Annotated in this window: 46 protein-coding genes (1 of these 46 running past the window's edge); 29 read left to right on the forward strand and 17 right to left on the reverse strand. The window is 63.3% G+C overall.

Going from position 1 to position 57671, the window contains the following annotated elements:
- The 3 genes in view from AB7C87_RS04675 to AB7C87_RS04685 are tightly spaced (at most 21 nt apart) and all read left to right on the forward strand, a layout consistent with a single transcriptional unit that may run on beyond the window.
- Positions 1-1047, forward strand: the 3' portion of a protein-coding gene (locus AB7C87_RS04675) for an extracellular solute-binding protein (RefSeq protein ID WP_369728232.1). The gene continues 153 nt to the left of window position 1, outside the view; only the last 1047 of its 1200 coding nucleotides appear in the window; the start codon falls outside the window, past its left edge; its stop codon occupies positions 1045-1047.
- Between the two features lie 21 nt (positions 1048-1068).
- Entirely contained in the window at positions 1069-2097 is a 1029-nt protein-coding gene (locus tag AB7C87_RS04680; protein ID WP_369728233.1) for a carbohydrate ABC transporter permease, read from the forward strand.
- Position 2098: 1 nt separating this feature from the next.
- A complete protein-coding gene (locus tag AB7C87_RS04685; RefSeq protein ID WP_369728235.1) occupies positions 2099-3019 on the forward strand; it encodes a sugar ABC transporter permease in 921 nt (306 codons plus the stop codon).
- 59 nt (positions 3020-3078) lie between these two features.
- Here AB7C87_RS04685 and AB7C87_RS04690 read toward each other — a convergent pair whose 3' ends face one another.
- The 3 genes from AB7C87_RS04690 to AB7C87_RS04700 all read right to left on the reverse strand — a co-directional run bounded on the left by AB7C87_RS04690 (position 3079) and on the right by AB7C87_RS04700 (position 7990).
- Positions 3079-5376, reverse strand: a complete 2298-nt coding sequence (locus tag AB7C87_RS04690; RefSeq protein ID WP_369728236.1) for an alpha-amylase family glycosyl hydrolase — start codon at positions 5374-5376, stop codon at positions 3079-3081.
- Positions 5377-5567: 191 nt separating this feature from the next.
- The gene (locus tag AB7C87_RS04695) at positions 5568-6806 is read right to left on the reverse strand and encodes a mandelate racemase/muconate lactonizing enzyme family protein (RefSeq protein WP_369728237.1); all 1239 of its coding nucleotides are present in this window, start codon (positions 6804-6806) and stop codon (positions 5568-5570) included.
- 113 nt (positions 6807-6919) lie between these two features.
- Positions 6920-7990 carry a glucose 1-dehydrogenase gene (locus tag AB7C87_RS04700; RefSeq protein ID WP_369728238.1) on the reverse strand — a complete coding sequence of 357 codons (1071 nt, stop codon included), beginning with the start codon at positions 7988-7990 and terminating at the stop codon, positions 6920-6922.
- Positions 7991-8525: 535 nt separating this feature from the next.
- Here AB7C87_RS04700 and AB7C87_RS04705 point away from each other — a divergent pair.
- The 15 genes from AB7C87_RS04705 (at position 8526) to AB7C87_RS04775 (ending at position 24173) form a co-directional block, all read left to right on the forward strand.
- Complete coding sequence (locus AB7C87_RS04705) at positions 8526-9065, forward strand: TlpA family protein disulfide reductase (RefSeq protein ID WP_369728239.1); 540 nt, start codon at positions 8526-8528, stop codon at positions 9063-9065.
- A gap of 3 nt (positions 9066-9068) precedes the next feature.
- Positions 9069-9764, forward strand: a complete 696-nt coding sequence (locus AB7C87_RS04710) for a cytochrome c biogenesis CcdA family protein (RefSeq protein WP_369728240.1) — start codon at positions 9069-9071, stop codon at positions 9762-9764.
- A gap of 108 nt (positions 9765-9872) precedes the next feature.
- Positions 9873-11024 (forward strand): chorismate synthase, encoded by a 1152-nt coding sequence (aroC, locus tag AB7C87_RS04715; protein WP_369728241.1) that lies wholly within the window; start codon positions 9873-9875, stop codon positions 11022-11024.
- Between the two features lie 164 nt (positions 11025-11188).
- Positions 11189-11389, forward strand: a complete 201-nt coding sequence (locus AB7C87_RS04720) for a hypothetical protein (RefSeq protein WP_369728242.1) — start codon at positions 11189-11191, stop codon at positions 11387-11389.
- 500 nt (positions 11390-11889) lie between these two features.
- Positions 11890-12678 (forward strand): PHP domain-containing protein, encoded by a 789-nt coding sequence (locus tag AB7C87_RS04725; protein WP_369728243.1) that lies wholly within the window; start codon positions 11890-11892, stop codon positions 12676-12678.
- 162 nt (positions 12679-12840) lie between these two features.
- Positions 12841-14742 (forward strand): 2-oxoacid:acceptor oxidoreductase subunit alpha, encoded by a 1902-nt coding sequence (locus AB7C87_RS04730; RefSeq protein ID WP_369728244.1) that lies wholly within the window; start codon positions 12841-12843, stop codon positions 14740-14742.
- Positions 14743-14744: 2 nt separating this feature from the next.
- Complete coding sequence (locus tag AB7C87_RS04735) at positions 14745-15680, forward strand: thiamine pyrophosphate-dependent enzyme (protein ID WP_369728245.1); 936 nt, start codon at positions 14745-14747, stop codon at positions 15678-15680.
- Between the two features lie 70 nt (positions 15681-15750).
- Entirely contained in the window at positions 15751-16881 is a 1131-nt protein-coding gene (locus AB7C87_RS04740; RefSeq protein ID WP_369728246.1) for a glucosidase family protein, read from the forward strand.
- Positions 16882-17158: 277 nt separating this feature from the next.
- The gene (locus AB7C87_RS04745; protein WP_369728247.1) at positions 17159-18856 is read left to right on the forward strand and encodes an NADH-quinone oxidoreductase subunit D-related protein; all 1698 of its coding nucleotides are present in this window, start codon (positions 17159-17161) and stop codon (positions 18854-18856) included.
- Between the two features lie 175 nt (positions 18857-19031).
- Positions 19032-19172, forward strand: coding sequence for a hypothetical protein (locus AB7C87_RS04750; RefSeq protein ID WP_369728248.1), 141 nt, complete (start codon positions 19032-19034; stop codon positions 19170-19172).
- Positions 19173-19176: 4 nt separating this feature from the next.
- On the forward strand, positions 19177-20160 hold the full coding sequence (locus tag AB7C87_RS04755; RefSeq protein ID WP_369728249.1) for a YeiH family protein: 984 nt from the start codon (positions 19177-19179) through the stop codon (positions 20158-20160).
- Between the two features lie 380 nt (positions 20161-20540).
- Positions 20541-21518, forward strand: coding sequence for a PstS family phosphate ABC transporter substrate-binding protein (locus tag AB7C87_RS04760; protein WP_369728250.1), 978 nt, complete (start codon positions 20541-20543; stop codon positions 21516-21518).
- Positions 21519-21526: 8 nt separating this feature from the next.
- Positions 21527-22468 carry a phosphate ABC transporter permease subunit PstC gene (gene pstC, locus AB7C87_RS04765; protein WP_369728251.1) on the forward strand — a complete coding sequence of 314 codons (942 nt, stop codon included), beginning with the start codon at positions 21527-21529 and terminating at the stop codon, positions 22466-22468.
- A complete protein-coding gene (locus tag AB7C87_RS04770; protein ID WP_369728252.1) occupies positions 22468-23328 on the forward strand; it encodes a PstA family ABC transporter permease in 861 nt (286 codons plus the stop codon). The genes pstC and AB7C87_RS04770 overlap by 1 nt, the downstream gene beginning before the upstream one ends.
- Positions 23325-24173 carry a phosphate ABC transporter ATP-binding protein gene (locus AB7C87_RS04775; RefSeq protein WP_369728253.1) on the forward strand — a complete coding sequence of 283 codons (849 nt, stop codon included), beginning with the start codon at positions 23325-23327 and terminating at the stop codon, positions 24171-24173. The genes AB7C87_RS04770 and AB7C87_RS04775 overlap by 4 nt, the downstream gene beginning before the upstream one ends.
- A 149-nt stretch (positions 24174-24322) precedes the next feature.
- Here AB7C87_RS04775 and AB7C87_RS04780 read toward each other — a convergent pair whose 3' ends face one another.
- Together AB7C87_RS04780 and AB7C87_RS04785 are read right to left on the reverse strand one after the other, a co-directional pair.
- Positions 24323-25741: a hypothetical protein gene (locus tag AB7C87_RS04780; protein WP_369728254.1), complete on the reverse strand. Its 1419-nt coding sequence runs from the start codon at positions 25739-25741 to the stop codon at positions 24323-24325.
- 113 nt (positions 25742-25854) lie between these two features.
- Entirely contained in the window at positions 25855-26862 is a 1008-nt protein-coding gene (locus tag AB7C87_RS04785; RefSeq protein ID WP_369728255.1) for an RAD55 family ATPase, read from the reverse strand.
- Positions 26863-27119: 257 nt separating this feature from the next.
- Here AB7C87_RS04785 and AB7C87_RS04790 point away from each other — a divergent pair, with 257 nt between their 5' ends.
- Positions 27120-27989, forward strand: coding sequence for an SMP-30/gluconolactonase/LRE family protein (locus tag AB7C87_RS04790; protein WP_369728256.1), 870 nt, complete (start codon positions 27120-27122; stop codon positions 27987-27989).
- A gap of 243 nt (positions 27990-28232) precedes the next feature.
- On the opposite strand, the gene AB7C87_RS04795 is transcribed toward AB7C87_RS04790, so the two are convergent.
- The 3 genes from AB7C87_RS04795 to AB7C87_RS04805 all read right to left on the reverse strand — a co-directional run bounded on the left by AB7C87_RS04795 (position 28233) and on the right by AB7C87_RS04805 (position 31416).
- Entirely contained in the window at positions 28233-29006 is a 774-nt protein-coding gene (locus AB7C87_RS04795; protein ID WP_369728257.1) for an SDR family NAD(P)-dependent oxidoreductase, read from the reverse strand.
- 2 nt (positions 29007-29008) lie between these two features.
- Positions 29009-29770, reverse strand: coding sequence for an IclR family transcriptional regulator (locus tag AB7C87_RS04800; RefSeq protein WP_369728258.1), 762 nt, complete (start codon positions 29768-29770; stop codon positions 29009-29011).
- A gap of 143 nt (positions 29771-29913) precedes the next feature.
- Complete coding sequence (locus AB7C87_RS04805) at positions 29914-31416, reverse strand: glycoside hydrolase family 43 protein (protein ID WP_369728259.1); 1503 nt, start codon at positions 31414-31416, stop codon at positions 29914-29916.
- A gap of 872 nt (positions 31417-32288) precedes the next feature.
- On the opposite strand from AB7C87_RS04805, the gene AB7C87_RS04810 reads away from it, so the two are divergent.
- The gene (locus AB7C87_RS04810) at positions 32289-33746 is read left to right on the forward strand and encodes a family 4 glycosyl hydrolase (protein ID WP_369728260.1); all 1458 of its coding nucleotides are present in this window, start codon (positions 32289-32291) and stop codon (positions 33744-33746) included.
- Positions 33747-34306: 560 nt separating this feature from the next.
- Here AB7C87_RS04810 and AB7C87_RS04815 read toward each other — a convergent pair.
- Complete coding sequence (locus tag AB7C87_RS04815) at positions 34307-36358, reverse strand: ABC transporter permease subunit (protein ID WP_369728261.1); 2052 nt, start codon at positions 36356-36358, stop codon at positions 34307-34309.
- 564 nt (positions 36359-36922) lie between these two features.
- Here AB7C87_RS04815 and AB7C87_RS04820 point away from each other — a divergent pair.
- Both AB7C87_RS04820 and AB7C87_RS04825 read left to right on the forward strand, forming a co-directional pair.
- On the forward strand, positions 36923-39163 hold the full coding sequence (locus AB7C87_RS04820) for a glycoside hydrolase family 3 N-terminal domain-containing protein (RefSeq protein ID WP_369728384.1): 2241 nt from the start codon (positions 36923-36925) through the stop codon (positions 39161-39163).
- Positions 39164-39359: 196 nt separating this feature from the next.
- Complete coding sequence (locus tag AB7C87_RS04825) at positions 39360-40622, forward strand: glycoside hydrolase family 11 protein (RefSeq protein WP_369728262.1); 1263 nt, start codon at positions 39360-39362, stop codon at positions 40620-40622.
- A gap of 142 nt (positions 40623-40764) precedes the next feature.
- On the opposite strand, the gene uxaC is transcribed toward AB7C87_RS04825, so the two are convergent.
- Positions 40765-42129: a glucuronate isomerase gene (uxaC, locus tag AB7C87_RS04830; RefSeq protein WP_369728263.1), complete on the reverse strand. Its 1365-nt coding sequence runs from the start codon at positions 42127-42129 to the stop codon at positions 40765-40767.
- A 206-nt stretch (positions 42130-42335) separates the two neighbouring features.
- Between uxaC and AB7C87_RS04835 the strand changes: the two genes are divergently transcribed.
- Positions 42336-43418, forward strand: coding sequence for an LLM class flavin-dependent oxidoreductase (locus AB7C87_RS04835; protein WP_369728264.1), 1083 nt, complete (start codon positions 42336-42338; stop codon positions 43416-43418).
- Between the two features lie 105 nt (positions 43419-43523).
- Here the strand turns inward: AB7C87_RS04835 and AB7C87_RS04840 are convergent, their stop codons facing one another.
- The 3 genes from AB7C87_RS04840 to AB7C87_RS04850 form a co-directional block, all read right to left on the reverse strand.
- The gene (locus tag AB7C87_RS04840; protein ID WP_369728265.1) at positions 43524-44582 is read right to left on the reverse strand and encodes a mannonate dehydratase; all 1059 of its coding nucleotides are present in this window, start codon (positions 44580-44582) and stop codon (positions 43524-43526) included.
- Positions 44583-44663: 81 nt separating this feature from the next.
- Positions 44664-45029, reverse strand: a complete 366-nt coding sequence (locus AB7C87_RS04845; RefSeq protein WP_369728266.1) for a hypothetical protein — start codon at positions 45027-45029, stop codon at positions 44664-44666.
- Between the two features lie 73 nt (positions 45030-45102).
- Complete coding sequence (locus tag AB7C87_RS04850; RefSeq protein ID WP_369728267.1) at positions 45103-45345, reverse strand: hypothetical protein; 243 nt, start codon at positions 45343-45345, stop codon at positions 45103-45105.
- A gap of 153 nt (positions 45346-45498) precedes the next feature.
- Here AB7C87_RS04850 and AB7C87_RS04855 point away from each other — a divergent pair, with 153 nt between their 5' ends.
- A complete protein-coding gene (locus AB7C87_RS04855) occupies positions 45499-46476 on the forward strand; it encodes an endo-1,4-beta-xylanase (protein WP_369728268.1) in 978 nt (325 codons plus the stop codon).
- 24 nt (positions 46477-46500) lie between these two features.
- Here the strand turns inward: AB7C87_RS04855 and AB7C87_RS04860 are convergent, their stop codons facing one another.
- Complete coding sequence (locus AB7C87_RS04860; RefSeq protein ID WP_369728269.1) at positions 46501-47964, reverse strand: endo-1,4-beta-xylanase; 1464 nt, start codon at positions 47962-47964, stop codon at positions 46501-46503.
- 327 nt (positions 47965-48291) lie between these two features.
- On the opposite strand from AB7C87_RS04860, the gene AB7C87_RS04865 reads away from it, so the two are divergent.
- Positions 48292-50367, forward strand: a complete 2076-nt coding sequence (locus tag AB7C87_RS04865; protein ID WP_369728270.1) for an alpha-glucuronidase family glycosyl hydrolase — start codon at positions 48292-48294, stop codon at positions 50365-50367.
- 99 nt (positions 50368-50466) lie between these two features.
- Here AB7C87_RS04865 and AB7C87_RS04870 read toward each other — a convergent pair whose 3' ends face one another.
- Entirely contained in the window at positions 50467-50733 is a 267-nt protein-coding gene (locus AB7C87_RS04870; protein ID WP_369728271.1) for a hypothetical protein, read from the reverse strand.
- A 118-nt stretch (positions 50734-50851) separates the two neighbouring features.
- Between AB7C87_RS04870 and AB7C87_RS04875 the strand changes: the two genes are divergently transcribed.
- Both AB7C87_RS04875 and AB7C87_RS04880 read left to right on the forward strand, forming a co-directional pair.
- On the forward strand, positions 50852-51073 hold the full coding sequence (locus tag AB7C87_RS04875) for a hypothetical protein (RefSeq protein ID WP_369728272.1): 222 nt from the start codon (positions 50852-50854) through the stop codon (positions 51071-51073).
- Positions 51074-51174: 101 nt separating this feature from the next.
- Positions 51175-51633 carry a hypothetical protein gene (locus AB7C87_RS04880; protein ID WP_369728273.1) on the forward strand — a complete coding sequence of 153 codons (459 nt, stop codon included), beginning with the start codon at positions 51175-51177 and terminating at the stop codon, positions 51631-51633.
- A 12-nt stretch (positions 51634-51645) separates the two neighbouring features.
- Here AB7C87_RS04880 and AB7C87_RS04885 read toward each other — a convergent pair whose 3' ends face one another.
- Together AB7C87_RS04885 and AB7C87_RS04890 are read right to left on the reverse strand one after the other, a co-directional pair.
- Complete coding sequence (locus AB7C87_RS04885) at positions 51646-52812, reverse strand: ABC transporter ATP-binding protein (protein ID WP_369728274.1); 1167 nt, start codon at positions 52810-52812, stop codon at positions 51646-51648.
- Positions 52809-53870 (reverse strand): ABC transporter ATP-binding protein, encoded by a 1062-nt coding sequence (locus AB7C87_RS04890; RefSeq protein ID WP_369728275.1) that lies wholly within the window; start codon positions 53868-53870, stop codon positions 52809-52811. The genes AB7C87_RS04885 and AB7C87_RS04890 overlap by 4 nt, the downstream gene beginning before the upstream one ends.
- Before the next feature lie 465 nt (positions 53871-54335).
- Between AB7C87_RS04890 and gfo6 the strand changes: the two genes are divergently transcribed.
- Positions 54336-55427, forward strand: a complete 1092-nt coding sequence (gene gfo6 / locus AB7C87_RS04895) for a D-xylose 1-dehydrogenase Gfo6 (protein ID WP_369728276.1) — start codon at positions 54336-54338, stop codon at positions 55425-55427.
- A 380-nt stretch (positions 55428-55807) separates the two neighbouring features.
- Positions 55808-57625, forward strand: a complete 1818-nt coding sequence (locus AB7C87_RS04900; protein ID WP_369728277.1) for an ABC transporter substrate-binding protein — start codon at positions 55808-55810, stop codon at positions 57623-57625.
- The last annotated feature ends 46 nt before the right edge of the window (positions 57626-57671 follow it).

The following is a 57671-nucleotide window of genomic DNA, read 5'->3' on the forward strand; positions in this document are numbered from 1 at the left end:
AACGAGGGCCGGGACGACGAGTTGAACCTCGAGGCGATCTCCGAGATCGAAGATCAACTCAGTACGGCGATCCCGGCCGGCGACGGACCGGAAACGTTCGCGTGGGCACACGACTGGATCGGCAACTACCACGAGCAGGGGTTCGCCTACGACGCCGCCGACGACGTCACCCTCGACCTCGACGCGACGTTTACGGACGCGGCGGCCGACGCCGTCCGCTTCGACGGCGCAGTGTACGGGATTCCCTACGCGGCGGAGACGGTGGCACTCATGTACAACGAGGAACTGGTCGACGGGCCACCGGAGACGCTCGAGGAGATGGTCGAGATCATGGACGACTACCACGATCCCGCCGAGGGACAGTACGGCCTCTCGTGTCCGCCGGCGGATCCGTACTTCACGAGCACGTTCCTCCACGCATTCGGTGGGTACTTCTTCGACGACGAGACGGAATCGCTCGGTGTCGACCAGGACGAATTCATCGAAGGCGTCGAACTCCTCGAGGAGTCGATCTGGCCGTACGTTCCGCAGGATCCGGCCTACGAGTCTCAGGTGCCGGTGTTCGACGACGGCAACGCCCCGTTCGCGATCAACGGGCCGTGGGAGATCGACGGCTTCCGCGACTCCGGAATCGAGACGACCGTCGCTCCGATGCCCGACATCGCTGGTGGCGACCCGACGCCGTTTACCGGCATTCAGGTCTGGTACTTTACGGCCACGCTCGATGACGCCGACGAGGAAGCCCTCGAGACGGCGATCGACTGGGCCGAGTGGCACTCGACTGACGAGGACGTCATCCTGACGAACGCCGAGAACCACGGGTTCATCCCCGTCCACGAGGAGTACACCGACGACGACGACCTCGGCGACGACGTCGAGGCGTTCGCCGAAAACGTCTCGATGGGCGTTCAGATGCCGTCTCACCCACGAATGGACCAGGTGTGGAACCCCGTCGAGGACGCCCTCGAGCAGGTGTTCAACGAACAGGAGAGCGCCGAAGACGCAATGAACGCGGCCGCCGACGAGATTCGGGGCCGCTGGGAGTAACGACGGGTCTTCCTCTCGTCTATGTCCACGTCATTCCTCGACCGCGTTACCGACCTCGGTCACCGACGGCTGAGAGCGGATCGGACCTCCAGAGATCTGTTCGGCTATCTCCTCGTCGGGCCAGGTATCGCCCTGTTTCTCTCGTTTATGCTGTTCCCGATCGTATTTCTGATCTACCTCTCGTTTACCGACGCGACCCACGCCGGAACGGTTATCGGCGGGGAAGCGTCCCTCATCGGCGTCGACAACTACGTCGCCCTGTTCACCGACACCCAGTTCTGGAACTCACTCGGCATCACCTGGCTGTTCGTCGCCGTGAGTCTCCTGGCGAAACTCGTCGTCGCCGTAACGATCGCCGTCGTCCTCACGCACTCTCGAGTACGGGGGAAACGGTACATGCGCGCGATCGTCATCGTCCCGATGGGGTTTCCCGAAATCTTCAGAGTGACGATCTGGCGCGGGCTGTTCAGTAGCGCCCGATTCGGGCCGTTAAACGAGATTCTGGCCATGTACAACGGCGCGGTCGAACGCCTCGTCGGCGTCGTCGACGCCGTCGCGTTCTTCGTCACCATAGAGGCGCCCGGACTGTTGCTCGTCGACATCCCGGTCGCCTGGCTCGGCGGTCGGTGGAGTACCTTCCTCGCGTACGTCACGACGGAGGTCTGGATGGCCTACCCGTTCATGGTGATCATCATCGTTAGCGCGCTCCAGGACGTCCCGATGGAACTCCACGACGCGGCGAAAGTCGACGGCGCAGGCTACATCTACCGGTTCTACCACGTCACGTTGCCCGCGATCAAGCGACCGGTGATGTTCGCGTCGATCCTCACCGCCGCGGCGTCGTTCCAGCAGTTCCTGGTCCCGTGGGTGTTCAACCGCGGCGGTCCCGGTCGACAGAACGAACTCCTCCTGGTGTACGGCTTCCGGGAGGCGATCGAACTCAACGAGTACGCCTTCGCGTCCGCGATCATGGTCACCGCCATCGCCTTCATCGGGATGTTCATGTGGCTCGCAGTCAAGAAGGGACGGCTCGCGGAGGGGGTGAACTGAGATGCTCGAGACCATCACACAGACGGTCGAACAGGTACGAACCGGGCGGCGAACTATCGGCGACCTCGGTAAGACCGGGGTCGGTACGATCGGCGCCTTCGCAATGTTGGTCGTGCTCATGTTCCCGGTCTACTGGATCGTGACGGCCTCGTTCTCCCAGGGTGCGGGGCTGATGAGTTCCGACGGGCTGTTCGCCGATCCCGCGACGTACAACCTGGATGCCTACCGGTGGGTCCTGTTCGAGTCGGACTTCGTCTTCGACAACGGCGAGGTCGGCGAGCCGGGGGCTCTGTTCAACAGCCTGATCGTCGTCTTCGTCACCGTCAGCGTCTCGCTGTCGGTCATCATCCCCGGCGCCTACGCGCTCTCGAGGCGGAAATTCGCCGGACGGCAGAAGATCCTCTACGGCTACGTCCTGTTCACGCAGGTCGGTGCCGGTCTCTCGATCGCGACGCTCATCGCGCTGTACGCGCTGTTCGTCAACCTCGGACTGAGCAACAACCTGTTGATCCTGGGGGTCTTCTATGCGGCAGGGGCGATCCCGTTCAACACGTGGCTGCTCAAGACGTTCATGGACAACATCCCGGTCTCCTACGAGGAGGCCGCGATCGTCGACGGCGCGAGCCAGTGGCAGGTCATCCGTGAGGTGATCCTGCCGCTCTCGAAGCCGGGCATCGCCGTCGTACTGATCTTTACGTTCCTCGCCGGCTGGAACGAGTTCATCATCGCCCAGACGCTCCTTCGACCCGAGAACTACACCCTCTCGGTCGAACTCTACTCCCTTGCGGCCAACGAGTACGAGACGCCGTGGACCGAGTTCGCCGCATTCGCGAGCCTCTTCGCCCTGCCGGTGGCGATCATCTACTTCGCCACCCAGAGCTACGTCGAAAGCGGCCTCTCGTTCGGCGGCATGGAAGGCTGAGGTGCCGAAAATCCTGCTTTTCTTGGCCCCGAGACGTTCTCGAGTCCGCTCGCGAGACGTTAACGGCCTCGCGTCTCCGACTCGCGTTCGACCTCGAGGACGACGGCCGTCTCGACGGTGATTTCGCGGTCGAACGCGGACTCCTCGTCCGCCGGTTCGCAATCGCTCGCGCCGTCGCTTCCGTCGCGAACGATCGTCTCACCCGTCGATAAATCCGTCTCACCGGTCAATAGATCCGTCCCGGCGACCGGTTCGTCGATCCCCACCGTCGCCGTCCCCTCGCCGAAGTGGAGGACGATGACGACTCGCCGGCGGCGTTCGGAATCGTCTCGGGCGTACGCCACGGCCGCGTCCGTCTCGGTTTCGTACTCGATGCGCTCGAGTGTAGCGTCGGCTTGCAGGGCCGGGTGTGACTTTCGGAGGTCGACGAGTCGCCGGTAGTACGCGAGCAGTTCCTCGTCTTCCTCGCCCCAGTTCATCGGCTCGCGTCGCTTGCGGAGCCCGGTCTCCTGGCCCGCATAGAGCATCGGAATTCCCGGAAGCGTAAACGTCGCCGCGCCGGCGGCTAACTGGGCGTCCCGACCGTACGACGACAGGTACCGGTCCGTATCGTGATTCTCGACGTAGGTGAGCCACAGCGAGGAGGGGTGACCGCCGCGGCGCGCCCGCTCGTCGACCGCATCGAGGACGAGACTCGCGTCCGGCGAGTCACCGTCGCCCTCGAGAACCGCGTCGGCGAAGGCGTCGATCACGGCGTTCGTCTCCTCCTCGACCCCGCCGGCGTCGGTCGCGACCGCGTCACCGATCGTCTCGAGCGCGCTGTAGAGTCTGTCGTCGTGGTGGGCGTGAAAGCGGCCACCGCCCATCTCGACCGACGACGGGAGCGTTTCGTCGAGCAGGAAAAACTCGGCGTCGGCGCTCGTCACCCGATCGTACACCTCGGCCCAGAAGCTCAGCGGCACGCCCCAGGCGACGTCGGTCCGGAAGCCGTCGACTTTCGGCGCCCAGAAGTCGACCACGGAGAGGAGGTACTCCCGAACCGCCGGGTTCCCGTGGTCGAGGTTCGGAATCTCGTCCCAGTCGAAGTAGGCGTCGGGTTCGCGGGCCTCGACGTCCGCCCAGCGATACCAGTCGCGGTACCGTTCGTGGTCGGGGTGGTCCTCGTCGAGGGCCGCCTCGAAGAAGGGGTGCGTGTCGGCCGTGTGGTTGATCACGAGGTCGAAGACGACCCTGATTCCCCGCTCGTGGCAGGCGTCGACCAGCGCCTCGAACTCGGCGAGCGTTCCGAGATCCGGATCGACCCGAAGGTAATCGGTCGTGTGGTAGCCGTGGGGGCCGCCCAGCTCGTCGGGCGTCCCGAAGCCGCGTTTGGTCTCGAGAAACGGCGTCAGCCAGAGGACGTCGATGCCCAGCTTCTCGAGGTGGTCGAGTCGGTCGGCGAACGTCTGGAACGTCGGCTCGGAGTGGTCGGGAAACCGCCGCGTGAACGCCTCGTAGACGATGGCGTTCTCGACCCACGCGGGCGGCTCGAACGGGCGCTCGACCCGTAGGCCGTTGCCATCTACACTGTCACCGCCCGCACCGCCGCCGTCTGTACTGTCACCGCCTGCACCGTCGCCGGCCGGAACCAACTCGAGGGCATCGGGTAGCGAGTACCGGCTGTCGGCGGCCACGGCGACCGCGTAAATCCGGGCACGTTCGGTCACGTCCTCGATCTCGATAGTGCCGTCGGGAGCGACCGCGAGGTCGTCCCGGTCGTCGACGTAGTATTCGACTTCGAGCGCGTCTTCGCCGGCGTCACCCTCCACATCCTCGTCGCCGCTCACAGCGGTCGATATCCCCGCTGACAACGTCGCGTCGGGCACGAGTTCGATCCGATCGTCGCGAACGTCGGCCTCGAGACGGATCCGTGGGCGGGGCTCGCTATCGTTCGTCCCGATGTCCGGAAACGCACGAACAGTCAGTTCGTGGACGCCGTCGGGAGCCTCGAGATCCAGCGTGTACGTGCCGGGAACGTCGGGGACGAACTCGGCGACCGGCTCGTCGGTTGGTTCGGCGCTCGATTCGGACGGCGCGTCGGCGATGCGCCAGGCGTACTCCCCCTCGGCGTCCGGATTCCAGGGCGCGAGGTCGTCCCGGGGTTCCATCTCGTTCCCGTTCGGGTTGACGATTCCGTCGCCGACCGTGACGAACCGCGGCGGTCCAGGGTGGTGAGAGCCGTCACCGCTTTCGAACGACTCCTCGCTCGTCCGTTCGCCGCCGTCGGTTCGCTCTCGTCCGGTTCGTCCTCGTCCCGTCCGTTCGGTTCGACCATCTCGTTCGAGCAGATCGCTCGAGTCGCGTCTTCGATCGTTCACAGTCGGACCTCTCGGCCGGAGGATAAATTTGTGATGTATTTGTACACCACACAGGTGGTTCGACCACTGGGTTGCGTGTGACAGATGGTCCCCGAAGCGCGCCCACTACTCACTGGTGAACGACCGAGAGCGACGCTCCGCGGGTTCGGCGTCGGTTTCCGTCGGAAAACGTAAATATCGTTCGGCGAGCGCTACTCCTCGTCGAACAGTTCCTCGCCGTCGACCATGTGCTCGGCGACGGCGTCCATATCGAGGGTGACGCCCAGCCCCGGCTCCTCGGGGATCTCGATGTAGCCGTCCTCGATGACGTCTTCTTCGACCAGGTCCTCCCACCAGCCGAGTTCGTAGGAGTGGTACTCGACGGCCAGCGAGTTCGGAATCGCCGCGCCGACGTGGGCGCTCGCGGTCGTCGCGACCGGCGAGGAGACGTTGTGCATCGCGACCGGCATGTAGTAGAGATCGGCCAGATCGGCGATCTTGCGCGTCTCGCGCATGCCGCCAACTTTCGGCATGTCGGGTGCGATGATGTCGACCGCCTGCTCTTCGATCAGTCGGCGTTGACCGTGTTTGCGGTAAACGTTCTCGCCGGCCGTGATCGGCGTCGTCGTCGACTGGGTTACTTCACGCTGGACGTCGTGGTTCTCCGGCGGCACCGGGTCCTCGAGCCACCAGATATCGTACTCCTCGAGACGCTTGGCCAGACGCTTCGCGGAGCCGGCGCTGAACGTCCAGTGACAGTCGAAAGCGACGTCGGCCCTGTGACCGACGCGCTCGGTAACGGCCTCGACGATCGACGCCTTGTGCTCGATTTCGGGCTGGCGCAGGTGGCGGTTCGCGCGATCCTTCTCGTGGCCCGAGGGGACGTCGAGGTCGAACTTGAGCGCGTCGTAGCCCAGTTCCTCGACGACGCGTTCGGCCTCGTCGGCACAAGCGACGGGATCGGCTTCCTCCTCGGTGTGACAGTCACAGTAGACGCGCACCTCGTCGCGGTACTTGCCGCCGAGCAACTGGTAGGCAGGCACCTCGAGGATCTTGCCCGCGAGGTCGTGGAGTGCGACCTCGATACCGGCGATCGCGGTCACGGTGACGCCGCCGACCGAGCCCTCGCCGGACATCTTCTGGACGAGGTGTTCCGTGAGCCGGTCGATGTCGAGTGGGTTCTCGCCCCGGAGGAACGGCGCCATTCGCTCGACGAGTTCCGGTGCGCCCGCACCCCAGTAGGCCTCGCCGGTGCCGACGATGCCCGCGTCGGTGTAGATGCGCACGAGCGTCCACGGGAAGTTGCCGTCGACCATCGTGGTCTGGATATCCGTAATCTCGACGTCGCGTCCGCCTCCGCGCTCTCGCGTGACGTTCATCGTCTCCGCCGAGAGATCCCGCATCGTGTACTCGGCGTTTGGGTCGTGTAGCTGTGAGTAGTCGACTCCCATAGCAGAGATACTTACTCGAACGGTAGTAATAGTTGCCATCTATCGCTCGCGTGCGAGGGGCCAAAGCGGGACCGCAACCGCCAGCGAGCCGAAAGGTGTAGAAGTAGATCGGATCAGATCGCATCGAACTCGACAGCCGTCTTCACGACGTCGTCGTCCGTTTCGAACGCAACTTCGAACTCCTCTATGCCGTAGACGCCGGTGACGAGGTCGTCCGTGAACCACGTCGGGAGTTGGGAGAGCGTATCGATCGCGGCCTCGAAGTGGCCGCGATGGGAGTTGACGGTTCCGACCAGTGCCTTGTTGTGCAAGACCATCTCCCGGTGGAGTCGCCCGCCGTCGACCTCGAACTCCCACGATTCGGGGACGCCCAGCAGGACCCCGACGCCGTTGGGTGCGAGCGCGTCGACCGTCTCGAATGCGTGTTTGGGGTAGCCGGTCGCCTCGTATATAAGGTCGATCCCTTCGTATGCCTCCGGAATCTCGGCGACGGGAGTCTGGCGGGAGTCGACGTACGTCGCGCCGAGTTCCTCGATGATGTCGATCGTCGGATCGGGGCGATCGCGTCGGCCCAGACAGTACGTTCGATCGATACCGATGGTTTCCTCGAACATCGCCAGCGTCAGCAGGCCGAGCGAGCCGTTACCGAGGACCAGCGCCGACTCGGGTTCCCAGTCGAACGCCGAACGGGTGGCAACGGCGTGCTCGATCGCCTTCTCCGAGATGCTGACCGGCTCTACGAGAAAACCGAGCGCCGCGAGGTCGTTCGGGATCGGGACCAAGTATTCTGCCGGGCTCGTGACGTACTCGGCCATGAACCCGTGGGCGCCGGCGATGCCGCGTTCGACGTACTCGCCATCGGGTGCCATATCCGGTTCGCCGCGTGCGAAGTACTCGTTATCCACACCGCCCGGTCGGCGCCGGACCGTCGGAACGACGTACTGGCCCTCCTCGAGGTCGGTCCCGTTCGCGTCCTCGACGACGCCAACGGCCTCGTGTCCGAGCACGAGTTCGTCTTCGCCCGCGGGAACGTCGCCGTGGTGGCCCGCGATGACTTCGTGGTCGGTCCCGTCGACACCCACCCGAAGCGTTCGAACGAGCGCTTCGCCCTCCGTCGGTTCGGGTCGTGGTCGTTCGACGAGCGTCGGTTCTCCGGCCCCCGGTTCCACAGCGATAGCTTTCATACCGTCGGAAACGAGCCACATGGACAAAAGATTTACCCATCCTGTAGTAAACATCTGACAGCAGAGTGACTTCGATCCTGTCCGGCGATACCAACGGGTGAACGAGTCCTGGGACCGTTCGGCGAACCCGTTCAGGTGCATCTGCTGTGTGGTGGTGCGGTCGTCTGGTCGGGTCGGTGGGGTGGTGAATCACGCTGGGCGCGTCCGACAGCCCCTCGAGCACTCACACTGACGTTCCGACTCCGATCCGAGAGCGGCCGCCGTTAGGAGATTCGTCCACTCGTGTGGTCTGCTTCCATCAGTTTCGGTACGGCCACAAGCCGTCCTGTAGCCCACCGGTGCTCAATGAACACACCCCGGGGTCAAGATCCGGAGCAGTCGCCTTTGCCGCCTGTACAGCATTCCGCCTCAGCCGAGGCTACCGAACCGTCCGCAATGGAACGCCACCGTTCGAGAGCGAAATACCTCCTCCAGGAGGTCGACGTCTAGAGTCACAAGAGAAAACTTCTTGTGGTGGTGTCAGGAATCTAATCGTATGGTCCCCAACCCCTCCACTCCGCTTACGCGACGCGCGGCGTTAGCCCTCGGGGCGTCGATCCCCCTCTCCGGCTGTCTCGGGCTGATCACCGGCGCGCTCGGCAACCAGGTCCCCTCGAGCGTGCCCGCGGATCTCAGCCACGAGAGCCTCGGCGTCGTCGATACCGGCGGCGAGATCGATATCGTCACCGACGCCGACCTCACGCTGGTGTACTTCTTCGCGACGTGGTGTGGTCCCTGTGGCCCACAACAGGAGGAACTCCACGACGTTCGCGACGAGTACGACACCGAGACCCTGGCAATGCGTGCGATCTCCCCCGAGGACGACGAGGCGGAAGTCTTCGAGTACTGGGAGACAGAAGAAGCCGAGTATCCCGCCTGCATCGACCCCGACTCCGACGTTCACGCGGAGTTCGGCATCAGCGCGTACCCGTCGCTCGTCCTCGTCGATCCCGACGGCGAGGTGCGGTGGCACACCTCCGGAACGACCGACGCCGAGGACATCATCGAACGGGTCGACGAGGAACTCGACGGCTAACCCGTGCTCTCGGATCTGCGCCTCCTGTTTGCGTTCACCGCCGGGTCGGCGACGTTTTTCGCCCCGTGTGCGTTTCCGATGCTCCCGGGCTACGTCGCCTACTACCTCGGCGACGACGTCGCGGGCTCGACGCGCGCGGCGATCAGACGCGGCTCGGTCGTGAGCCTCGTCGCCAGCGCGGGCATGTTCGCCGTCTACCTCGGGCTGGTCGGCATCGCCGTCGCCGTGGGATCGCGGTACTTTCACCGGTTGGTGTTACTCGGCGGCGCCGTCGGGCTCGCGCTGATCGTCCTCGGAATCGCGATGCTCGGCGGACTCACCCACGGCCGCCTGTTCACGATGCAACTACCCGAACGCGACCGGAGCTATCGGGGCTACTTCGCCTTCGGCGTCGCCTACGCCATCGCCGCCGCCGGCTGTACGGCGCCGTTTTTCATCACGGTCGTTCTCTCGAGTCTCTCGAGCGGGCCGGCCGCCGCGTTCCTCACCGTCGGCGCCTACGCTGGTGGCATGGTCGTGATGCTCGTCGTGGTGACGCTCCTGACGGCAGTCGGTCACGAATCGCTGTTTCGCCGGATGGTCCCCTCGGGACGGCTCCTCGAGCGGGCCGGCGGCGCGCTGTTGATCGTCGCCGGCGTCGTCCAGCTTTACCTGTTTCTGTTCGAGTACGGCGGCCTCGCACAGCTCGGCCTCGCGTGAGCGGGCCATCGTCTCCGTGAACGTCCGTCCCGTCGAACGGCTCGACCCGCCCGCAATCCTCCACCGATTCCGTAGGGCTAAGTGGCCACGTCCCAGAACAGGGGGGTAATGAACGGCAACCGTTTCGGTCGCCTCTTTCAGGTGACCACGTACGGCGAGAGCCACGGCGAGGCGATGGGCTGTACCGTCTCGGGCTGTCCCGCCGGCCTCGAGCTTTCCGAAGAGGACATCCAGGTGGACTTAGACCGACGAAAGCCCGGCCAGTCGATGATCACCACCAGCCGCGGCGAACCCGACGACGTGACGATCAACTCCGGCGTCCAGGACGGCTACACGACGGGAACGCCGATCGGGATGGTCATCCAGAACAAAGACGCCCGCTCGGGCAAGTACGAACCGTTCATCACCGCACCGCGGCCGAGCCACGGCGACTTCACCTACTCCGCGAAGTTCGGCACTCGCAACTGGGGCGGCGGTGGACGCTCCTCCGCACGCGAAACCGTCAACTGGGTCGCCGCGGGCGCCATCGCGAAGAAACTGCTCGCACTCGAGGGCATCGAATGCAAGGCACACGTCAACCAGATCGGCGAGATCGAGGCCCCCGAGGTCAGTTTCGAGGAGATGCTCGAGCATAGCGAAGAAAACGACGTCCGCTGTGGCCATCCCGAGACCGCCGCGGAGATGCAAGACCGCATCGCGGAGTACCAGGAGGAAGGCGACTCCATCGGCGGCAGCATCGAGTTCGAGGCCCGCGGCGTCCCCGTCGGCCTCGGCGCGCCGCGGTTCGACTCGCTCTCGGCCAGGCTGGGCCAGGCGATGATGGCGGTCCCCGCAACGACGGCATTCGAGTTCGGTCTGGGAACCGACGCCGCCGAGTGGACCGGCAAGGACCGAAACGACGACTGGGAGTTCGATTCCGACGGGAATCCGGTTCCGGTCGAGAACGACCACGGCGGCATTCAGGGCGGGATCTCGAGTGGCGAGCCGATCTACGGCGAGGTCACCCTCCACGCGCCGACGTCGATCCCCAAGAGCCAACAGACCGCAGACTGGGAGACCGGCGAACTCAAAGAAGAACAGGTCATCGGCCGCCACGACCCCGTTCTCCCGCCGCGTGGCGTGCCGGTCGTCGAGGCCATGCTCGCGCTCACCCTCGTCGACTTCATGCTCCTGTCGGGTCGGCTCAACCCCGACCGCGTCGACGACCAGCCCGGCGAGTACGACACGGACTACCACCCGAGTAATCCGCGAAACGAATAGCTCGAGGTGATCAACAGCCGACAAGGGGTGTAGCAAATTTCTTCAAGAAACGGAGATCAGGTCAATTATTCCACCAATCTATTCGAGATGTGTGACCGGAACCACTGTAGTTCTGACCGATAGAAAACGATATTAGTTTCGGTAAAGGTGTTTCTTGTTACGTGATGTCCGCTTCTAGGAAAATATTCACCGAGGCAAGTATCTCACTCGTGCTCGTTGGCGGACTACTGACGGTCATGTACATCGACGGTACGTTCGAGGGCGCCGCACTGAGCGCGATCCTGGCCTGGATCGCGGGGATCGGACTCGTCGTCTCGGGAGTCGTTTACATTACCGGAAGCGTGGTCAAAAAAGCGGTCGAATAAATTCCGCGTCGACTGTGAATGGATCCCAGTGCGGGGCCGTTGTCATACGGTTTACTGTCAGTCATTTCCGGCACAACCGCCGCCTGGGTCGCGGTTGTGCCGGTACATCGAGACAGGAATCCGTATCAGTCCGGATCGACACAACACCGATAGTAACAACTGCAACGATGTACACACTGATCGCATAGCTCACGGGTCACGTTCGTTCCCCGTTCGCATTTTCGCGGTTCTCATTCATGGTTCGAAAATCGAAAATTTTCGTCATCACGAACGACCGCAGGTGGTTCGAACGACTCCGTTCGCTCACGGGTCGCGTTGCTCCCCGTTCGCTTTCCCGCGGTTCTCGCTCACTCTGTTCGCTCCGAACCGCGCACGCTCCGAACCGTGCACACTCCGAACCGCGCTCGTCTGGCGATCAGGTGTGCAAGACCTGCAGTGGCTACTATAGCCGCCTGTTGGTTCGACACAACACCTAACCGCCTGTTGGTAGTACGGTGTGCATGCGGGATTTTCACCTCCACTCGAACTACTCCGACGGCGATTTCCTCAGTGCGATGGTCGACGCCGCGGAGGTCGCCGGACTCGAGGGGATCGGCTTCGCCGACCACTGTAACGTCGCCCCACGCGAGCGCATGGAGACGATGCGAAGCGTCTACGGTTTCAACCTCGATCTCACCTACGAGCGACGACGACGGGCGATCGAACGGCTCCGCGGGGAGGCCTCGATCGAGATCTACGACGCGGTCGAGATGGACTACGATCCACGGGACGAAGCCGCGATTCGGGACTTTCTCGAGACGGCGGCGTTCGACTACGCGATCGGGAGTGTCCACGCGGTCGGCGGCGCCAACGTACAGGCACCCTCCCAGTTCGCCGGCCGCTCCGACGCCGACCTCGACGGCGTCGTGGCTGAGTACTTCGACAGGCTAGTCGCACTCGTCGAGTCAGAACTGTTCGACGTCGCCGCCCACGTCGATCTGATCGCACGGACGCCACCGTTGCGCGGTCGGGCGACGGACGAGCAGTACCGACGCGTCGCGCGCGCGCTCGCAGACTCGAGGACGGTGCCGGAGATAAACGCCGGGCGAGCGCTGACCGATGCTAGCATCGTCCACCCCGCCGATCAGTTATTCGAGATGCTCCGCGAGTTCGACGTCCCGGTCACCGTCGGCACGGACGCTCACGACCCGAGCGAGATCGCTGGCCGGGCGACGTTTCTCCGCGAGTTCGTAGAAGACGCCGGGATCGATCCCGTCGATCCGCCGGAACTCGATCGCTCGGGAAAGTGAATACTCAACTCGTTTTTCGTGGTGAAACGTGCCGATTAGTAACCAAGAATTTACAACGGACGTTCATTCTTCACGAAAGATCCTTGGTAATCTATAGCAAAGGCTTTAGGTTCGGTAGGGCAAAATTCGGGTACGGTTGGCCCACCGGCCACTGATTTACCTATGAGCGACGACGAACTCATCTGGCGAATCGCAGGAGGTTCCGGAGACGGGATCGACTCGACGAGTCAGAATTTCGCGAAGGCGCTGATGCGCTCGGGGCTCAACGTATTTACACACCGCCACTATCCATCGCGGATCCGTGGTGGTCACACGTACGTCGAGATCCGAGCCGCCGAACACGAAGTACAGTCACGAGGGGACGGCTACAACTGCCTGCTGGCACTCGGCGATTCGTTCGCCCGAAACCCACAGGAAGAGGCCTACTACGGCAACGAGGAGATCAAACCCCTCTCGGAGAACCTAGACGAGTTACGCGAGGGTGGCGTGATCGTCTACGACGAGGGCCTGCTCGACGAGGAGGAGGTCGCGGCCCTCGACCTCGAGAAGCGTGCCGAGGAAAACGACTGGCACGTCTACCCGGTCGACCTCCGCGGCCTCGCCAAAGAACACGGCCGCGAGGTCATGCGCAACACCGCCGGCGTCGGCGTCACGGCCGGGTTACTGGAGATGGATCTCGAGCACATCGAGAACCTGATGGAGGACGCGATGGGCGGCGACGTCTTGGAGGCGAACCTCGAGATCCTCCACGAGGCCTACGAGATGGTCGGCGACGAGATCGAACGCGAAAACGATCTTCGCGTTCCCCGGGGCGAACACGAGACCGAGCAGGCACTGCTGTCGGGCTCGAACGCGATCGCTTACGGCGCGATCGACGCCGGCTGTCGCTTTATCGCCGGCTATCCGATGACGCCGTGGACGGACGTCTTCACCATCCTGAGCCAGAACTTCCCCGACATGGGCGGAGTCTCCGAACAGGTCGAAGACGAGATCGCGGCGGCGGCGCTCGCGGTGGGAGCGAGCCACGCCGGCGTCAAGGCCATGTCCGGCTCCTCGGGCGGTGGCTTCGCGCTGATGAGCGAACCGCTCGGACTCGCCGAGATGACCGAGACGCCGCTCGTCCTCGTCGAATCGATGCGCGCCGGTCCCTCGACCGGCATGCCGACCAAACCCGAGCAGTCGGACCTCGAGTTCGTCCTCTATACGAGCCAGGCCGACTCCCAGCGCGTCGTCTTCGCGCCGGGGAACATCGAGGAAGCCTACGAGCAGACGCGAATCGCGTTCGAGATTGCCTGGGACTACCAGATCCCGACGATCATCATCTACGACCAGAAGCTGTCGGGCGAGAACACGAACGTCGACGTCGAGTTCTTCGATCGCGAGCCGGCGCCGGATCTCGGCTCGACGCTGACCGAGGAAGAACTCAAGGAAGCCGCACACGACAACTCCGGGAAGTTCAAGCGCTTCAACTACGAGGCGGCCGAAGACGGCGTCGCACCGCGGTCGCTCCCCGGCCAGAAGGGGGGACGGTACCTCGCAACTGGCAACGAACACTCGCCGGTCGGTCACATCAGCGAAGATCCCGACAACCGCGTCGCCCAGATGGACCGACGCCTCGAGAAGCTCGAATCGATCCGTGCGGAACTCGACGAGCGCGGATCGACCCAGACGTACTTCGGCCCCGACGAGGCCGACTACGGTATCATCACCTGGGGCTCGAGCCAGGGCGCCGTCGAGGAGGCAGTCGAGCGCCTGAACGCGCAGGGACACAGCGTTAAAGGCCTCAGCGTCTCCGATATGATGCCGTTCCCCGAGACGGAGGTGACCGAGTTCCTCGAAAGCGTCGACGAGGCGATGGTCGTCGAGATGAACGCGAGCGCCCAGTTCCGCGGACTGATCCAGAAGGAACTCGGTCGCTTCGGCGAGAAGCTCACCAGCCTGCTCAAGTACAACGGCAACCCGTTCGAACCCGCGGAAGTCGTCGAGGGCTACGAGGTCAACCTCGCCGACGAGGAGCGCGAACCGACCGCACAGGTACGAATCGAACCCGCAGCAGGTGACTGACCATGAGTGCATTCAACGCAATCGGTGAACAGCGAGAGATCGACCGGGACGAGTACACCCCCGGTGTCGAACCGCAGCCGACCTGGTGTCCGGGCTGTGGTGACTTCGGCGTCCTGAAGGCGCTGAAGCAGGCCCTTCCGGAAGTCGGCAAGACGCCCGAGGAGGTCCTGACCGTCACCGGGATCGGCTGTTCCGGCAAGCTGAACAGCTATCTCGACACGTACGGATTCCACACCATCCACGGCCGCTCGTTGCCGGTCGCACGCGCCGCCAAACTCGCGAACCCAGACCTCGAGGTCATCGCCGCGGGCGGTGACGGCGACGGCTACGGGATCGGCGGCAACCACTGGATCCACACGGCTCGCGAGAACCACGATATGACCTACATCGTGTTCAACAACGAGATCTTCGGGCTAACCAAGGGCCAGACGTCGCCGACCAGCCCCAAGGGCCACAAGTCCAAGACCCAGCCCTCGGGCAGTGCGAAGACGCCGCTTCGGCCGCTGTCGATGTCGCTCAACTCCGGTGCGAGCTACATCGCTCGCACGGCCGCGGTCAACCCGAACCAGGCCAAGGAGATCATCAAGGAAGCCATCGAACACGACGGCTTCGCCCACATCGACTTCCTCACGCAGTGTCCGACCTGGAACAAGGACGCACGTCAGTACGTCCCCTACATCGACGTCCAGGAATCGGACGACTACGACTTCGACATCCACGACCGCCGCGAGGCGGCCGAAATGATGCGCGAGACCGAGGACGTCCTGAACGAGGGAACCGTCCTGACGGGACGGTACTACGTCGACGACGACCGACCCTCCTATCAACAGGAGAAACAGGCCGTCGGTGAGATGCCCGAACAACCACTCGCCGAGCGGTACTTCGACGACGACGCCGAGTGGGAGCGAAGCTACGACCTGCTCGACCGACACAAGTAACGCGACCCGCTGGGTTTTCGCGTTTTCTACCTCTCGAGAGATACTTCCGTCCTCGAACATCAGGGCGTCTATGGCCGGAGCGTCCGACCCGATTCGCGGGCTAATCGACGGAGCCCGGAACCCGACCGCCAGCCTCGAGGTCGGTCGCTACTACGGTCAGGAACTTGCCCGGCGACTCACACACTACCTCGACAAACGACGGAACGGCTACAGGCATTTCGGCTCGCTCGCGGAGGCCGCCGAGACGGTCCTGGCCGACAGCGCCGAGGTCGGGTTCGAAGCCGGCGGCCACTTTCGAGGAGTCTGGCCTCGGGACCTCTGTTTTGCGGCCGGCGGACTGTCGACGGCGGGATACGGCGAGGCGGTCGGCGAGACGGGCGAGTGGCTTCTCGAGGAACTCTCAGACGTCTTCTATACCGACTTCCACGAGCGGTACAACGCCGCGACGCCTGCAGAAGGCGTCGACACCTTTCCGGCACTCGTCGTCGCGCTGGACGAGGCAGGGCGCCTCGAGGCGAACGAAAACGCCGTCGCTGACCTCGCGGCGCTCCACCGCGAGAAGTTCGTCGAGGACGGCTTCGTCGCCGGGAACGGAAGCTCCTGGTGGGACTCGGCCGCTCGTCCCCGGGAGGCGTACAACACGGCGATGTTGCTGGCCGCGAGCGAGCGCCTCGAGTCCCGTGACGTCGAGACGACGTTTACGGGACAGTCGGATCGGATCAGGGAGACACTGCACTCGCGGCTCTGGAACGGCGAGTACGTCGACGAGCGACGGGGATCGTCGACGCTCGCTTGCGATGCGAACGTCGTCGCGCTTTACTTCGGTCTCCTTCCCGACGAACGGGCGGCCTCGGTCGTCGAGGCGCTCTCGACCCTCGAGACGCCGTACGGGATCCGCATGCGCAAGCGCCCGTTCTCCCGTCGAGAAGTCCACCCGTTTTTCCTGTTCCACCGCGAGTATCACTATCACGTCTGGCCGTGGAACGGATTCCTGTACGCGATTGGTCTCGCACGGTACGGCTACGACGAGCGTTCGCGGGCCGAGATGGCGCGTCTCGAACGTCTCCTCGAGCCCTACGGCAACTTCCTCGAGGTGTGTACGGCAGACGGCAAACCGTACGTCAAGCGCGGGTACGCGAGCGCAGAGGAGTTCACCGTCGCGGCCGCACTCTGGATCGAGTACGACCGTGACTACCGATGAGTTGGGTCACGGATACCGGCGAATCGAGTCTCGGACCGATGGGTTCGATCGGGGCGTCCGGCGAACCGAACGCGGATTTGTGACTGCGCGCGGTTCCAGGGTGACGACTGTTTCGCCGTGTTTCGTTCGAGGGCAGACCGTTTTGCCGTGTTTTCGCTCGAGACAGTCACCTCGAGACGGGAAAATACTCATTCGTCTCTCGAACGTACGATGGTGGGACGTGACAATCGGATATCGTCCACAGAATGCCCGATGACGGCGTCCATCTCGATTCACCATGAGCGAACCTCCACAGCACGAACGGCCGACGATCGATCCGGAGTACGATCATCACCGGGAAGACGGCGTCGACAAGGCCGAACTCGAGTCCCTGCTCGCGGAGTATACACTTCGTCGGGACGACCACGAGAACGCGCCGGCGTTCGTCATCCGTCCGGACGACGTCCAGGAGACCCTGACGTTGCTTCGCGACGAGGCCGGGTTCGACCACCTCTCGTGTCTTACGGCCCAGGAGTACGAGGATCGCTACGAGTCGATCCTCCACCTGACGAAGTACGACCGGCGCACCCACGAGGTGTCGCTGGTCGTCCAGCTTCCGCGGGACGATCCCGTCTGCGAGACCGCAGAACCAGTGTTTCGGACGGCGGACTGGCACGAACGCGAGGCGTACGACCTCGTCGGCATCGAGTACGAGGGTCACCCCGATCTGCGACGGATCCTTCTGCCGGAGTCGTGGCAGGGACATCCCCTGTCGCTCGAGTACGACCAGGACAAGCCACAGGTGATTCGGTTCGGCGAGCACGCGAATCCGCTCGAGGCTGACCGGCGTCTCGAGGGCGAGGGGCCCGAGTCGGAGACGATGTTGCTCAACATCGGACCACACCATCCCGCGACCCACGGCGTACTCCACCTCAAGGCGACGCTCGACGGCGAGACCGTCGCGGACGTCGATCCGGACGTCGGCTATCTCCACCGCTGTGAGGAACAGCTGTGCCAGCAGGGGACCTACCGCCACCAGATCATCCCCTACTCGAACCGGTGGGACTACACCGCGAACCTGCCAAACGAGTGGGCGGTCGCCCGGGTAATCGAAGATATCGCCGACATCGAGGTTCCGGAGTACGCCCAGATCCTGCGGACGATGGCGACCGAACTCGGCCGAATGCTCGGACACTTCCTCGCACTCGGCACGTTCGCACTCGACGTCTACGGCGAGTTTACGGCCACTTTCCAGTACGCCTTCCGCGACCGGGAGGTCATCCAGGACATCTTGGAGGACCTCACTGGCCAGCGGATGATGTTCTACTACTTCCGACTCGGCGGCGTCTGCTGGGACCTGCCCGAACCGCGCGAAGAGTTCGTCGAGCAGACGCGGGACTTCCTGGACGAACTCCCCGCGAAGATCGACGAGTACCACGACCTCATCGTCACCAACGAGATTTTCCGGATACGTACCGTCGACACCGGCGTTCTCGAGCCCGAAGTCGCCAGGTCTTACGGGGTTACGGGACCGGTCGCACGCGGGTCTGGAATCGATTACGACCTCCGCCGGGACGACCCATACGGGTACTACGAGCACCTAGACTGGGACGTCGTCACGCGAGATGGCTGTGACAACCACGCGCGGGTCCTCGTCCGGATGGACGAAGTCGAGGAGTCGGCCAAGATCGTCGAACAGTGTCTCGACCTGTTAGCGGACTGGCCCGAAGACGATCGAACCGTCCAGAGCAACGTCCCGCGAACGTTGAAGCCGGATTCCGACCTCGAGACCTACCGGGCGGTCGAGTCGGCGAAGGGCGAACTCGGCATCTACGTCCGTTCGGACGGGACGAACTCGCCGGCGCGGTTCAAGATCCGAAGCCCGTGTTATCACAACCTCTCTTCGCTCCCGGAGATGGCCGAGGGTGAGTACGTTCCCGACCTGATCGCCTCGCTGGGGAGTCTCGATATCGTCCTCGGGAGCGTCGACCGGTAGCGCCCCTCGAGGTCGCGTTCCACGTTCCGCCGCCGAACCGAATCGGTGGACGATCGTACCGGTCGAAGACTGGTCGGGAGTATAGAATTTTCTGTCAGGGACACCTGCAATATTATCCGCTATATCGGACGAGATCGACAGGCGTAAAGTGGCGCGCGTCGGAGACTTCGAACGAATGTCGTTCGATCGATGGGCGGCGAGTGTCGAGACGGTTCGATCCCACTGGACGGACCTCGAGCGGGATTGGCAGAGCGTCGCCGTCGGCGCGACGATTGTCGGAGTGGTCGGTGTGTTCGGACTCCCGATTCCGTGGTGACGTGATGTCGGTTCGCCGGCTCCTCCCCGGACTCGCGGCTCTCTGTTTCGGCGCGGTTCTCGCGCGGTGGATCGAACTGGTCTTCGGTGTGAACCACCTGCTCGTCGCGATCGGACTCGGATTCGTGCTAGCAAATGCCATCAGCGTTCCGGACCGCCTCGAGCCGGGAATCGCCACCCACAAGCTCTGGCTCGGGGCCGGGATCGTCCTCATGGGCGCATCGCTGACACTGGATTCGATTCTCGAGGTTGGTGGGGTCGTACTGGCCGTCGTCGTGTTCGTCACAGGGTTGACGATCGCCGTCGTCGAATTGCTCTCGCGGAACGTCTTTGGGCTCGCCGACCGTCTCGGTTCGCTACTCGCCGCCGGTTCCGGAATCTGTGGCGTCTCGGCCGTCGTGGCGGTTGCCGGCGCGATACGTGCACGCGAAGACCAGGTCGCGTACGCGGCGGCGACGGTCCTGTTGTTCGACGCGGTCACGATCGTCGTCTACCCGATCGTGGGTGACGCACTCGGGCTATCGGGGATCGTCTTCGGGGTCTGGGCCGGCGTCAGTATGTTCTCGACGGGACCGGTCGTCGCCGTCGGTTTCGCTCACTCGGAAGTCGCCGGCCAGTGGGCGACGCTGACGAAACTTACGCGAAACGCGCTGATCGGCGTCGTGGTGCTCGGCTACGCGGGGTACTACGCCCGTTCGGCGGCCGGAACCCGCCCGTCGGTTCGGACGCTCTGGGACGAGTTTCCGAAGTTCGTCCTCGGCTTTCTCGCGCTCGTCCTCCTCGCCACGTCGGGCGTACTCTCCCCGGACCAGCTAGACGCCATCGAGAACGCCTACAATTGGCTGTTCGTACTCGCGTTCGTCGGTCTGGGTACGGAAATCCGGCTTGCAGAGCTCCGGAAGGCGGGCCCGGTCCCCGCCGCCGTCGTGTTGCTCGCGTTGCTCGTCGCCAGTACGCTCTCGCTCGCGGTACTTTCCGTGATTTTCTGAGAATACGGTACGCGTCGGCGCTCACCGAGACCTGTCGCAGGTACAGGCAACATTTGCAATACCCGCCGTTCGACACGATCGCCGGCGAATTCGCTACGATGAGCGTACGTCGTTCCCGAGCCGGCCGACGAGCGTTACTCGAGGGCTCGACACCGTCGAGCCGGGTTCCAAGCGACCCAGACCGCCGTCCCTTGTAGAGAGCCCGTACCCCCCGTTTCGAGCGGTGTCGATCCGAGACGTGAACCTGTGCGAGAATCACACCCACGGGAGTGTGTACTACACGCACGGTTTCGAGGTGTTTGCTGGTTTCACAGGGAGGAACGAAGATTTGCAGGGAGAAGAGCTATTACAACGACTGAATCGGTAAACGGGGATACTCTATGGAACGAGGCTATTCGCGTCGCACTCTATTGCAAGGTGCAGGAGCAGGGGCTGTGATTTCACTCGCTGGGTGTCTATCTTCCGACAACGGTTCGGCCGTTCGTATCTCCGGCGGTGTCGGTCCGTTGCCGATGGTCGAAGTCTGGGCGGACATCTACGAGGATCAGTCGGAAACGTCGTTCGACATCAGCGGCGGCGGAACGGGTGTCGGCGTCTCCGACGTGCTGAACGATCAGGTCGACGTCGCGATGATGGGGCGCCAACCCGACCAGGAGGAGATCGATCAGGGACTGTTCGCCGTGCCGATGCTCATCGACACGGTCGTCGGCACGGTCAACGCCGATAACCCCGTCCTCGACGAAATTCAGGAAAACGGCCTCACTCGCGAGGATCTCGAGGCCATCTTCACGCGAGAGATCACGAACTGGGGCGAACTCGTCGACGGGGACGTCGACGAAGAGATCGTCGTCTACGGGCGCTCCGACGCGTCGGCGGCCTACAAGCAGTGGGGCGATTTCCTCGGCGGCGAAGACCACGCCTACACCGAGAACGAACTCGAGGAACTCGCCGACGCGAACCACGACGGCGACCAGCGAGTCGCGGAGGCCATCGGCAGCGACGAGAACGCCATCTCGCTGAACAACATCAACTACGTCTACGATCTGGGAAGCGGCGAACTCGAGGGCGACATTCGGCCGATCCCGCTGGACCTCGACGGCGACGGCACGCTCTCCGAGGACGAGGACTTCTACGAGACGCGCAGGGAGTTCCTCGCCGCCGTCGAGGAGGGGACGTATCCCGCGCCACCGGCCCGCGAGATGTTCCTCGCCTCGAACGGCCCGTTCGAGGGAGAAGCGTACGACTTCGTCGAGTTCGTGCTGACGGACGGCCAACAGTACGTCCGGGAGAACGGCTACGTCCCGCTCGAAGAGGATCGGCTCGAAGAAGCCCAGGAAAACCTGGCCGACGGACCGTGAGGTGAGTGATGGGAGAATCGATGGAATCGACGGAGTCCGACCGGCGCTCGGGTCGCCTCGCCCGGCGGCTGTACCTCGAGCGACTGAGTGGCTACTGGCTTCGCGGCGCCGGCTACTTCGCGATCGCGTTGTTTTGCCTGATCGTTCTGACGCTCGTCCACCGATCGGTGCCGCTACTCGCGGAGTACTCGCTGGTCCAGATGTTGACGTCGGCGAACTGGGATCCGTCACAGAACCAGTTCGGCTTCCTCCCCGCCATCGTCGGGACGATCTACGTGGCCGTTCTCTCGATGCTCATGGGGACGCCGATCGCGATCCTCGCGGCGATCTACATCGCGGAGTACGCGGAGGGGCGGCTGAAAGTGGTCGTCTCGTCGTTCATCGACGTGCTCGCGGCGATCCCGAGTGTCATCTTCGGGCTGGTCGCCCTGCTCGTCGTCGTCCCGTTCGTCGGTAACTACCTCGCGCCGACGGTCGGCTCCAGCGCGACCGGCCTCGGTATCTTCACCGTCAGCCTCGTGATGGCGATCGTCGTCACCCCATTTATTATCTCGCTGTCAGTCGAGTCGCTCGAGGCGCTACCCAATGAACTGCGCGAGTCCTCGCTCGGTGTCGGCGCGACCAAGTGGGAGACGATCCGATCAGTGTTGCTTCGAGCGGCGGGCCCCGGCATCTTCTCTGCGGTGTTGCTCGGCTTCGGGCGAGTCTTCGGGGCGACTATCGTCCCGGCGATGCTCATCGGCGGGCAGACGCAGATCCCCGACTCGCTGTTCGCGACGGGCCAGACGCTCCCGACGCTGATCGTCAGCGACTTCGGCGAACTGATGTCGATCCCGATCACCCAGTCCGCGCTGATCTTCGTCGGCCTGATGCTCGTCGTCGTCGTCTGGATCTTCAACTTCGGCGCGATGCTCGTCCAGCAACGACTCCGACGGAGGTGGCAGTACTGATGGATCGCTACGCCAAACAGCGACTCTTCGGCGCGCTCGTCCGAGGAGCCGCCGCACTCGTCGTCGCGGTGATGATTCTGGTCGTCTCGGTGACGATCATCAGAGGCGGCGCCGCGCTCGTCGGTAATCCGGCGATCGTGGTCACGCCGCCGGGCTCCCGATACATGCTCGAGGGCGACGGCGGCTTCCTCCACGCCGTCCTCGGCAGTATCTTCATCGTCGGCCCGGCGACGGTGATCTCGATGTTACTCGCCGTCTCGACGGCGATCTACCTCCAGAGCGACTACTCGAGCGAGCGCTTTTCCGACGCCGTGAACATGTTCCTGAACGTGCTCTGGGCGACGCCGCCGATCGTCTACGGTGTGTTCGTCCTCACCGTAGTCATCGCGGTCGGCGCCCGGACGAGCCTGTTCTTCGGGATCGTCGCCATCGCGATCTTCCAGTACCCGATCATGACTCGCTATACGGACGAGGCGTTGCGTTCGGCGCCCGATACGGTAAAGGAGGCGTCGTACGGGCTCGGCGCGACCCGATTCGAAACTGCGCGGATAACCGTCCGTGCGGCCTTGCCGGGCGTCGTCGCGGGGATCATCATGGGCTTCGCCCGCGGGATCGGCGACGCCGCGACGGTGTTGTTCACCGCCGGACGGAGCACCCAGATGCCCAACGGGCTCTTCGAGCCGGCGACGACCCTGCCGATCCTCATCTTCGATCAGTCGACGTCGTTCAACGCCGAGGTTCGCTCACACGCCTACGCGGCGTCGTTCGTCCTCATCGTCGCCGTCCTCGGCTTGATCCTCGTCTCGAAACTGCTCGCGGGACGCTTCGCACGGTACGCACCAGGAGGAAGATACTCATGAGCCAGCAACCAGCAATTCGAACGGAAGAACTCGCCGTAACGTACACCGGAAATCGCGATGTGGAGGCCCTGAAAGGCGTCGACGTCGACTTCCCCGAAAACCGTCTGACGGCCATCATCGGCCCTTCGGGCTGTGGTAAGTCGACCCTGTTGAAAGCACTGAACCGGCTCCACGAGATTCAACCGAACGTCGAGGTTACTGGCGACGTCCTCCTCGACGACCGCTCGATCTACGACACCGACGAGCCGGCGCCCGAGATCCGCAGGCGCATCGGCTACGTTCCGCAGACGCCGACGCCGCTCCCGCTGTCGATCTACGAGAACGTCGCCTACGGCGTGAAGATCCACGGCGAGTACGAGTCGAAACCCGAACTCGACGATCTGGTCGAGACCTACCTGCGGAAGGTGAACCTCTGGGCGGAGGTCAGCGACCGACTCGAGACGCCCGCGGCCGAGCTGTCGACCGGGCAGATTCAGCGGCTCTGTCTCGCCCGTTCGCTGGCCGTCGAACCCGATGTCCTCCTCTGTGACGAGGTGACGTCGGCGCTCGACCCCATCTCGGCCGAACGGGTCGAGGAGACGCTCGCGGCGCTGAAAGCGGAGTACACGATCGTGATGGTCACCCACAGCATGGATCAGGCCAAACGCCTGGCCGATGAGGTCGTCTTCCTCTACCTTGGAGAGGTTATCGAGAGCAACGACACGCGGTCGTTCTTCGAGAACCCACAATCCGAACGAACTCAGGAGTTCGTCAGCGGACACGCGGCCGTCGAGTACGATGGTTTCGAAACCGAAACGGAAGAGCAATCGGACGCGACGGACGCTCCGATAGCACCCGAGCGGTAACCCTCGTCGTTCATCGGTCCCTCACCGTCGATTCCAGCACAAAGCTGTTCTCGATCCCGATCGATGCGCCCGTCTCGTCGGACACGCCCGAGTCGCCGGCTCCGAATTGTATTCGATTCCCCCGACTAACGGCAGTGATCCGGGCGTGGTCAGACCTTGGTCCATTCGATCACGTACTCGTCTTCGACCTCGCTCGCGATCGAGTCGAAGCGATCGAACGACAGCGGTGGCGGGTGGGAGTGCCGGGCATCGATCACTTCGGGGAGATCCTCGTGATACCGGACGTGGGTCTCGACGTCGTGGGGGAACTGCTCGGTGTCGACGCCGACGAACCCGTGCCCGTCTCGAGCGCGCGAGAGCGCCGACTCCCAGCGGTCGACCGAGGCCAGACCCGCGGAGTCGACGCCGTGGCCGAACAGCGTCGCGCGGATCTCGTCGTACGGCTCGGCCGACTCGAGGTACTCCTCCAGGAACGCGACGTCGGGTTCGGTCTTGAACGCCGCCCAGTAGGGGACGGAGCCGGTTCGGATCGTCCACCAGGGTTCGACCAGCGCGAACGACTGGACGAGCAAGCGGTCGACCGGCCGATTGCGGTCGGCGTACCGCTGTCGGTATCGGTCGGCGACGAACGGGCTCAGATCCCGCGGATCGTCGAACGCGAGCCGTCGGACGTCGTACCCTCGTTTCTCGGCGAATCGTCTCAGATCGTCGCGAAGCGCCGGCTCGAACCCCCACTCGGATTCGGGAATTCTGCCGTCTGGCTCCGGCGTCTCCCACTCGCGGACCCCCGCGTCCTGTCTCGCGAGAAAGTTCGTGACCGCCTCGCCGCCCTCGTAGTAAGATTCGGGTTCGAGGCCGCCGAGACCGCCGACCTGGAAGCTGTGGCGCTCGTCGAGGTCGATCGCTGGCCAGTCGTACGTACACTCGAGGGAGACGACCGTTCCGCCGGGTTCGAGGACGGTCTCGAGAAATCGCTCGTAGGCCCCACCCAGAACGCGGGATTTGGTCCGGAAGTACGCCAGTTTCCGGACCATCAGCCGGTCCTGATTCGGGTCGTGCATCTGGTAGAGCGAGACGTCCGGGTTCGCCGCGAGAAGAGGACCGGCGTGTTCGCGCCCCCACCGGACGTCCTCGCGGATCGCGTCGGGGTGGACGTCCCGCCGGACGGGGACGAGGAACGTCTGGGGGAGCCAGGGAACGCCGAGGAGCGCGGCGAGATGAACCGCGGCCCCGTTACTCGAGCCGACGACGACGGCGGGGTAGCCGCGGTCGGGATACTGATCGACGACCCACTGCCGGAAGCGTTCGACGTCGACGTCTCCGAGTTCGTCCGGGGAGAGACCCTCGTTGGCGCCGCCCGCGGTGTAAAGCCCCGTTCGCGCCCGCCGAGGAAGGTGATTGAGCCGAGCGGCGAGCGGCGTCAGCCGGGGATGAATCATCCCCAGCGCCGGAAACGCCTCGCCGCGGAGATAGCTCGCCGTCGCACGGACGAACACCGTCGTCGAGTCGAAGTTCGGCAGGCCGGAGGGCGTCGATCGTTCGCCGGCGAGGAGACTCGATACTCTCATCGTCTCACCTCGAGTACAACGGTCGACATCGTGGCTACGCGAGGGCGCTACCACGAGCGGTGGGATAATACTGGGCCCGGCGGACGTGATCTCACAACGCCAGTCGTGCCAAGTTATCTATCGACGCGATCCCGGCGGCGACCGGTTCCGTCGACATCGACCGGGCGGGACGATTCTCTCGAGGGAGCAGAGACGGTCACGCCGCGGCCGGGCTCGTACTCGCAGGTGACCCACTGCGGGAGGTACCGAGTACCGATCAGCTTCCGGATCGCGATCTGCGTGAGACGTGTGGCGGATTCGGCGTGGTCGGCCAACCGGAGGTCGACGATTCCGTCGAAGACGTACTCGTCGTCGGGCGCGCTCTCCTCGCCCGCCGTCGTCGCACCGGCGACGATCGGAACGTACCGGGCCTTGCAGACGGTCGCCCGAACGTCCTTGACGAAGTTGTGGACCAGTTGGTCCTGGACGAGCGCGTCGAGTTCGTCGAGCGAATCGATCACGACGAGGCCGGTTTCGCTCATCTCGAGATCGTCGAGGGTTCCGAGCAGGGTGCTGGCCGTCTCCCGGACGTCGCCCGGATCGTTCACCTCGACGATGGCTTCCGTGGCGGCCTCCGCGACGAACGCCGTCCACTCGTTTCGGGCGTCGAGAAATCCCTCCCTGTCCGCGAGCCGGTGTGTAAAACAGTCGAGCACCCGGAGTCGATCTTCCTCGAGGGCCGACAGGACGTTCCACTCGTTCTCGAAGAACCGCTCGAGTGTGGCCGTCGGCGGGTTTGCATACGAGACGACGACGAGCGGTTCCCCGCGCTCGAGTGCGCGCCAGGCGAGTTCGGTCAGGAGTTCGCTCCGTCTCGTCCCTTCCTCACCCGAGACGAGAACGAACGCGTCGGTCGGTATGCCCCCGGAAACGAGCGAATCGATCGGCTCGACGCCGGTTGCGACGCGCCCGTACTCCTCGGGAGTGGACACCGTCGACTCGTCGATCACCGCCTCGTGACACGCCTTCGAACAGAATCGACCGACGTCCGTCGAGAGCGGTTCGTTCGGGATTGGATAGCCGCAGTGATCACAGCGAAGCGGATGGCGGTCCGTCCGGTCGGCCGAGTCGGGCCCAGCCATGCCCACACTTCCCACGGACGCGGGAAAAGAATCCTTCCCCGATCCCTGAGACAGTTCGTCTCGGCGACTACTCAGAACTCGATCACGAGGCTCAAACCCGACTATCTAACAGTTTAAGTATATGTGTAGGATTTTTATTGTTGTCCGCCCAGAGCAACGGGGGTGTCGTGAGATTTCGTCGGTAGAAACCCTACCGTAAACCTCGTTCGTCGAGCGATCCAGCTAGATTCAAGTTCGAACGTCCGAAAACGGAAGACATGACGACGCCAGAACGCATCGCGGATACGCACGCACACACCGGCGAAGGACCATTGTGGCACCCCGACGAGCGACGACTGTACTGGGTCGACATTCCGGCCGGCGAACTCTACCGGTACGATCCCGGACGCGACGAGTACGAACTCGCCTACGAGACCGACGGCACCCCCCTCGGCGGGTATACGATCGAGGAGGACGGCGCGTTACTGTTGTTCACCCACGGCACCGTGAGCCGGCTCGAGCCGGGCGACGACGTCGCCGAACCGGTCGTCGAAATCGACGCCGAGACCCGGTTCAACGACGTCGTCGCTGATCCCGAAGGGCGGGTGTTTTGCGGAACGATGCCCGGCGACGACGAGCTGGGTGATCTCTACCGACTCGAGTCCGACGGCACGGCATCCGTCGTCGTCGATAACGTCGACATTCCGAATGGAATGGGATTCTCTCGAGATCTAGAGACGTTTTACTTCACCGAGTCGGAGGCCCACACGGTGTACGCCTTCGACTACGACCGTGAGACCGGCGCGCTCTCGAACGAGCGATCGTTCCTCGAGACGACGGAGGGAGACGGCGTCCCCGACGGAATGACCGTCGACGCGGACGACCACGTCTGGTCTGCGCGCTGGGGCGGCGGCCGCGTCGTCAGACACGATCCCGACGGGCGGGAAGTCGACGCGGTCGAACTCCCGGCGCGGAAAGTCTCCTCGGTCGCCTTCGGGGGGCCGACGTACGAGGATCTCTACCTGACGACTGCACTCACCGACGGCGATCGTGCAGAAGAAGGTGACGGCGCAGGGGCGGTGTTTCGGGTCCCGGACGTCGGCGTGAGCGGGGTACCCGAGTTCCGGTCGCGGATCGCCCTCGAGTAGTGAGCGTCGCGGGGAGATCGTGTTCGTCGATCAGCGCCTCCGTGGCGGTGGTGATCGACTCGAGGCGCTCCTCGTCGATAGCCATCAAGGCGAGCGTCGGGTCCTAGCGCGGAAAAAGATAGGACGTCACGGACGAGCGTCCGCGTAAACGAGCGGCTTCCAGCGCCGACGAATGCGATCTTCACCATCGTGTCACGGCGTTCTCAGGGAGAGAATATCGATGTGTCGGTTCACCTCGAGTTTCTAGAGCGCACTCGTCGCGAAGCCGCCGTCGACGGTGAGGACCTCACCGGTGACGTAGGAGGCACTATCACTCGACAGGTAAATTGCCGCACCGACGAGTTCTTCCCGATCACCGACGCGGCCCATCGGCGTCCGTTCGTCGATTCGCTCGCGTTTCTCGGTTCCCTCTGCGTACGTCTCGGCGTTCTGTGGTGTGATGAAGAAGCCGGGAGCGATCGCGTTGACTCGGAGATCAGGTGCGAGCTCTTTCGCCGCCGCGCGCGTGTAGGCCTCGACGCCGCCTTTCGCCGCCGAGTACGCGGGCAGGTTCGCCATCGAGAGTCGCGCCGCGAGCGACGAGATCGTCACGATCGACCCCCCGTCGTCCATCGCGGGTGCGAACGTCTGGATCACGCGTCGAACCCCATCGAGGGCGACGTCGGTGACCATCTCCCAGTCGTCGTCACCGATCCCGAGAACGGTCTCCCGGGAGATCGCGCCCTGAGAGGCGACGACGACGTCGATCCCGCCGAACGTCTCTTCTGTGGCGTCACGGACGGCCTCGAGCGAGTCGGTATCGGTCACGTCACAGGTGACCCGCGTCGTCTCCGCGCCACGGTCGGCGAGCGCCGCCGCGGTATCGGCTACCCGCGATTCGTCCCGACTCGTCGCGATCACGTCGGCGCCGTCGTCGGCGAATCCGAGCGCGATCGCCTCGCCGAGCCCGCTGGTTCCGCCGACGACGATCGCTCGTTTTCCGTCGACCGTCACCGGCGAGGGTGTGTGTTCGTCCATCGTTAGGAGTAGTTGTACTCGAGTTCGATCACGTTCGCCGTCCCGAGAGCCGCCTCCGGGAGGTCGTTGTAGAACCGATCGTCGCCGACCCGGTGGACGGGACAGGAGACGCTGACGGCGGCGAGACTGCGGTCGGTGTCGTCGGTGATCGGTGCCGCGATACACCGCAGGCCGTTGAGTCGTTCCTCCCGATCGACGGCGTAGCGCTGTTCGCGAACCGTCTCGAGTTCAGCGAGGAGTTCCTCGCGATCGGTGATCGTGTGGCTGGTCTCCTCGGGAAGTCCGTGTTCGGTAAGCACTCGCTCGACCTCTTCGTCGGGTCGAAACGCCAAGATTGCTTTCCCGAGTCCGGTACAGTGTAACCGAACCCGCTTTCCCTCGTGCGTATCGAGTTCGACCGCGTTGTCACCTTTCGCCTGGTAGAGGTAGATCCCCATTCCGTTCTTCTCGACCAGCAAGTTCACCAGCTCACCCGTCTCGTCGGCGAGTTTGTCCACCTCGGCCTTCGCGGCGTCGTAGATCGGCGTTCGGTTTCTCGCGTACGCACCGAGTCCGAGAAACGACAGCCCGATGTGATACTGATCGCCGTCCTTGTCGACGTACTCCTCGTTTGCCAGCGTCGTCAGGTGGTTGTGGACCGCACTCTTGCCGATGTCGACGCGATCCGCGATCTCCGAGACGCCCGCGCCGTCGAGTTCCTGAATCACCTCGAGGATCTCGAACGTCCGGCTGACGGTTCGGACTGGGTGTTTCGGTTCTGCCATACCCCCATCTCTCACCGAACTCATAAATAGATTGTTCTGCCATACTGAATTGTGGTTAGTATCCCTCGATTCAGTTCGTCTCTCGAGAACGCGACGGGGAAAACGACCGTCCGAAGAACGCGACGGAGAAAACGACCGCTATCTCACACGCCTCGGTACGTAAACGAGTCGAAGCTGGCTTGCTCCGTGGCGAGTTCGCCGTTTCCGGTGGCGTAAAGGCCGACGTAGGTGCCCGTGAATCCGCCGGCGACCTCCGTCGCGAGGTACTTCGTCGGCGCCGTCGCGAGCGATTCTTCCGGTTGTCCCTCCGCTTTGACGGCGAAGCGATACTCATCGGTCGTCCCATCGACCGAGAGCGTGAGCGCGCCCTCTGGAACCGCGGTTTCGCCGAGAACGTCGCTGACGCCACCGACGGTCGCTCGAACGATCGCACGACGCTCTCCCTCCCGTCGAACGATCCCGAGGTCGTAGTGGTGAGATTCGTCGTAGAGTGCCGTCAACCCGGCCTCCGACGCGCCCGTGGGATCGAAATCGATCCGGGTCTCCGCCCGGCACTCGAGGTGTTGCTGGCGACGACCGACGAACGTCGACTCGCGGTCGTCGAGCGTCGCCGGACCGCCGGAAAGCGTGAGCGCGCCGTCTTCGAGGACGATTCGTTCGTCGTCGAACCCGAAGCGATAGTTCCACTCCGCTCCGAGACGGTCGCCGTCGAACGACTCGCGCGTCGTCCACTCGGTCCGGCCGTCGCGCTCTCGGTCCGTATCGGGGACGGAGATCGTCTCCTCGATCGGATCGCCGCCGTTGACGACCGGCCAGCCGTCGACCCACTCGACCGGTGCGAGGAAGGTCTCACGACCGAGGTGGTGCCAGCCGGGGTGGCCGCCGTGTTTTCTGATACCGAGGAAGACCATCCACCACGAGCCGTCGCGGGCCTCCACGAGGTCACCGTGTCCCGTCGCCTGGATCGGGTTGTACGCCCCGCTGACGGATCGATGGCTCAGTATCGGGTTGTCCGGACAGGGATCGAACGGACCGGTCGGATCGTCGGATCGGGCGGCACAGACCATGTGACGGGTGTGGGTTCCGCCTTCCGCGACCAGAAGGTAGTAGGTTCCGTCGACCTCGTACAGGTGTGGTGCCTCCGTGAAATCGGCCACTAGCCGTCGACCGAGTTGGCGAGACTCGCCGAGTTCGCCGGTCTCGAGGTCGATCTCTGCCTGCTCGATTCCGTCGGAACCGCTTCGATAGGTGAAGTACGCGGTTCCGTCGTCCCAGAACAGGTCCGGGTCGATTCCCGGCGCGTCGACCCACGTCGGATCCGACCACTCGCCGCCCGGATCCTCCGCTGTCACGAAGAAGTGTCCACCCGCGGAGACGTTCGTCGTCACCATGTAGAATGTTCCGTCGTGATGGCGAAGCGTCGGCGCGTAGATGCCGTCAGATGGATCGGCGTCATCGAGCTCGAGTTGGGCCTCGCGGGTGAGACAGTGGCCGATCGGCACCCAGTCGACGAGATTTCGACTGTGATACAGTGGGACGCCAGGTGTGTACTCGAACGAACTCGTCGCCAGGTAGTAGTTCTCGCCGACGCGACAGACGGTCGGATCCGGATGACATCCAGGAATAACTGGATTGTGATACTCCATGGTCAAGCGCAACTCAGCCGAATAATATAGTTTTTCGCTTCCGCCGACTCACCGACGTCTGCCGCTTCAGCGTTTCCCAACTATAGTAGCCACTGCAGGTCTTGCACACCTGATCGCCAGACGAAAAGCGCGGTTCGGAGCGTGCGCGGTTCGGAGCGAACGAAGTCGTTCGAACGACCAGCGGTCGTTCGTGATGACGAAAATCTTCGATTTTCGAACCATGAGCGAGAACCGCGGAACGGCGAACGGGGAACGAACGTGACCCGTGAGCGAACGAAGTCGTTCGAACGACCAGCGGTCGTTCGTGATGACGAAAATCTTCGATTTTCGAACCATGAGTGAGAACCGCGGAATAGCGAGCGGGGAGGAACGACCCGTGAGCGAACGAAGTCGTTCGAACGACCAGCGGTCGTTCGTGATGACGAAAACCTTCGATTTTCGAACCATGAGTGAGAACCGCGGAATAGCGAGCGGGGAACCCGGTGACCCGTGAGCTCGGCGATCAGTGTGTACATCGGTGCAGTTGTTACTATAGAAACGTCTCGGCCACGACCGTCCGGTTCCGTCGGTTCGACAGCTCTCGACCGTCGGCGTTTCGAAGCCATCTCTCGATCGTTTGGACCGACCCGCTCGGCTGAACGGGAGCCACGTTCCGATTATCTTTCCGGGCGATCGTTTCGTCTCCCGAAACCCGCGAATCGGACCGTCCACGAGCGGATCGTCCGGATACGAACGCGATCGCAACTGCTCCGTGGCGAACGCATCCCCACGAAACCGACTGGCGGTCGACGAATCGCGACGCGACTGGCCGCGGGGTGCACAATTCTCCCCTATCACGAGTTTTATACCAGTGAGTCCCACAGAATCGCACCATGGCGCGCGCAATTCGCTCGAACACAGCGATCGATCCGGACGACGTCACGGTCGCCTACGTCGGCGGCGGCAGTAGACAATGGGCACCGAACCTCATTCAGGACCTCGCCCAGTCGGGCCTGAACGGACGGGTCCGACTCTACGACGAGTACCACGAGAGTGCGAAACGCAACGCCCGGTTTGGCAACTGGGTACAGTCCCGCGAGGACGCCGTCGCAGACTGGACCTACGAGGCGACGGAGTCACTCGCCGAGGCACTCACCGGAGCGGACGTCGTCGTCCTGTCGACGCAGTACGACCCGGCGGAGACGTTCGTCCACGATTTGGACGTTCCCAAACGCTACGGCATCTACGGCGCCGTCTCGGCGACGATCGGTCCCGGCGGTATCATGCGCGCGATGCGGACGGTACCGCTGTATCGCGAGTTCGCGACCGCAATCTCCGAACACTGTCCCGACGCCTGGGTGTTCAACTACACCAACCCCGTCCACTTCGTGACGCGGGCGCTGTACCACGAGTATCCGGGGATCAACGCGCTCGGACTCTGTCACGAGGTACTCGGCACTCGCCACCGACTCGCACGCTACGCCCGCGACCACCTCGGAATGGCGGACGCGACGCGCGAGGACGTCTCGGTCAACGTCAAGGGGATCAACCACTTCACCTGGGTCGACGAAGCGCGTTGTAAGGGCGTCGACCTCTGGCCGACGCTCGAGGAACTCCGTGACGGTGAGGAGGGCAATCGGACGTTCACCGGAGAGGATCTCGCCGACGAGAGCGTCTTCGTCGACAACTGGCAGGTGACCTGGGAGCTATTCCGTCGATTCGGTGTCCTGCCCGCCGCCGGCGACCGTCATCTGGTCGAGTACGCGACCTGGTTCATCCAGGGCGGTAAGGAGGAACTCAATCGCTGGGGCGTCAAGCGGACCGGAAGCGACTACCGCGCCAAACACTGGACCCCTGCGGAGTCCGACCAGACGACCGACGTCGAGGCCTGGATGGCGGGCGACCGAGAGTTCGAACTCACCGAATCGAACGAGGTCTTCGTCGATATCGCCGAAGCCCTCGCCGGTGACGGCACCTACGTCACGAACGTCAACCTGCCGAACGTCGGACAGGTCACGGACCTACAAAACGACGCCGTTGTCGAGACGAACGCCATCGTCCGCGCCGGAGCGGTAAAACCGATCGCCGCGGGCGGCTTCCCGCGTCCGGTCCGGGCCCTCCTCCGGGGCCACGTCGAGACCATCGAGACGGTGATCGAGGCCGCGGCCGACGGAGACCTCGACGCCGCGTTCGAGGGGTTTCTCATCGACCAGCAGGTACGGACGCTCCAGACGGAAGACGCTCGAGAGCTGTTCGCCGAACTCGTCGACGCCCAGCGAGAGTATCTCGAGGCGTGGGATCTCGAGGGATCGACCGTCCTCGCGGAGTCGTCGGCGTGTTCGATCGACTAATCATCGGACGACAGGCCGCTTTCCGTGCGGATGTATTCGGCGATAATGCGATACCGGACCGCGAATAGCGCGGGATCGGTGATTCCCAGCCGCGCTCCGTTCGTACGATCCGAGTAGGCACTGAAGTGAGCTGTGAGCGACGGCCAGGTGTGAAAATCGCGGACTGTGCGATTGGTATGTGTGGTGACAGCTGTGCCAATTCACATACCGCTCACAGACAGCGCCCGGAGACCGATTCCGGCGCCGGGTCTCCGAGCGGACTATCGTGCCCGGGGGTACAAGATCTTCAGTGGTTACGATAACTCGTGGCAGTTGGTACGATATGTCGGTCGGTACTGGTGTTGTGGTATAGTAGCCACTGAACGTCATTGCACACCCGATCGCCAGACGGATCGGCGGTCGGTGTGTACATCGTTTCAGTTGTTACTACATCTCGAGACAGACAGAGAGCGATACGGTCTCCTGTAAGTCATTTCCGGTGTGACCGCAGGACGGGTCGCGGTCGCACCGGTAAATCGTTACAGCAAACCGTATGAGAGGAACCGAAGGTGAGATCTCCGCTAGACCGGTTCGTCGTTGTCGACGGATTTCGCGTGGCGTGCACGGATCCGTGGATTACTGATCCGGTCGAGCGACTGGGCTAAGAGGATGAGCCCCATCGAGAGCATGATGATGAACAGCGTCGGCGCCATGATGTAGTGGACCTGACCCAGCGTGAACAACGCGTTCGCTTGCTCCGCGTTTCTGAGGACGACCCCCCAGTTCCGACTGCTGACCGGCAGGAAGCCCAGGTAGTAGAGGGCGACCGAAGCGAAGATGATGTTTCTGGCGTGGTTCGCGAGGTTGATGAGAACGTACGGCCAGATGTTCGGGAGGATATCCTTCAGGATCGTCGAGACTGTTCCGACGCCCATCGCCCGGGCGGCTTCGACGTACTCCTGGCTCCGAACTTTCAACACTTCCGATCGGATCGACCGGCCGAGACCGCCCCAGGCGGCCACCGAGAGCACGAGGCCGACCACCGCAGGGTGGCGGGGTTCGACGATTGCGGCGATGACGATGACGAGTGGAAGTCCCGGAATGGAGACGACGGTGTCACAGATCGTCATCAGGAATCGGTCGGTAGTGCCACCGCGGAAACCGGCGACCGCTCCGACGGTGACACCGAGGATGACCGTGGCCAGCGCACCCGCTGTGATCATGATCAGAACGGGCGTCGTTCCGACGACCATCAGCGAGAGAACGTCGATCCCGGTGTCCGTCGTTCCCAGCGGGTGTGCAAGGGTTCCGGGGGATTCCCAGCTCTCGAACGTCGCCGTCGAACTGTGGACGAACTGCGGACCGATCGTCCCGAGGGCGATGAACGTGAGGATGATCATGATCCCCGCGGCACCGCGCCAGTCGTTCAACACGATCTTCGCCGGCGCGTAGATGGAACGGTCGAACTTGCGATACAACACGTCTTTTCGACTAACGTTGCTTGCAACCTCCTCTCCGAAGAAGGCGTGAGTCGTCGACCCACCGTCAGCGCGTTTCTCGTTTCCGTTCGTGAATCGCTTGACGGTGCGTTTGAGCTGTGTCCTCAGCGGAACGCCGGTCGAACTACCGTACACCTCCATCCCGTCGCCGCCCGTCTTCGCACGCGGATCGACGCGGCTGTACGTGAGGTCCGCGATGAACATTGAGATGACGACGGTGATACAGATGACCGTAAATCCGCCGACCATGAGCGGATAGTCTCGAGCCTCGACGCCTTCGTACATGTACCACCCCATCCCGCGGTACTGGAAGATCTCCTCTAGGATGATCGTCCCACCGAACATGAAGCCGACGGTGAGCAAGAGCCCGGTGTAAAGCGGGAGCAACGCGTTTCGCATGACGTACCGGAGCGCAATCCGCGTCGGCGGCAGTCCCCGGAGGCGAGCGACCCGTATGTGATCGGCCCCGAGGACGCTTATCGAGTTTCCGCGCATCGCGAGCGACGCGGCCGCACCCGTGACGATCAGCGAGATGATCGGCAACGCGGCGTGGTGTAACGCCCCCAGGACGAACTCGGGATTGAGTCCGATCTCCGCGGTACCCGGATATCGCGAACTAGTCGGGAACCAGCCGAGCTGATAGGAGAAGACGAACAGGAGCAACAGCGCGGCGACGTAGTACGGCGTCGAGCTTTCGACGACCGCAACGGCGGTCATGGCCGTGTCGAACTTCGAGCCCTCGTAGTAGGCCATGATCGCGCCGATACAGATACTCGTCACGAAGGTGATCGCCATCGCGATGGACATATAAAAGATCGTCCACGGGATCGCTTCGGCGAGGATCTGATTGACCGTGTTGTTCTGTGACAACGAGTATCCCAGGTCACCCTGTAGTAACGCCGACATGTACTCCATGTACTGGACGTGCATCGGGGCCTCCGGATTGATGTTGATCTGGAGTTCGACGATGCGCCGAGCGGCATCCGGATTGTTCGGGTTATCCGCCAGCACCTGGGCGTACATCGCCTCGAACGGGTTTCCGGGCATGAGCCGGACCAGTGCGAACGTCAGATGGAAGACCACGAGTACGGTCAATACGCTCTGGCCGACTCGCTTGATAAGCCAATTGGTCATCGATTAATACTGATGAACTGCGTCCCTGCCCTAATAAAATTACTGTTCCGACCCGTAGCCGAACTGAACCATCGAGCGTCGAGTCGACAGGTTCGGAGGAAGCGCCCCATGGCCCATGTGACCAACACACGGGAATATTTTACCGATAGTGAATGGGTTTCTCTACAAATGGAACTTTGTTCTTATCTGGCGGAGAGGACCGGATCCGCGAAGAACTGCGTTTTCGCCAGACGGCTTATACCCACAATTACACGCGTATGTCTGTAATACACCGGAGGGAAGCCCTGATACCCGACGAGTCTCGAGAGCACGGGCACCGATTGGCACCGCTAAATCACATTCTGTGATAGTGAATTCGATTCTGTCTTTCATTATTCCCGTTTTAATTGTCGAATATTTCTCCCGGAACGAACCCGTCGGTTGTCACGATCGATCCCGCTCACTGTCAGAAATACTAAGACGGTCGGATACCTCGATCCGGTCGTGACGTCAGAACTGGCTTCCCCCGACTATCTGGACGAATCGGAGCCCGTCTCGGCTCGAGTCGAAGACCTCATAGCGCGGATGACCCTCGAAGAGAAGGCCGCACAGCTCGGCTCGGTCAACGCGGATCGACTGCTCGAGGATGGCGAGATCGATGACGACGCCGTCGCGGAGTGGCTCGACGAGGGAATCGGCCACTTCACCAGACTGGGCGGCGAAGGCGGGCTCTCGCCGTCCGAGGCCGCACGAGTCACGGCCGAACTGCAGTCGTACCTGCGCGAGGAAACGCGCCTGGGGGTCCCCGCGATCCCACACGAGGAGTGTCTCAGTGGTTACATGGGGCCGGAAGCGACGACGTTTCCACAGATGCTCGGGATGGCAAGTACGTGGAATCCCGACCTGCTGGAGGCCGTCACCGGAACGATCAGAAGCGAACTCGAGGGGATCGGGACGGTCCACGCGCTCTCGCCGGTGCTCGACGTGGCGCGTGACCTCCGGTGGGGCCGCGTCGAGGAGACCTTCGGCGAGGATCCCTACATGGTCGCGGAGATGGCCTGTGCCTACGTATCGGGGCTCCAGGGAGACGGTCGGGACGACGGCATCACCGCGACGCTGAAACACTTCGTCGGCCACGGGGCGACCGACGGCGGGAAGAACCGTTCGTCGCTCAACGTCGGGCTACGAGAGCTTCGCGAAGTGCACCTGTTTCCCTACGAAGCGACGATCAGCGAGGCGAACGCCGAGTCGGTGATGAACGCCTATCACGACGTAGACGGCGTTCCGTGTGCGAGCTCCGAGTGGCTTCTCACGGACGTTCTCCGCGGCGAGTTCGGCTTCGACGGCACGGTCGTCTCCGACTACTACAGCGTTCGCCATCTGGTGACCGAACACAACACCGCGAACACCAAACCCGAGGCGGCCGTCCAGGCGCTCGAGGCCGGTATCGACGTCGAGTTGCCGTACACCGAATACTACGGCGAACACCTGGTCGAGGCCGTCGAATCCGGCGAACTCGCCGAGGCGACCCTCGACGAGTCCGTCCGGCGCGTCCTCCGCGAGAAGTTCCAAAAGGGCGTCTTCGACGAGTGGTCCGTCGACGAAGACGCCGCGGCCGACGCGTTCCACACCGAAGGCGCACGGTCGGTCGCCCGAGACGCCGCCCGCGAGTCGATGACCCTGCTGAAAAACGACGAGGAACTCCTGCCGCTCGAGGCCGATTCGGTCGCCGTCGTCGGCCCGAAAGCCGACGATCGCAAGGAGTTGATGGGCGACTACGCCTACGCCGCCCACTACCCCGAAGAGGAGTACGAGTCGGACGCGATCACCCCGCTTGCGGCGCTCGAATCCCGCGAGGGACTCGAGGTGAACTACGAACGTGGGTGTTCGATTTCCGGGCCCTCGACCGACGGGCTGGATGCGGCGGCCGACGCGGCCGCGTCGGCCGACGTCGCGCTGGCGTTCGTCGGCGCCCGTTCGGCCGTCGACTTCTCCGACGTCGACGCCGACAAAGAAGAGAAACCGAGCGTCCCGACCAGCGGCGAGGGCTGTGACGTCACCGACCTCGGACTGCCCGGCGCCCAGACAGACCTCGTCGACCGCCTACTTGAGACCGACACCCCGGTCGTCGTCGTCCTGGTCAGCGGCAAACCCCACGCGATCCCCGATATCGCCGAGGAAGCTCCCGCGATCCTCGCCGCGTGGCTCCCGGGCGACGAGGGCGGCCCCGCCATCGCGGACGTGCTCTTCGGCGAGTACAACCCCGGCGGGAAACTCCCCGTCTCCCTCCCGAAATCGGTCGGACAACTCCCGGTCTACTACAACCGCAAGGAAAACACCGCAAACAAGACCTACGTCTACACCGACAGCGACCCCGTCTATCCGTTCGGCCACGGGCTCTCCTACACCGAGTTCGAGTACGACGACCTGGACCTCTCCGCGGAGAGCGTCACGCCGCTTGGAACCGTCACCGCGAGCGTCACCGTCTCGAACGTCGGCGACCGCACCGGCGACGAGGTCGTCCAGTTCTACACCCGCGCGACGAACCCGAGTCAGGCCCGCCCCGTCAAAGAGCTTCGGGGCTTCGAACGAGTCTCGCTCGAGCCCGGCGAGTCCAAACGCGTCAGCTTCGAACTGTCGGCGACCCAGCTCGCCTTCCACGACCTCGAGATGAACCTCACCGTCGAGGAGGGACCCTACGAGATCCAGATCGGCCGATCGGCGACTGACGTCGTCGCGGCCGAGGAACTCGAGGTCACGGATACGAAGACGGTGCCAAAGACGGCCCGCACGTACTACACGGAGTCGGCCGTCGACGCGGAATAACACACGCAGTTTCTCTTTTCTCCGCTCTCGGGGAGTCACTCACGAGAGCAGTCCAGTACGTCGTCTCGAGAACGGGACGACCCTTGCTCAGGGAATCATCTCACCATTCTTGTGTCATAATTATAATAAATAACCATCAGAAAAACTTATTAATCATTGTCGTTGGATATTTTGTTTGTGTGTGACCAACTCTCTCATGAGTGAGCCACACACCAAAGCGGTGAATCGGACGACTGAACGGCGCATCTACCAACAAACGATGACAGACAACGAGACACACAACGCGGACGAATCGACAGCGAACGTGATCGATCGACGCAGCTACATGAAAACAGCAGCGGCAACCGCAGTGACCGGCCTCGGTATCGGCACGGCAGCAACTTCGGTCGCCGCCCAGGAAACGCTCACCGAGAATCAACAGACCACCTACGACGGCTCGTTCGTGTCGTTCTGGACCGACACCGACGACACGGTCTCGATGACGCTCGAGGACGGGGGCAGTTACAGTGTCGACTGGCAAAACACCGGCAACTTCGTCGTCGGGATGGGCTGGGATCCCGGCGCGAGCCGGACAATCGAGTACGATGCGACGCACAACCCGTCGGAAAATTCCTATCTCTGCGTCTACGGATGGACCACGGACCCACTCGTGGAGTACTACATCATCGAAAACTACGGTTCCTATCGGCCGGGTGACGAGGAACACGGAACCCATCAGAGTGACGGCGGCACGTACGACATCGCCACATCCGAACGCATCGAAGAGCCCTCTATCGAAGGGACGGCGACGTTTACCCAGTACTGGAGCATTCGGCAGAACTCCCGGACCAGCGGCACCATCAACATCGGCAATCACTTCGATGCCTGGGAGAACCACGGCCTCCAGTTGGGTAATCACGATTACCAGATCATGGCCGTCGAAGCCTGGGGCTATCAGGGTTCGAACAGTGCTTCCGTCTCGTTCAGTGAAACCAGCGGCGGTGGCGGTGACCCTGGTGGCGAGCCCGGTGACGGCAACGGCGGCTCCTCCGGCGACCTCGCCGATGGCACCTACGGTATCCAGAACGTCAACAGCGGCAAGGGCCTCGATGTCTCCGGCGAGTCGACAGACGACGGCGCGAACATCCAGCAGTACGAGTACTGGGGCGGCACCAACCAGCAGTGGAACGTCGAGGACACGGGCGGCGGTGCGTACCGTATCGAGAACGTCAACAGCGGTAACGTCCTCGACGTCGGCGGCGAGTCGGACGGCGCCAACGTCCAGCAGTACTCGGACCACGGTGGCGACAACCAGCGCTTCTACCTGCATGACCAGGGTGGCGGCCAGTACCACATCCAGCCGGTTCACACCGAGAAGGCCCTCGAGGTCGAAAGCTCCTCAACCGACGACGGTGCCAACGTCCAGCAGTACGAGTGGCACGGCGGCGACAACCAGCTCTGGACGTTCGAAAACGTCTAATCTGGACTCGAGCAGAGAGTGACGCTCTCGAACGTCACTGTACACTCGACCCGGACGGCACTGCGATCAGTGCGTGACTCGTTTCAAGAGCGAACGCACTTTCGGCGGCACGTCACCGTCGAAAGGACGTCGTCGCAGGAGTTTAGAATCCGTACAGTTTGTTCGGTCGCTCGTAGGCGAGTCGCTCGACGAGATCACGGGCCACGTCCATCGGCATCTGACCGCGCTCGACTTGCCGGCCGACGACGTTCGCGAGCGAGCGTCGGAACATCTCGAAGCGCGAGCCATAGGAGAGCAGTTTTCGCGAGTCGCTGACCATCCCGGCGTGTTCGTAGAGGAGTTCGACGGTCCCAGCGTACTCGAGTTGGTGTTCCATCCCGAACGGGCTGTCGTTGAACCACCAGGCGGGGCCGATGGAGACGTTGGGAAACACCCGCGCCATCGTCGCGATCGCCGGATACTGCGTCGGGTCGAGCGCGTAGAGGACGATCGGCGTTTCGCCGTCCAGTCGGTTGAGCAGGTACTCGAGGGAGTCCGTCAGTTCGACGTCCCCCGCCGACACGTCTCCGCCCCCGGCCGGACCTACCCGGTCGTACACCGCGTCGCGGTAGTTTCGGACCGGGCCGAGGTGAAGCTGAGTGACCCACCCCTTCTCGGCGTTCAACTCGCCGACGTACTCGAGGAGAAACGCCTGAAAGTCCGCGACGTCGCGGTCGGTTACTGGCTCTTCCGCGAGCGCCGTCTCGTAGACCGCACGCGCTCGCTGTTCGTCGACGGGACGGGAAACCGGTTGGCGGACGCTGAGATCGGTCGCTCGACAGCCCCGTTTCGCGAAGTAGTCGTGGCTCGCCGACAGCGCCTCGAGAAAGCCGGCGAACTCGTCGGCTTCGATCCCCGTCGCATCCTCGAGGTCGGCGACGAAATCGCCGAACGCCGCGCGATCGACCGTCAGCGCACGGTCGGCCCGCCACGTTGGGACGACGTCGACGCCGGAGACCTCGTCGACGGCGCGCTCGTGGTACTCGAGTGCCGACGTCGGATCGTCGGTACTGGCGACGACCTCGACGCCCATCTCGCGGAGGAGCGGCTGCGGTCGCATCGCCGGCTCCTCGAGTTGGGCTTTCGTCTCGTTCCAGATCTCGTCGGCAGTCTCCGCCGATATCGGCGTCTCGATTCCGAACCGCCGTTTCAGATCGAGGTGGACCCACTCGTAAGTCGGGTTGCCGGCGAACGTCGGGAACACCGCCGCGAGCGCGTTCCACTTCTCCCGGTTCGACGCGTCGCCGGTGATCAACTCCTCGTCGATCCCGCGATTGCGCATCAGCGCCCAGACGTAGTGGTCCGTCGACGCCTCGGCCTCCCAGATGTCGTCCCATCCCTCGTTGTCGACGATTTCGGCGACGTCCGCGTGCGTGTGCGGATCGACGATCGGTCGGTCCGCGATCCCGTCGTACAGCGTCCGTGCGGCGTCGGTCTCGAGTAGATACGCCTCGTCGAGAAATGCCATACTGGGGTCTCACTCGAGTCGAACATAAAAGTACGGATGCGCATACGGTCTGCTGGAAGCCATCGTCGGCACAACGCGACCCGGAGCGGTTGGGCCGATACATCGGTACAGCAAACCGTATCACGCCGCGGGCCGATAACCCGGGATACCGGTCTCGAGTGCGGAAACGATCAACTATTTAGTTTCGTTTTCCCATGTACGAACCGATGACCGTATCAGATTCGACCGACCTTACGTTCGGGTGTCAGGTCGTCACCTACGGCGACGTCGAGCGGACGATCGACCAGGCCGTCCAGGCGGAGTCCGCCGGTTTCGACCTGCTCACCGTCCCCGACCACCTGTTTCATCCGACGGGATCCGAGGAGTTTCTCGTCGATCCGCCCTGGGAGGCGTTTACCGTCTTGGGTGCGATCGCACAGCGAACCGAGGAGGCGACGTTGATGCCCGGCGTCACCGACTCGGTCCGGCGCCACCCGACGGAACTGGCCCACGCCATCGCCACGCTCGACCGGATGAGCGACGGTCGCGCGGGGCTGGGCATCGGCGCGGGCGAAGCGTTCAACTTCGTTCCCATCGCGGACGTCGACTGGGACGATCCGTTCACCCGGTTCGTCGAGGCCGTCAAGATCGTCGACGGCCTCTGGAACTCCGAGGCTGACGATCCCTTCTCGTTCGACGGTGATCACTTCGGTCTCGAGGACGCCCACATGGGCCTGAAACCCGCACAACAGCCTCGTCCGCCGCTGTGGGTCGGCGGCTACGGTCGGAGCATGCGCGGATTCGCCGGCGCGTTCGCCGACGGCTGGATCCCGTGGATCTACTCGCCGGAGCAATACGAGGCGGACCTCGAGCGGGTCCTCTCCGTCGCCGAGGATCGGGGTCGGGACCCCGATTCGCTCGACCGCGCGGTGATGGTCCCGACGACCGTCACCGACGACGCAGACGAAGCCCGCGAACTCGCGATCGAGCGCAATCGGACGAGCCTGGCACTTCGCCCGCCGTTGCTCGCCGAGATGGGCTACGAGGAGATCGCCGAGGAGACGCCGATCATGTGGCAGATGGCATTCGACGAGGACCAGGAACGAAAGCTACTCTCGGCGGCCGAACGGATTCCCGACGAGGCCGTCGACGAGGTGTCCGTCTCAGGCGACCCCGAGCGGGCGATCGACCGAATCGAGGCGTTCGTCGACGCCGGCGTCGACACCCTGATTCTCATCCCCGTCGGCGACTTCGACGAGACGGTGTCTCACTACGAGGAGACGATTCTTCCGCACTTCCAGGGAGAATAGCACCGATCGGCCCCGGCGAAGCCGATCCACGACTCTTACCACGCGAACACGAACGATCAGCCGCCGCCGAAACGGGTGTCTCCGATACCGATCCGTGACCAGCCGTCACTCCCCGCGGGTCTCGGCGCGACGTGCCCGGAGCATCCCGCGAAGGTAGCCGACCGTGTACGCCCGACCGCGGTGTTCCCAGTCGGTGTCGTCCTCGAGGTGGGGCGTGTGATCGGGAATCATCATGCCGTCGAAGCCGACTTCGTCGAGGGCACAGAGCAGTTCGTACTCGTCGTAGTTACCCTCGTCGACGAACGTCTCGTGAAACGCCGGCACCGTTCCCTCGACGTCACGGAAGTGGACGTAACCAATCTCGTCGCGCTCGCCGAAGTACCGGATCACTTCGGGCAGGTTCTCACCCATCTGTGACCAACAGCCAAGACAGAGGTCGAGTTTGTGATTCTCACTCGGCACGAGGTCCATGGCCCGCTTGAAGTTCTCGAAGTTTCGAAACAGCTGTGGAACGCCGCCCAGTCGTTCCATCGGCGGATCGCTTGGGTGGAGACAGAGGTCGACGCCAACCTCCTCGGCGACCGGGATCACTTCGCGCAGGAAGTGTTCGTAGTTCTCCCAGAGCTCCGCCTCGGTGTACTCGCGATCGTGCGTGAGACTCGCGTCGAGTTCGTCGGCGTCGAACGCCGAGACGGAGGCGCCGCCGCGCACAGCCGTCGATCCGGTCCGCCAGACGCCAGCGGGCGCCCAGTGGTAGCCGAAGATTGGGATCCCCGCCTCGCCGATGTGTCGGATCGTCCGTTTGAGCTTCTCGAGTTGCTCGTCTCGGTTCGGTCCGCCGAGCATGACGTCCTCGTAAAAGGAGATAGGGACGTTCTCGATCGCGTTGAGCCGGATTCCGGCGTCCTCGATGCGTTCGCGTAACGCGATCAGGTTCTCGACCGACCACTCGCCGTCGCCCTCCAGAGGCATCCGCTCGTCGTCCGGCATGTGCTCGTAGTCGGGATCGTACTGGTACATGTTCAGCAGGATATCCTCGACGCCGAGCTGTTTGACGTATCGCAGACGTTTCTCGGTTGGGTCCATGAACTGTCCGAGGCCGATCCGCATCGGTAACTCCTCGAATCGACTCGCCGATCCCCCCTCGTTACTGTCCGAAGCCATCGGCCGTAGATACCGAGTCGGCCGAGTTAAGTAATGTGGTCGGTCGTACGCGGCGTTCGGTTCCCGGGGTACTCCGTCCGATCAGGACTCGAGGTTCCCTTTCGAGTCCCAGATCGCCGTCACCAGGTCGACGAACACGGACGTTCTGACGGGGTAGCCGTCCTCGTCGGTCGCCCCGAGCGGGCTGTCCCTGACGTTGGCGACGAACTCCTCGGTGTAGGCCCACTCCAGAAGCGACTCGCGGACGTCGAACGTGATCGTATCGTCCTCGTCGGTGTCGAGCCAGGAGACCGCACTCTGTCGGGAGTCGTACTCGATCGTGTACGTCTCACCGCCGAACAGTTCGACCACCGTCTCCATCGGGCCGACCTCGAGTCGCTCTTGCTCGCCGACGAGAACGAGGGTCCCGTCGTCCACGTCGGCCCCGTACCGGATCGGTTCTGTCATCGGACGAGGGCTACGGGGTCCAGACGGATATAGTTGGCTTCCCGAACGATCCGGGTGTTCGCCCGCCTGCGGATCAGCGTCGTCGCTCTCGCTCCTCGAACGGATCTCTCGCGGGGGCCGCTCCCTCCGCGACGTCGAGATCCCGGATTCGGCGTTTGTACTCCCAGTAGCCGCCACCACCCAACAGCACACCGAGGACGAGCCCCATGATCGGTTCCCCTCGGACGAGGAAAAACCAGCATCCGAGGATACCGAGCAGGACGGACACCCACATCGCCCGTCGGGCGAATTTGCGTTGTCGTTCCGTCGAGGTCATGAGCCCACGTTTGGTGAGGAGCCATACAATCCTTGCGTCGCGGTCCCCCCGGTCGAAGGGCTCGCCACGTTCTCGGTTTCCGCGCCGCCGCGGGTCGGTCGTTCGACGTCTCGGCCACCGGGATTTATGTGCTGGGACGCCTCTGTTTGGACGATGTCGAACGAGCAAACGCTACGAGACGTCGCCGACGAACGAGGGGTCTCCCTCGGCGCGGCGATCGACCCCGACACGCTCCGTCGCAATCCAAGCTACTGGAAGACCGCCTCGAGCGAGTTCAACCTCCTCACACCCGAAAACGCGCTGAAGATGGGGCCGCTCCGGCCGTCACGACACACGTACGACTTCCGGGACGCCGACGCCGTCGTCGAGTTCGGCGAGAACCACGACGCGACGATCCGCGGACACACGCTGGTCTGGCACAACCAGAAACCGGATTGGTTCCAGGCGTGGGAGTATACGCCCGAGCAACTCCGGGCGTTCCTGCGCGATCACATCCACACCGTCGTCGGGCGCTATCACGGCCGGATCGACGCCTGGGACGTCGTCAACGAGGCCGTCGCCGACGACGGCTCGATGCGCAGAACGGTGTGGTCCGACGCCCTCGGCGAGGAGTACCTCGCGGACGCGTTCCGGTGGGCCCGGGAGATCGACCCGGACGTCGATCTCTACTACAACGATTACGGTGCCGACGAGGTAAACGAGAAGTCGGACGCCATCTACGACCTCCTCGAGCGACTGCTCGCACGCGACGTCCCGATAGACGGCGTCGGCCTCCAGTTACACGCGCTGGGCGATTGGCCCGACCCCGATTCGATCGCCGAGAACGTCCGACGATTTCAGGATTTGGGTCTCGAGGTCGAGATCACCGAGATGGACGTCGCCTACCACCGCGGCGAGGCGCCGTCGAATCCCCTCGAGGTCCAGGCGGAGTACTACCGGGACGTCGTCGACGCCTGCCTCGAGGCGGGCTGTGAGACGATCGTCACGTGGGGCGTCGGCGACGGAAACAGCTGGCTCCGGGGCTTCAAGGACTTCGGCGAGCGATACACCGGCGATCCGCTCCTGTTCGACGACCGGTACGAGCCGAAGCCGGCGTATCACGCCGTCAAAGACACGTTGCAAGATCAGTAACGCGAGTGCTGTGGGGCGGCCGCGCTATTCGTTTTCGTCCGCCTCGAGTTCGAGTTCGACGGTGTCGCCGCCGTCGGAGAGCGTCGCGTCAGTCGTCACGGTTTCGTCCGCGTGCGTCGCGGTGATCTCGTACTCGCCTTTGAACCCGCTGGTCTCGTAGACGCCATCGTCGGTTTCGCCTCGTTCGTCGGTCCACCACTGCTCGAAGACGAGGTCAGTGTAGGCGTCGTAGGCGGGTTTTGGCTCCCAGTCGTCGTCGAACAGCGGCGCCTCGTCGTGCCAGTGTCTGCCGTCCCAAAAGCCCCACATCAGAAAGTCCGTCGTCGCCGGGTGACTGAAGACGGTCTTCAAGAACGTATAGAGATACTCGCCTTTCTCCTCGTCGTCCCAGGTCGCTCCGTCGGTGTCGTACTCCGTGATGCGGAGGTCGGCGCCGTAGTCGGCGTAGGAATCCAGCCCCGCCATGATCTCGTCCGGCTCGAGCGTCTCGCTCCCGCTGAAGTGACACTGCATCCCGATGCCGTCGATCTCGACGCCCTCCTCGAGCAGGAACTCGATCTGGTCGCGGTACCGGCGTCTCGTAGAGGAGTGTGGGCCCGCGAGAACGTTGTAATCGTTGACGTCGACGCCGACCCCCAGGTCGTCGCCGACGTCTGCGGCCTCGTGGTACCACTCCGCTAGCACCGGCGCCTCGACGGGATCGACGTCGGTCCCGTCGATCGTCGTGGCGAGTTCGGGTTCGTGGATCGCCTCGTTGACCACGTCCCACTCCGCCATCTCGTCGCCGTAGTGGTCGATGATCGTCTCGAGGTGATCGAACGACCGCTCGCGAGCGTACTCCGGATCCTCGTCGGGATCGGTCGCGCCACCTTCGGTCCACTCGATCCCCATCGCTTCGACGACGTCCGGCGGAACGGCCCAGCCGTCGACGTTCGCCCACAGACAGGCGTGGCCGCGCATTCTCAATCCGCGCTCGAGTAGCCACTCGGTCGCCTCGTCGGCGAGTTCCTGCTCGTCCTCGAAAAAGCGCCACTTGTGGCCGTTCTCGAGGACGGCCTTGTTGAACAACTCGGGGATGTACTCGCGGTACTCGTCGCCCTCGTCAGTCTCCGTGATGAGCGTCGTCGCGTTCACCGCAGTTCCGAAGCCGAACTCGTGTTCGCGCATCTCGACGTCGACCTCGACACCGTCGACTGGCTCGCCGTCGGCGTCGACCACCCGCACCTCGAGTTCCGCGGTCCGGTGTTCCCGAATCCGTTCGTCGGCCGCGGGTTCCCACTCCGCACCGTCTGCGGCGTCCGCACCCACGTCGTCGCCGTGGCCCGCGTCGGTCTCGTCGCCGGTACTGTCGTCTTCCCCGCCGTCGCCCTCGAGGCCGGCACACCCGGCGACGGCACCCATGGCACCGATCGAGTACAACAGCGGTCGTCGACGAACACGTCTCGAACGCTCCGGGCGGTCATCGCTCCCGGGATCATCCTCCGACATGCGAACACGTCTCGAGCGAATCGGCTTAACGTTTTTCGGCGATTCGACGGGCCGTGTTTATAGTAACAACTGAAACGATGTACACACCGATCGCCGATTCGTCTGGCGATCGGGTGTGCATTGACGTTCAGTGGCTACTATAGTTTTCGCTGTCGGATCGCTGCAACGACCGAGACCACCACGAAAGCCCCTGGCTCGCTCGGGGAAGGCGCGCGAGGGGCATTCGTGGTGGTCGCCGCCAGTATTGATTTCTCGGAGTGGTATCTAAACACCACCATTCGACAACCGGGAACGCTTATAGCCTCGCTCGCACACGTCCACGTACGAATGTTCGAGACGACATACGACGACTGTTGGCTCCGGTACGACCGGGTCGACGACGCGTTACGTCCGGGGTACCGTCGACGACTGACCCACGCCTACGTCTCCGAGGGTGCACCCGAACTCGGCGCCGTTCGGGCCGAGCTTCGCCGGGGACTCGAGGGGCTACTGGGACGCGAACCCCACCTCTGGCAACACCCCCCGCGATCGGTCGATTCGTTTCTGGCGATCGGACACCCCGAGGAGATGCGCCCGATCAGTGAGACGATCGACGTCGACGAGGCGTGGAATCTCGCCGACGGCGGCTTTCTCATTCGAACTGTGGAGTGGGAAGGACAGGAGTGTACCGTGCTCACGGCCTCGAGCGATCGCGGCCTCGTCTACGGGACCTTCCACCTCCTTCGGCTGGTCGCGACGGGCGAGCCGATCGACGACCTCGACGTGCGCGAGGAACCCGCAAACGAAAACCGGATCGTCAATCACTGGGACAACCCGTTCCGGCGCTCCGTCGAACGCGGCTACGCCGGCCAGTCCATCTTCGACTGGGAGCGCCTGCCCGACGTCCGCGAGCGCTATTTCGACTACGCGCGTCTGCTCGCCTCCGTCGGAATCGACGGCGTCGTCCCGAACAACGTCAACACGGGGATCCCATCGCGGCCGACCGAAAACGACGCCGTCGCCGACCGCGCCGGCTGGCAACTACTCGCACGTGAGAATCTCGAAAAACTCGAGGCGCTGGCGTCGGTCTTTCGCCGGTACGGCATTCGGATCTATCTCTCGGTCAACTACGCCGCACCGATTCGACTCGGGGGACTCGAGACAGCCGACCCCTTAGATCCCGGAGTCAGACAGTGGTGGAAAGACAAGGTCGACGAGATCTACGAGATCGTCCCGGACTTCGGCGGCTTCCTCGTCAAGGCCGACTCCGAGGGCCAGCCGGGCCCCTACGACTACGATCGCTCACACGCCGAGGGCGCGAACGTCCTCGGCGAGGCGTTCGAGGGCCACGACGGCCGCGTCTGGTGGCGCGCGTTCGTCTACTCCGAACACGACGACCGCGCAGTCCAGGCCTACGAGGCCTTTTCCCACATCGACGGCGAATTCCACGACAACGTCACCGTCCAGATCAAAAACGGCCCCATCGATTTCCAGCCGCGAGAGCCAATCTCGACGCTGTTCGGTGCGATGCCGGAGACCAGCCTCGGCTGTGAACTCCAGCTCACCGGCGAGTACACCGGCCAGGGCGTCCACACCGCCTCCCACGTTCCGATGTGGAAGGAGATCCTCGAGTTCGACACTCACGGCGACGGCGAGGAGAGGACTGTCAAGGACGTCCTCGCCGACGTCGAGGGCCAGGGAATCGCCGGCGTTGGCGTCGTCGGCGAGGACGAAAGCTGGACCGGCAACCACCTCCTGCAGTCGAACCTCTACGGCTTCGGCCGACTCTGTTGGGACCCCGACCTGAGTTCCGAGGAGATTACCCGAGAGTGGGCGAGACAGACGTTCGGGGGCGACGAGCAGGTCGTCGAGACCGTCACCGACATCCTACTCGACTCCTGGCACGCGTGCATCGACTACCACACCGGCGGCCTCGGCCTGATGCACATGATGTACAACGGCGAGGAGGCCCTCGAGAATCACTACGATCCCGCCCCCTGGGAGTGGCCGGAGTACCACGGCGCGACCGCCGAGGGCATCGGCGTCGACCGAACCTCGAGCGGTAGCGGTTACGCCGCCCAGTATCGCGATCCGCTCACAGAGCTGTACGACGACCCGGAGAGCTGTCCCGAGGAGTTACTCCTGTTCTTCCATCACCTCCCCTGGGAGTACGAACTCACCGACGGGACGACGGTGATCCAGCGCCTCTACGACAACCTCCATGCGGGCGCCGCGACCGTCGACGATCTTCGCGAGCGCTGGCTCGACCTCGAGGGGAGCGTCGACGAACGACGCCACCGCCACGTCACAGCGCGCTTCGACGAACACGCACTCCAGGCCAAGCGGTGGCGCGATACGCTCTGTACGTACTTCTACGAGAAGTCGGGAGTCCCCGACGAACGCGGGCGGGTTCCGACGGAGTGATCGGTCGCTCTATTCGGCGTCATTGACCGTCCGCCGGACGCTTTCTGGCCGGTTCGCGACGTGCCACCGATTTGGCCGCAGATGGGGAAGCCGACCGTATTACTCCAGTTCCGAGCGGTCGATCCGCCACTGGCGAAGCGCTTCGGTCGTAAACGAAATCGAGTACAACGCGACGTATCCGAGAGCGCAGATGATCAGCGCGACGACCGCGTACAGCGCCAGAAAGCCCGCGATGAAGTTGGTGTAGCGCGGTCCGGCGATCCCGGTTACGTCGACGATCACCCCGAGGACGAGCAAGAGACCTGCGACGGGAACGAGCGTGAACAGGTACGGGTGCTCGAATCGGTCCATGTACGTATCGATCATGATCTATCGGTGGGCCGCTCGGCATATCAATCATGCGGTCTCCTCCCAAACGCTGACCGTCCCCATCGTCGTCACGCCCGTACGTTTATCTGTACCGGAGCGCTACCCACGCGTACCGATGTCGAACCGACCGTCGTCCCGGCCGTCCAGTTTCAGTCACCAGATCTGGATCTGGCTGTTCACCATGTCGGTCGTCCTCCTGTTGTTGCTCGGCTGGTCGTTTCTCCACCTCGAGCCAGGGACGCCGTCGTACGTGATCGGTCAGGTCAGCCTGATCGTCCTCCTCGTCACGCTGGCCGGGACGCTCCTCGCGATGGTCTCCGGCTGGCAGCCGTTCTGACGGCCGGAGTGGACGACCGCCTGCTTGACTCGGATCAAACACTCTTTCCCAAGCAAAAATCGTCGGGAAGTATTATATTCTAGCCGACGACTACTTCGAACATGATAGATTCCCCGTCGGATATTCTCGGATTCATATTCATATTCGGAATGTACGTCGCGGTCGTTTTGACGTCGTTTCCACAGCACGTCGCGCTCCAGGGTGGACAGGGATGGGTCGATCCGTGGCAGGACCGATACGGTGAACTGTACCGACGGTACGATCCTGATTTCGATCACCTCAACGCGTATACGGGTGGAGGAACGATCGGTCAGACCGTCGGCGTCGTCGGGCTCGCGGTGATACTCTCGGGGATCGGAATGGACGGCGTCGCCGAATCGCTCGTTTCCGTATCGATTATTCTGACCGGAGCGTATCTCGTCTACGACGCCGGCCTCACCATCCGTACGGGGCGTTCGATGGCGGATTTCTCGTTGCTCTGGAAACGCTCCCCGCTCGTGACCGTCGCGGTCTTGATCGTTTTTGCGGTTCCGCACGGAGCGCTCTATCTGTTGCTATAATCGACGATCGACTCAAGAGGACGCCTCGTCCGTAGCCGGCGAATCGTCCGGTACGGTGTCTTCGGAGGTGTCGTCGGTAATCTCTTGGCTCTGCCAGTACTCGTGGTCGTCGACCTCGCGGAAGCACTTCGTCCGGTGGTACTCCTCGTCGCCACTCTCGTAGAGGTCGGGCGATTGCTTCCGGCAGGCCTCCCGTGCCTCCGGACAGCGGGTGTGGAACCGACAGCCGGACGGCGGGTTGGTGGCGTCGGGAATGTCGATCTTTCGCACCGGCGGCGATTCGCGCATCGCCTGGGCGGCCTGCTCGGGATCGAGCTTCGGCGTCGCCCACTGTAACACCTTGGTGTATGGGTGTTGGGGGTCGTTGATGATCTCGTCGGCCGTGCCGATCTCGACGATTTCACCGAGGTACATGACGGCGATCTTCCCGCCGGATTTTCCGGCGAGATAGCGGGCGTTCGCCAGGTCGTGGCTGATGAACACGAACGACGTGTCGAACAGCTCTTGCATCTCGAGGAAGAGATCCATCACACCGATCCGAAGCGAGACGTCGAGGGCGCTGACCGCCTCGTCGGCGAGGATTACCTCGGGTTCGACGAGTAACGCGCGGATGAGCGCGACCCGCTGTTGTTCGCCCCCGGAGAGCTGGTGGACGTACCGCTGGGAGTAATCCTCGGGTGGGCTAATTCCCGTGCGTTTCAGCATCTTAAGGATGCGCGCGCGCCGCTGGGCGTAATCGAGGTGGGGGTGCCACCGTTTCAGCGGCACCGCGAGATTCTCGAGGACCGTCCGGTAGGGGTTGAGCGCGGAGCCGGGGTCCTGGTGGATGATCTGGAGGGATCTGCGGATCTCCTCGAACGTGATGTCGTCGTCTTCTCCCTCGCGAACCTCCCAGATGTCGTGTCCCCGATACTTCACCGAGCCGCCCGTCGGGCGGGTGAGACCGACCATCGTCTTACCGAGGGTGGTCTTCCCACAGCCGCTCTCACCGACCAGCGCGAGCACGTCGTTCTCGCCGAGGTCGAGGTCGACGTCGTCGACGGCTCGGACGGCCGGATCCTCGGTCAATCCGAGTCGATCGCCGAGCCACGACGGCGCCATCGAACTCATCATCGAGGTGTCCTCGAAGTGCACCTCGAGGTCGCGAATCGAGATCACCGGATCGTCGCGGCTCGTCATGGGTCCTCACCTCCGAAGGCGAGCGGGACGGCCTCGTCCGCCCGTTCCCAGTAGTGACAGCGGACCTCGTGGCTGGCACTGACCTCGGTGAACTCGGGGTCGTCCACCGTACATCGATCGTCGCCGAGCGGACAGCGAGGGTGGTACGAACACCCTCGCGGGTGGCTGACCGGATCCGGGCTCTCGCCCTCGATCGGGCGCATCTCCTCGAGTGAGATCTCGAGGTTCGGGGTCGACTTCAACAGCGCTCGCGTGTACGGATGCGATGCGTTGCCAAGGATCTCGTTCGCTCCCCCGACTTCGACGAACTCAAAGGCGTAGAGGACCGCGAGGCGGTCGGCGAAGCCGGAGACGATCGGCAGGTCGTGGCTGATGAACACGAGCGTGAGGTCGTACTTGTCCCTGATATCGTACAACAGGTTGAGGATCGACCGCTGCATCAACAGGTCGAGCGCCGCGGTCGGTTCGTCCATCACGAGCACCTCCGGCTCCAAGATCAGACTCAACGCGATCAGCGCGCGCTGTTTCTGTCCGCCGCTCAGTTCGTGGGGAAACGACGAGAGCATTCGCTCGGGATCGAGGTGGAGATCGGAGAACAGCTGTTGGGCGCGTTCGAGCCCTTCGCCTTTGTCCCAGTTGTGGGCGTCGAGGGTCTCCTCGAAGTGTTCGCCGATCGTCATCGTCGGGTTGAACGCGCTCATCGCGCCCTGGAACACCATCGAGATGTGCTCCCAGCGAACTTCGCGGAGTTCCCACGGTTCGAGGTTGAGGACGTCGATCGGATCGCCCCCCTCGGGGTAGTACGTTATCTCACCGGTCAGGATGCCGGGATCGACGACGGCATCGAGCATGGCGTCGGCAAACATCGATTTGCCGCTTCCGCTCTCGCCGACGACGCCGAGGGTTTCACCGCGTTCGATATCGATCGTGACGTCGTTCAGGACCTTCGAGACGCCCTTGTCCATCTCGAATCGGACGTTTGCGTCCCGAACCGTGAGGATCGGATCGTTCGCGGATCGACTGGACGACTCGCGCGTATTTGCGACGTTATTTGCCATCTTCGCTCACCTTTCCCCCAACTCGTTCGGTCCGCCGGGGCCGTTGGCGTTCGGATTCCACGCACCAAAGCCACATGACATTGCATATCACGTTTGCACTTGGATCATATATATCATTCCATCGGTCGAGCGTCGCGCTCGGCGATCGTGGGCAGGGACGGATCGTTGTCCCAGATCACCGCGAAATTCGCAGACGGATGGGTGTCCGTCGGTGCTAATGGAGACCGGATACCACGACGCCCGGCATCAGTCGTCGTCGGAACCGTAGCCGACGGCGGCTGCCCGTGAGAGCGGACGATCCGTGCTCACACCGGTACGAGACTACGGACAACCCGTACAGACACCGGCATGTGACCGTGGCCAATCCATGCAGACGCCGGGAGACCGTAAACGGGCTCGCTGCTGAAAGACTCCTAACGAGGCGTATCGGGGCGATTTATTACACACCGGCCGCAACGAACCGGCATGGAATCGGATGACCTCCGACAGTATCTCGAATCGTTCACCCGCAGGGAGTGGCAGGAATCGTCGACGGACGCGGGCCCCGTCCGGTTCGCACTGATCGGCCTCGGATGGTGGACGGTCGACGAGGCGATGCCGGCGATCGAGGACTCGACGTTCTGTGAGACGACGGCGGTCGTAAGCGGCTCGAGCGAGAAGGCGGAGTCGGTCGCCGACGAGCACGAATCGGTCGAGGTCGGACTCACCTACGAGGAGTTTCACGACGGCGTCTCGAGTGAGACGTACGACGCCGTCTACATCTGTACCCCCAACGCTCGCCACCTCGAGTTCGTCGAGACGGCGGCGTCCCAGGGGAAGGCCATTCTCTGTGAGAAGCCGATGGAGGCGACGCTTGAGCGAGCCGAAGCGGTCGTCGACGTCTGCGACGGCGCGGACGCTCCGGCGATGATCGCCTATCGGATGCACACCGAACCAGCCGTCAGGCGTGCGCGCGAGCTCGTGAGGTCGGGAGCGATCGGCGAGCCGGTCTCCGTCCACGGGACGATGACCCAGTCGATCGTCGGCTGGGGCCCCGATCAGTGGCGACTCGACAGCGACCTCGTCGGCTACGGCGCCAGCGTCTCCGATCTCGGAATCTACCCGGTCAACACGACCCGGTTCGTCCTCGACCGGGATCCGGTCGCCGTCCAGTCGATGATGGACTCGACACACGAGTACTTCGAGGACGTTCCCGACGAAGTCGCCGCGTTCACCGTCTCCTACGAGGGCGGGATCTACGCCGCGTGTACGGCCAGTCAACACTCCCAGCTCCAGAGTTTCCTGCGGATCGTCGGAACCGACGGCTCGCTGACGATCGAGCCTGCCTTTCACATGGACAGTAGCCTCAGCGTCAGGGTCGGCGAGGCGACGGTCGACGTCGAAACCCCGCAGGTCAACCAGATGGAAGCGGAGTTCGATTACTTCGCCGACTGCGTCCTCGCCGGACGCGAACCGTACGCGGATCCGGAACACGGTCTCGTCGACATGCGAACGCTCGAGGCGATCTACGACGCGGCCGAGCGCGAACGGACGGTTTCGGTCGATGCTAACCGCTGACGTCCCACCGTCGACGAGAGCGTCCGACCGGTGTCTGATCGGTAACTGATACGGTTTACTGTCAGTCAGTTCCGGCGCACCCGCGAACTGGCGGCGGTTGCAACGGTGGACTCGCTGCACTCCTTCACCGAGACTCGTCTCACACGGTTCGACTCACCGCCGGGACATCGGGACAGCAATACGTATGAGACGACCCGCTGTCGGCCAGTTCCGGGACAATCGAGAGACGAGGTACAGTCAGATCGGCCGACCGGCACGACAGGCCGTTTTCGGCAGGGATCGATCACGAAGTGGCCGACCGCGAGACTCTCGAGGAAATCGACACCGTGTGGATTGGTACCTCGAAACATTTATAATGGACTATTGTACATATTTAGCCGATGCCAGCAAGGAGATACCGCCATGACTACCTGTCGCGACGACGGGTACTGGCGTTGACCGGTGTGGCAGGTGCAACGGCACTCGCAGGTTGTTCCGGAGACGAAAACGGAGACGCGGACGACCTTCTCGGTGGGGACCACGACGAAGTCGAGGTCGATTACCCGGAGAATTACGCCGAGGAGATGAACCAGGCGGTTCCCTCCGGAGCCGTCAACCCGTTCGACGACGAGCACATCTTCAACCCGTACCACCACGCGTGGAACCCGGGAGACGCACAGGAGACGTCGTTCGAATACCTCACGATCTTCCACACGGAAGAAGGCGAGTTCATCCCGCGCGTCGCGGAGAACTGGCAGATCGACGACGATCTCCACACGCGCGTCGAGATCAGCGACGAGTACGCCTGGTCCGATGGCACGTCCGTGACCGCCGCTGACTTCGTGACCGCGCTCAGGCTGGAAGGCTACATGCAGATGGGGATCGAACAGTACGTCGATCCCGACACCGGAGTCACGACCGACGGCGACTACGCCTTCGAGATCGAACCCCGAGACGAGTTCACAGATCTCGAAGAAGAGTTGTGGCTGAACCAGTGGATCGAAGCACTGCTCAACGTCTCCGAAGCACAGTACGGAGAGTTCATCGAGGAGTTCGAAGCGGCTGATTCGGACGACGAGCACGAGGCCGTCCAGGAGGACGTCATCGGATTCGAGCCGAGCTGGAACGAGGCCCTGTTCTCCGGGCCGTTCGTCTTCGTCGAGGCGAACGAGGAGTTCGCAGACCAGGTGCCAAACCCCCACCATCCGATCGCCCAGGACTGGGACTTCTATCTCAGACACGGCGAGTACGAGGGTGAGGAGGGACTCCACGCCGAGGAAGTCGACTGGGAGCACAACGATCCGACCATCGAGAACCTCCCGGACATCTACGACGAACCTCCGGTGTCGTTCTCGGGACAGTCGTTCGCGATCATCTTCGGAAGAGACGACGAGTACATCCGCGACTATCCGGAGGTCCGACAGGCACTGGCCTACGCCGTCGACATGCCGAATCTCGTCGACGTCACCTCTCCGGGGACGCCCGTCGATACGTACTCCACTGGGATCGATTACGGCTACGTCGAACACTTCGTCCGCGACGACGTACTCGATGCGATGCCGAACTACGCCCCGGAAGACACCGACACCGCACAGAATCTCCTCGAGGACGTTGGGTTCACCCTCGAGGACGACGAGTGGCACACCCCCGACGGCGATCTGTGGACGCTCAACTTCCCGGTGGGCGACTGGTTCGATACGCACTCCGAGATGGTCTACAACAACCTCGCGGAGTTCGGCATCGACGTCGACTACTTCCTCGACGAGATGCCGACCTGGCAGTCCGAGGTCGAACCCGACCTCGAGTTCGACCTGACCGTCCACCTGAACTACGGGATGGCACGGCAGTACCACGCCCACGCCGACCTCTACGAGGAGATGTACAACCCCGACCGGGGTATTCTCACCGAACGAAATCTCTTCGACGAGGTCGTCGAGGTTCCCGAAGTTGGCAACCCCGACGGCGATACGGTCGAGATCGACATTCCCGACGCACTCGACGGACTCGCGGCGGCACAGAGCGACGAAGAGGCGATGGACTACGCGACCGACCTCGCCTGGGCGCACAACCAGCTCCTCCCGGCCGCGGTGGTTCACCCGTGGAGCGAACACTACTGGGTCAACGCCGGCGAGTGGGACTTCGACCTCGATTCCGACGCCTGGCTGACCTCGAACCGGATCACCCACTACCTCCTCGAACACGGACTCTCTCCGGAGTAGAGGCGATCGTTGCCGGAACAATTTTTTTAATGATGTATCGACCACT

This window comes from Natrarchaeobius versutus, from assembly GCF_041205745.1.
Classification (GTDB): Archaea; Halobacteriota; Halobacteria; order Halobacteriales; family Natrialbaceae; genus Natrarchaeobius; species Natrarchaeobius versutus.

Bases quoted from the DNA above. Each gene is read 5' to 3' on its own strand.
- AB7C87_RS04780 (WP_369728254.1), bottom strand. From the start codon at position 25,741: ATGAGAGTATCGAGTCTCCTCGCCGGCGAACGATCGACGCCCTCCGGC.
- AB7C87_RS04685 (WP_369728235.1), top strand. From the start codon at position 2,099: ATGCTCGAGACCATCACACAGACGGTCGAACAGGTACGAACCGGGCGG.
- AB7C87_RS04880 (WP_369728273.1), top strand. From the start codon at position 51,175: ATGATAGATTCCCCGTCGGATATTCTCGGATTCATATTCATATTCGGA.
- AB7C87_RS04810 (WP_369728260.1), top strand. From the start codon at position 32,289: ATGGCGCGCGCAATTCGCTCGAACACAGCGATCGATCCGGACGACGTC.
- AB7C87_RS04800 (WP_369728258.1), bottom strand. From the start codon at position 29,770: ATGGCAGAACCGAAACACCCAGTCCGAACCGTCAGCCGGACGTTCGAG.
- AB7C87_RS04705 (WP_369728239.1), top strand. From the start codon at position 8,526: ATGGTCCCCAACCCCTCCACTCCGCTTACGCGACGCGCGGCGTTAGCC.
- AB7C87_RS04720 (WP_369728242.1), top strand. From the start codon at position 11,189: ATGTCCGCTTCTAGGAAAATATTCACCGAGGCAAGTATCTCACTCGTG.
- AB7C87_RS04875 (WP_369728272.1), top strand. From the start codon at position 50,852: ATGTCGAACCGACCGTCGTCCCGGCCGTCCAGTTTCAGTCACCAGATC.
- AB7C87_RS04860 (WP_369728269.1), bottom strand. From the start codon at position 47,964: ATGTCGGAGGATGATCCCGGGAGCGATGACCGCCCGGAGCGTTCGAGA.
- AB7C87_RS04790 (WP_369728256.1), top strand. From the start codon at position 27,120: ATGACGACGCCAGAACGCATCGCGGATACGCACGCACACACCGGCGAA.
- AB7C87_RS04845 (WP_369728266.1), bottom strand. From the start codon at position 45,029: ATGACAGAACCGATCCGGTACGGGGCCGACGTGGACGACGGGACCCTC.
- AB7C87_RS04760 (WP_369728250.1), top strand. From the start codon at position 20,541: ATGGAACGAGGCTATTCGCGTCGCACTCTATTGCAAGGTGCAGGAGCA.
- AB7C87_RS04820 (WP_369728384.1), top strand. From the start codon at position 36,923: ATGACCCTCGAAGAGAAGGCCGCACAGCTCGGCTCGGTCAACGCGGAT.
- AB7C87_RS04890 (WP_369728275.1), bottom strand. From the start codon at position 53,870: ATGGCAAATAACGTCGCAAATACGCGCGAGTCGTCCAGTCGATCCGCG.
- AB7C87_RS04835 (WP_369728264.1), top strand. From the start codon at position 42,336: ATGACCGTATCAGATTCGACCGACCTTACGTTCGGGTGTCAGGTCGTC.
- AB7C87_RS04825 (WP_369728262.1), top strand. From the start codon at position 39,360: ATGAGTGAGCCACACACCAAAGCGGTGAATCGGACGACTGAACGGCGC.
- AB7C87_RS04745 (WP_369728247.1), top strand. From the start codon at position 17,159: ATGAGCGAACCTCCACAGCACGAACGGCCGACGATCGATCCGGAGTAC.
- AB7C87_RS04735 (WP_369728245.1), top strand. From the start codon at position 14,745: ATGAGTGCATTCAACGCAATCGGTGAACAGCGAGAGATCGACCGGGAC.
- AB7C87_RS04855 (WP_369728268.1), top strand. From the start codon at position 45,499: ATGTCGAACGAGCAAACGCTACGAGACGTCGCCGACGAACGAGGGGTC.
- AB7C87_RS04840 (WP_369728265.1), bottom strand. From the start codon at position 44,582: ATGGCTTCGGACAGTAACGAGGGGGGATCGGCGAGTCGATTCGAGGAG.
- AB7C87_RS04885 (WP_369728274.1), bottom strand. From the start codon at position 52,812: ATGACGAGCCGCGACGATCCGGTGATCTCGATTCGCGACCTCGAGGTG.
- uxaC (WP_369728263.1), bottom strand. From the start codon at position 42,129: ATGGCATTTCTCGACGAGGCGTATCTACTCGAGACCGACGCCGCACGG.
- AB7C87_RS04740 (WP_369728246.1), top strand. From the start codon at position 15,751: ATGGCCGGAGCGTCCGACCCGATTCGCGGGCTAATCGACGGAGCCCGG.
- AB7C87_RS04870 (WP_369728271.1), bottom strand. From the start codon at position 50,733: ATGATCGATACGTACATGGACCGATTCGAGCACCCGTACCTGTTCACG.
- aroC (WP_369728241.1), top strand. From the start codon at position 9,873: ATGAACGGCAACCGTTTCGGTCGCCTCTTTCAGGTGACCACGTACGGC.
- AB7C87_RS04795 (WP_369728257.1), bottom strand. From the start codon at position 29,006: ATGGACGAACACACACCCTCGCCGGTGACGGTCGACGGAAAACGAGCG.
- AB7C87_RS04865 (WP_369728270.1), top strand. From the start codon at position 48,292: ATGTTCGAGACGACATACGACGACTGTTGGCTCCGGTACGACCGGGTC.
- AB7C87_RS04730 (WP_369728244.1), top strand. From the start codon at position 12,841: ATGAGCGACGACGAACTCATCTGGCGAATCGCAGGAGGTTCCGGAGAC.
- AB7C87_RS04725 (WP_369728243.1), top strand. From the start codon at position 11,890: ATGCGGGATTTTCACCTCCACTCGAACTACTCCGACGGCGATTTCCTC.
- AB7C87_RS04700 (WP_369728238.1), bottom strand. From the start codon at position 7,990: ATGAAAGCTATCGCTGTGGAACCGGGGGCCGGAGAACCGACGCTCGTC.
- AB7C87_RS04900 (WP_369728277.1), top strand. From the start codon at position 55,808: ATGCCAGCAAGGAGATACCGCCATGACTACCTGTCGCGACGACGGGTA.
- AB7C87_RS04815 (WP_369728261.1), bottom strand. From the start codon at position 36,358: ATGACCAATTGGCTTATCAAGCGAGTCGGCCAGAGCGTATTGACCGTA.
- AB7C87_RS04850 (WP_369728267.1), bottom strand. From the start codon at position 45,345: ATGACCTCGACGGAACGACAACGCAAATTCGCCCGACGGGCGATGTGG.
- AB7C87_RS04755 (WP_369728249.1), top strand. From the start codon at position 19,177: ATGTCGGTTCGCCGGCTCCTCCCCGGACTCGCGGCTCTCTGTTTCGGC.
- AB7C87_RS04750 (WP_369728248.1), top strand. From the start codon at position 19,032: ATGTCGTTCGATCGATGGGCGGCGAGTGTCGAGACGGTTCGATCCCAC.
- AB7C87_RS04695 (WP_369728237.1), bottom strand. From the start codon at position 6,806: ATGGGAGTCGACTACTCACAGCTACACGACCCAAACGCCGAGTACACG.
- gfo6 (WP_369728276.1), top strand. From the start codon at position 54,336: ATGGAATCGGATGACCTCCGACAGTATCTCGAATCGTTCACCCGCAGG.
- AB7C87_RS04770 (WP_369728252.1), top strand. From the start codon at position 22,468: ATGGATCGCTACGCCAAACAGCGACTCTTCGGCGCGCTCGTCCGAGGA.
- AB7C87_RS04680 (WP_369728233.1), top strand. From the start codon at position 1,069: ATGTCCACGTCATTCCTCGACCGCGTTACCGACCTCGGTCACCGACGG.
- AB7C87_RS04805 (WP_369728259.1), bottom strand. From the start codon at position 31,416: ATGGAGTATCACAATCCAGTTATTCCTGGATGTCATCCGGATCCGACC.
- AB7C87_RS04785 (WP_369728255.1), bottom strand. From the start codon at position 26,862: ATGGCTGGGCCCGACTCGGCCGACCGGACGGACCGCCATCCGCTTCGC.
- AB7C87_RS04775 (WP_369728253.1), top strand. From the start codon at position 23,325: ATGAGCCAGCAACCAGCAATTCGAACGGAAGAACTCGCCGTAACGTAC.
- pstC (WP_369728251.1), top strand. From the start codon at position 21,527: ATGGGAGAATCGATGGAATCGACGGAGTCCGACCGGCGCTCGGGTCGC.